This is a genomic window from Sulfuricurvum sp., from assembly GCF_049277495.1.
Classification (GTDB): Bacteria; Campylobacterota; Campylobacteria; order Campylobacterales; family Sulfurimonadaceae; genus Sulfuricurvum.
Genome location: NZ_JBASYM010000013.1, coordinates 1 through 57,671, shown reverse-complemented (window position 1 = coordinate 57,671; position 57,671 = coordinate 1). Strand labels below are relative to the sequence as shown.

54 protein-coding genes (1 of these 54 running past the window's edge) are annotated in these 57,671 nt (G+C 44.7%); 25 read left to right on the top strand and 29 right to left on the bottom strand.

The window, feature by feature from the left end; genetic code table 11:
- A protein-coding gene (locus tag WAO38_RS03390) for a GTP pyrophosphokinase (RefSeq protein WP_422234362.1) crosses the window boundary here: on the bottom strand, positions 1–566 show its 5' portion. 436 nt of this gene lie to the left of the window's left edge; the window shows 566 of its 1,002 coding nt (coding positions 1–566); it begins with the start codon at positions 564–566; its stop codon lies off the left edge, out of view.
- A gap of 291 nt (positions 567–857) precedes the next feature.
- Between WAO38_RS03390 and WAO38_RS03385 the strand changes: the two genes are divergently transcribed.
- The gene (locus tag WAO38_RS03385) at positions 858–1,442 is read left to right on the top strand and encodes an NAD(P)H-dependent oxidoreductase (RefSeq protein WP_422234360.1); all 585 of its coding nucleotides are present in this window, start codon (positions 858–860) and stop codon (positions 1,440–1,442) included.
- A gap of 9 nt (positions 1,443–1,451) precedes the next feature.
- Here WAO38_RS03385 and WAO38_RS03380 read toward each other — a convergent pair whose 3' ends face one another.
- Both WAO38_RS03380 and nifE read right to left on the bottom strand, forming a co-directional pair.
- Positions 1,452–2,285: a mechanosensitive ion channel family protein gene (locus WAO38_RS03380; RefSeq protein WP_422234358.1), complete on the bottom strand. Its 834-nt coding sequence runs from the start codon at positions 2,283–2,285 to the stop codon at positions 1,452–1,454.
- 92 nt (positions 2,286–2,377) lie between these two features.
- Positions 2,378–3,736, bottom strand: coding sequence for a nitrogenase iron-molybdenum cofactor biosynthesis protein NifE (gene nifE, locus WAO38_RS03375; protein WP_422234356.1), 1,359 nt, complete (start codon positions 3,734–3,736; stop codon positions 2,378–2,380).
- A gap of 131 nt (positions 3,737–3,867) precedes the next feature.
- Here nifE and WAO38_RS03370 point away from each other — a divergent pair, with 131 nt between their 5' ends.
- Both WAO38_RS03370 and WAO38_RS03365 read left to right on the top strand, forming a co-directional pair.
- Positions 3,868–4,236: a hypothetical protein gene (locus WAO38_RS03370; protein WP_422234354.1), complete on the top strand. Its 369-nt coding sequence runs from the start codon at positions 3,868–3,870 to the stop codon at positions 4,234–4,236.
- Positions 4,237–4,328: 92 nt separating this feature from the next.
- Entirely contained in the window at positions 4,329–5,087 is a 759-nt protein-coding gene (locus WAO38_RS03365; RefSeq protein ID WP_422234352.1) for a TerB family tellurite resistance protein, read from the top strand.
- Between the two features lie 8 nt (positions 5,088–5,095).
- Here WAO38_RS03365 and WAO38_RS03360 read toward each other — a convergent pair whose 3' ends face one another.
- Both WAO38_RS03360 and WAO38_RS03355 read right to left on the bottom strand, forming a co-directional pair.
- Positions 5,096–5,308, bottom strand: a complete 213-nt coding sequence (locus WAO38_RS03360) for a hypothetical protein (RefSeq protein ID WP_422234351.1) — start codon at positions 5,306–5,308, stop codon at positions 5,096–5,098.
- Between the two features lie 11 nt (positions 5,309–5,319).
- Positions 5,320–5,550, bottom strand: coding sequence for a hypothetical protein (locus tag WAO38_RS03355; RefSeq protein WP_422234349.1), 231 nt, complete (start codon positions 5,548–5,550; stop codon positions 5,320–5,322).
- Between the two features lie 211 nt (positions 5,551–5,761).
- On the opposite strand from WAO38_RS03355, the gene WAO38_RS03350 reads away from it, so the two are divergent.
- Together WAO38_RS03350 and WAO38_RS03345 are read left to right on the top strand one after the other, a co-directional pair.
- A complete protein-coding gene (locus WAO38_RS03350; RefSeq protein ID WP_422234347.1) occupies positions 5,762–8,095 on the top strand; it encodes a putative bifunctional diguanylate cyclase/phosphodiesterase in 2,334 nt (777 codons plus the stop codon).
- 120 nt (positions 8,096–8,215) lie between these two features.
- Positions 8,216–8,998, top strand: coding sequence for a GGDEF domain-containing protein (locus tag WAO38_RS03345; protein ID WP_422234345.1), 783 nt, complete (start codon positions 8,216–8,218; stop codon positions 8,996–8,998).
- On the opposite strand, the gene WAO38_RS03340 is transcribed toward WAO38_RS03345, so the two are convergent.
- On the bottom strand, positions 8,995–9,267 hold the full coding sequence (locus tag WAO38_RS03340; RefSeq protein ID WP_422234344.1) for a hypothetical protein: 273 nt from the start codon (positions 9,265–9,267) through the stop codon (positions 8,995–8,997). The genes WAO38_RS03345 and WAO38_RS03340 overlap by 4 nt on opposite strands.
- Before the next feature lie 263 nt (positions 9,268–9,530).
- On the opposite strand from WAO38_RS03340, the gene WAO38_RS03335 reads away from it, so the two are divergent.
- Positions 9,531–10,313 (top strand): hypothetical protein, encoded by a 783-nt coding sequence (locus tag WAO38_RS03335; RefSeq protein WP_422234342.1) that lies wholly within the window; start codon positions 9,531–9,533, stop codon positions 10,311–10,313.
- Positions 10,314–10,423: 110 nt separating this feature from the next.
- Entirely contained in the window at positions 10,424–12,265 is a 1,842-nt protein-coding gene (locus WAO38_RS03330) for a diguanylate cyclase (RefSeq protein ID WP_422234340.1), read from the top strand.
- Here WAO38_RS03330 and WAO38_RS03325 read toward each other — a convergent pair.
- Complete coding sequence (locus WAO38_RS03325) at positions 12,244–13,197, bottom strand: HpcH/HpaI aldolase/citrate lyase family protein (protein ID WP_422234338.1); 954 nt, start codon at positions 13,195–13,197, stop codon at positions 12,244–12,246. The genes WAO38_RS03330 and WAO38_RS03325 overlap by 22 nt on opposite strands.
- Positions 13,166–13,528, bottom strand: coding sequence for a cytochrome c (locus WAO38_RS03320; protein ID WP_422234337.1), 363 nt, complete (start codon positions 13,526–13,528; stop codon positions 13,166–13,168). Before WAO38_RS03320 ends, WAO38_RS03325 begins: the two co-directional genes overlap by 32 nt.
- A 68-nt stretch (positions 13,529–13,596) precedes the next feature.
- On the opposite strand from WAO38_RS03320, the gene folD reads away from it, so the two are divergent.
- From folD to WAO38_RS03265, 11 genes are all read left to right on the top strand, one after another.
- Positions 13,597–14,454: a bifunctional methylenetetrahydrofolate dehydrogenase/methenyltetrahydrofolate cyclohydrolase FolD gene (gene folD, locus WAO38_RS03315; protein WP_422234335.1), complete on the top strand. Its 858-nt coding sequence runs from the start codon at positions 13,597–13,599 to the stop codon at positions 14,452–14,454.
- Positions 14,455–14,457: 3 nt separating this feature from the next.
- Complete coding sequence (lepB, locus tag WAO38_RS03310) at positions 14,458–15,294, top strand: signal peptidase I (protein ID WP_422234333.1); 837 nt, start codon at positions 14,458–14,460, stop codon at positions 15,292–15,294.
- Positions 15,281–15,958 carry a site-2 protease family protein gene (locus WAO38_RS03305; protein WP_422234332.1) on the top strand — a complete coding sequence of 226 codons (678 nt, stop codon included), beginning with the start codon at positions 15,281–15,283 and terminating at the stop codon, positions 15,956–15,958. The genes lepB and WAO38_RS03305 overlap by 14 nt, the downstream gene beginning before the upstream one ends.
- 8 nt (positions 15,959–15,966) lie before the next feature.
- Positions 15,967–16,404 (top strand): ribose 5-phosphate isomerase B, encoded by a 438-nt coding sequence (gene rpiB / locus WAO38_RS03300; protein ID WP_422234330.1) that lies wholly within the window; start codon positions 15,967–15,969, stop codon positions 16,402–16,404.
- Positions 16,405–16,407: 3 nt separating this feature from the next.
- Positions 16,408–16,740, top strand: coding sequence for a hypothetical protein (locus WAO38_RS03295; protein WP_422234328.1), 333 nt, complete (start codon positions 16,408–16,410; stop codon positions 16,738–16,740).
- 20 nt (positions 16,741–16,760) lie between these two features.
- On the top strand, positions 16,761–17,309 hold the full coding sequence (locus tag WAO38_RS03290; RefSeq protein ID WP_422234326.1) for an adenine phosphoribosyltransferase: 549 nt from the start codon (positions 16,761–16,763) through the stop codon (positions 17,307–17,309).
- Entirely contained in the window at positions 17,309–18,508 is a 1,200-nt protein-coding gene (gene trpB, locus WAO38_RS03285) for a tryptophan synthase subunit beta (RefSeq protein WP_422234324.1), read from the top strand. Before WAO38_RS03290 ends, trpB begins: the two co-directional genes overlap by 1 nt.
- An 8-nt stretch (positions 18,509–18,516) precedes the next feature.
- A complete protein-coding gene (locus WAO38_RS03280) occupies positions 18,517–19,110 on the top strand; it encodes a DedA family protein (RefSeq protein ID WP_422234322.1) in 594 nt (197 codons plus the stop codon).
- Positions 19,091–20,527, top strand: a complete 1,437-nt coding sequence (locus WAO38_RS03275) for a leucyl aminopeptidase (protein WP_422234320.1) — start codon at positions 19,091–19,093, stop codon at positions 20,525–20,527. The genes WAO38_RS03280 and WAO38_RS03275 overlap by 20 nt, the downstream gene beginning before the upstream one ends.
- Positions 20,528–20,655: 128 nt before the next feature.
- The gene (gene ychF, locus WAO38_RS03270) at positions 20,656–21,756 is read left to right on the top strand and encodes a redox-regulated ATPase YchF (RefSeq protein ID WP_422234318.1); all 1,101 of its coding nucleotides are present in this window, start codon (positions 20,656–20,658) and stop codon (positions 21,754–21,756) included.
- Between the two features lie 14 nt (positions 21,757–21,770).
- Complete coding sequence (locus WAO38_RS03265) at positions 21,771–22,370, top strand: hypothetical protein (RefSeq protein WP_422234316.1); 600 nt, start codon at positions 21,771–21,773, stop codon at positions 22,368–22,370.
- Here WAO38_RS03265 and WAO38_RS03260 read toward each other — a convergent pair.
- The 3 genes from WAO38_RS03260 to WAO38_RS03250 are packed head-to-tail and all read right to left on the bottom strand — an operon-like array spanning position 22,363 to position 25,123.
- Positions 22,363–23,178: a phosphatidylserine decarboxylase gene (locus WAO38_RS03260; protein ID WP_422234314.1), complete on the bottom strand. Its 816-nt coding sequence runs from the start codon at positions 23,176–23,178 to the stop codon at positions 22,363–22,365. The genes WAO38_RS03265 and WAO38_RS03260 overlap by 8 nt on opposite strands.
- A gap of 3 nt (positions 23,179–23,181) precedes the next feature.
- Entirely contained in the window at positions 23,182–24,273 is a 1,092-nt protein-coding gene (truD, locus tag WAO38_RS03255; RefSeq protein ID WP_422234312.1) for a tRNA pseudouridine(13) synthase TruD, read from the bottom strand.
- 7 nt (positions 24,274–24,280) lie between these two features.
- Complete coding sequence (locus WAO38_RS03250) at positions 24,281–25,123, bottom strand: thiamine-phosphate kinase (protein WP_422234310.1); 843 nt, start codon at positions 25,121–25,123, stop codon at positions 24,281–24,283.
- Between the two features lie 126 nt (positions 25,124–25,249).
- Between WAO38_RS03250 and WAO38_RS03245 the strand changes: the two genes are divergently transcribed.
- The 5 genes from WAO38_RS03245 to WAO38_RS03225 all read left to right on the top strand — a co-directional run bounded on the left by WAO38_RS03245 (position 25,250) and on the right by WAO38_RS03225 (position 30,758).
- Positions 25,250–26,443, top strand: a complete 1,194-nt coding sequence (locus tag WAO38_RS03245; RefSeq protein WP_422234308.1) for a diguanylate cyclase domain-containing protein — start codon at positions 25,250–25,252, stop codon at positions 26,441–26,443.
- Positions 26,444–26,620: 177 nt separating this feature from the next.
- Positions 26,621–28,333, top strand: a complete 1,713-nt coding sequence (locus tag WAO38_RS03240) for an FAD-dependent oxidoreductase (RefSeq protein ID WP_422234307.1) — start codon at positions 26,621–26,623, stop codon at positions 28,331–28,333.
- 10 nt (positions 28,334–28,343) lie between these two features.
- A complete protein-coding gene (locus WAO38_RS03235) occupies positions 28,344–29,321 on the top strand; it encodes a succinate dehydrogenase/fumarate reductase iron-sulfur subunit (RefSeq protein WP_422234305.1) in 978 nt (325 codons plus the stop codon).
- 9 nt (positions 29,322–29,330) lie between these two features.
- Positions 29,331–30,209 carry a CoB--CoM heterodisulfide reductase iron-sulfur subunit B family protein gene (locus WAO38_RS03230; protein WP_422234303.1) on the top strand — a complete coding sequence of 293 codons (879 nt, stop codon included), beginning with the start codon at positions 29,331–29,333 and terminating at the stop codon, positions 30,207–30,209.
- Between the two features lie 132 nt (positions 30,210–30,341).
- Positions 30,342–30,758, top strand: a complete 417-nt coding sequence (locus tag WAO38_RS03225) for a hypothetical protein (RefSeq protein WP_422234301.1) — start codon at positions 30,342–30,344, stop codon at positions 30,756–30,758.
- A 36-nt stretch (positions 30,759–30,794) separates the two neighbouring features.
- On the opposite strand, the gene WAO38_RS03220 is transcribed toward WAO38_RS03225, so the two are convergent.
- The 15 genes from WAO38_RS03220 to WAO38_RS03150 form a co-directional block, all read right to left on the bottom strand.
- Positions 30,795–31,232 carry a nucleoside deaminase gene (locus WAO38_RS03220; RefSeq protein WP_422234299.1) on the bottom strand — a complete coding sequence of 146 codons (438 nt, stop codon included), beginning with the start codon at positions 31,230–31,232 and terminating at the stop codon, positions 30,795–30,797.
- Between the two features lie 15 nt (positions 31,233–31,247).
- Complete coding sequence (mog, locus tag WAO38_RS03215) at positions 31,248–31,772, bottom strand: molybdopterin adenylyltransferase (RefSeq protein ID WP_422234297.1); 525 nt, start codon at positions 31,770–31,772, stop codon at positions 31,248–31,250.
- 123 nt (positions 31,773–31,895) lie between these two features.
- Positions 31,896–32,405, bottom strand: coding sequence for a pimelyl-ACP methyl ester esterase BioV (bioV, locus tag WAO38_RS03210; protein WP_422234295.1), 510 nt, complete (start codon positions 32,403–32,405; stop codon positions 31,896–31,898).
- Positions 32,392–34,053, bottom strand: coding sequence for an AAA family ATPase (locus WAO38_RS03205; protein ID WP_422234293.1), 1,662 nt, complete (start codon positions 34,051–34,053; stop codon positions 32,392–32,394). The genes bioV and WAO38_RS03205 overlap by 14 nt, the downstream gene beginning before the upstream one ends.
- Positions 34,028–35,275 (bottom strand): tRNA (N(6)-L-threonylcarbamoyladenosine(37)-C(2))-methylthiotransferase MtaB, encoded by a 1,248-nt coding sequence (gene mtaB, locus WAO38_RS03200; RefSeq protein ID WP_422234291.1) that lies wholly within the window; start codon positions 35,273–35,275, stop codon positions 34,028–34,030. The genes WAO38_RS03205 and mtaB overlap by 26 nt, the downstream gene beginning before the upstream one ends.
- On the bottom strand, positions 35,272–36,858 hold the full coding sequence (locus WAO38_RS03195; protein ID WP_422234289.1) for a mechanosensitive ion channel domain-containing protein: 1,587 nt from the start codon (positions 36,856–36,858) through the stop codon (positions 35,272–35,274). The genes mtaB and WAO38_RS03195 overlap by 4 nt, the downstream gene beginning before the upstream one ends.
- 32 nt (positions 36,859–36,890) lie before the next feature.
- A complete protein-coding gene (gene aroB / locus WAO38_RS03190) occupies positions 36,891–37,946 on the bottom strand; it encodes a 3-dehydroquinate synthase (protein WP_422234287.1) in 1,056 nt (351 codons plus the stop codon).
- A gap of 78 nt (positions 37,947–38,024) precedes the next feature.
- Entirely contained in the window at positions 38,025–39,431 is a 1,407-nt protein-coding gene (locus WAO38_RS03185; RefSeq protein ID WP_422234285.1) for a COG3400 family protein, read from the bottom strand.
- 170 nt (positions 39,432–39,601) lie between these two features.
- The gene (locus WAO38_RS03180) at positions 39,602–40,351 is read right to left on the bottom strand and encodes a TIGR02757 family protein (RefSeq protein WP_422234283.1); all 750 of its coding nucleotides are present in this window, start codon (positions 40,349–40,351) and stop codon (positions 39,602–39,604) included.
- Positions 40,348–41,616 (bottom strand): RNA polymerase factor sigma-54, encoded by a 1,269-nt coding sequence (locus WAO38_RS03175; protein WP_422234281.1) that lies wholly within the window; start codon positions 41,614–41,616, stop codon positions 40,348–40,350. The genes WAO38_RS03180 and WAO38_RS03175 overlap by 4 nt, the downstream gene beginning before the upstream one ends.
- Before the next feature lie 5 nt (positions 41,617–41,621).
- Positions 41,622–42,344, bottom strand: a complete 723-nt coding sequence (gene lptB / locus WAO38_RS03170; protein ID WP_422234279.1) for an LPS export ABC transporter ATP-binding protein — start codon at positions 42,342–42,344, stop codon at positions 41,622–41,624.
- Positions 42,337–42,744, bottom strand: coding sequence for a tRNA (adenosine(37)-N6)-threonylcarbamoyltransferase complex ATPase subunit type 1 TsaE (tsaE, locus tag WAO38_RS03165; RefSeq protein WP_422234277.1), 408 nt, complete (start codon positions 42,742–42,744; stop codon positions 42,337–42,339). Before tsaE ends, lptB begins: the two co-directional genes overlap by 8 nt.
- Complete coding sequence (gene trpD, locus WAO38_RS03160; RefSeq protein ID WP_422234275.1) at positions 42,744–43,724, bottom strand: anthranilate phosphoribosyltransferase; 981 nt, start codon at positions 43,722–43,724, stop codon at positions 42,744–42,746. Before trpD ends, tsaE begins: the two co-directional genes overlap by 1 nt.
- Positions 43,721–43,969: an RNA-binding S4 domain-containing protein gene (locus WAO38_RS03155; RefSeq protein ID WP_422234273.1), complete on the bottom strand. Its 249-nt coding sequence runs from the start codon at positions 43,967–43,969 to the stop codon at positions 43,721–43,723. The genes trpD and WAO38_RS03155 overlap by 4 nt, the downstream gene beginning before the upstream one ends.
- Before the next feature lie 104 nt (positions 43,970–44,073).
- A complete protein-coding gene (locus WAO38_RS03150) occupies positions 44,074–45,813 on the bottom strand; it encodes a YgiQ family radical SAM protein (RefSeq protein ID WP_422234272.1) in 1,740 nt (579 codons plus the stop codon).
- Positions 45,814–45,872: 59 nt separating this feature from the next.
- Here WAO38_RS03150 and WAO38_RS03145 point away from each other — a divergent pair, with 59 nt between their 5' ends.
- The gene (locus WAO38_RS03145) at positions 45,873–46,304 is read left to right on the top strand and encodes an iron-sulfur cluster assembly scaffold protein (RefSeq protein WP_422234270.1); all 432 of its coding nucleotides are present in this window, start codon (positions 45,873–45,875) and stop codon (positions 46,302–46,304) included.
- Positions 46,301–47,134, top strand: a complete 834-nt coding sequence (locus tag WAO38_RS03140) for an iron-binding protein (RefSeq protein ID WP_422234269.1) — start codon at positions 46,301–46,303, stop codon at positions 47,132–47,134. The genes WAO38_RS03145 and WAO38_RS03140 overlap by 4 nt, the downstream gene beginning before the upstream one ends.
- Before the next feature lie 74 nt (positions 47,135–47,208).
- On the opposite strand, the gene WAO38_RS03135 is transcribed toward WAO38_RS03140, so the two are convergent.
- The 3 genes from WAO38_RS03135 to WAO38_RS03125 are packed head-to-tail and all read right to left on the bottom strand — an operon-like array spanning position 47,209 to position 57,602.
- Entirely contained in the window at positions 47,209–49,170 is a 1,962-nt protein-coding gene (locus WAO38_RS03135; RefSeq protein WP_422234267.1) for a bifunctional diguanylate cyclase/phosphodiesterase, read from the bottom strand.
- Positions 49,171–49,172: 2 nt separating this feature from the next.
- Complete coding sequence (locus WAO38_RS03130; protein WP_422234265.1) at positions 49,173–49,817, bottom strand: transglutaminase-like cysteine peptidase; 645 nt, start codon at positions 49,815–49,817, stop codon at positions 49,173–49,175.
- An 18-nt stretch (positions 49,818–49,835) separates the two neighbouring features.
- A complete protein-coding gene (locus WAO38_RS03125) occupies positions 49,836–57,602 on the bottom strand; it encodes a tandem-95 repeat protein (protein WP_422234263.1) in 7,767 nt (2,588 codons plus the stop codon).
- Positions 57,603–57,671: the final 69 nt, after the last annotated feature.

The following is a 57,671-nucleotide window of genomic DNA, read 5'->3' as shown; positions in this document are numbered from 1 at the left end:
GTTTCTAAAAGTGCTGATACACGGTTAATAGCTCTACGAAGTGGAGGCGGGACATTGTCTTCATGTTTATATTGCAATTTATGTGAAGCTGCTGCCCAAATGTGTTGAGCTAAAGTGCGAACTTGAATTTCAAACTTAAAATTTCCAAGATGAGAAAAACTGGGGATACTTGTCCAAGCTGATGGAATTTTTAAAATATAATGCTGAGACTGATATCCAAATTGATTCTCACTCAAACGACTTGCTGTATCTTCAACACTTAAAATATCAAAAGTTGAACGTAATAATGCATCAACGCGTTGTAAATCTGGGAGAAACAATAATATTACTCGTATTCCAATAAAATCATCAAGTTCATCTATTTTTTGTAAAGTTAATATCTTACGTTCAATTTTATCAGCAATAGACACCCACGACTTAACTCGTCCTTCCATTGGGACACCAAGGCTTATATTATTTGTAGTAAATAAATTATGTAATTGTTCTAATATAGCACTTTTAAGTTTCGATGCATTTTCAACTTGTAAATCAAAATCTTTTCGAAGGATTTCATTTGTATTTTTCACGGTTCACCTTATTATACAAAGCTTAAATTTAATAAAAATTCTGCTCATTATAGTAAAAATCAACTCATTTCATCTCTCTAACCGTATAATAAACGCCTCTTCCGCTTCCATGTCTCTCCAACACCCCATAATCAAACAATTTTTTAATACGATTCAGTCCTTTAATCGTATCAGAAACTGAAATGATTTCTCCGTATCACATCATAATATAACATGAAATAAAAATTCTAATCTCCCATTTACCGTAGCGGAGTACAATCCCTGTAATATCCCAATGCTAGGAAGACTATTATGAGAAACATCCTCCTCCTCAACCTCCATCAAAAATACGAAGGGTTCGCCAACGGCAACCTGAACCATGACCTCATCAGCGAAGCGAAAAAGTTTTTTACGGACCACGGCTATTCAGTCAAGGAAACGGTCATCGACGAAGGGTACGACGTCGCCGAAGAGCTCGAAAAGTTCCAATGGGCTGATGTCTTCTTCGTCCAGTCTCCGGTTTACTGGATGGGACTGCCGTGGCTGGCTAAAAAATATATCGATGAAATCTTTTCCGGCGGAAACGGTACGGTTACATTTATGAATGACGGACGCTCAAACGGCGGAGTTTACGGCAGCGGCGGATTAATGCAGGAGAAAGAGTACATGCTCAGTTTTACCTATAACTGTCCGCGAAGCGAGTTTGACAACCTTAACGGATTTTTTGACGGAATGAGTATCGATCAGGCGAATGTCGCTTTGCACAAGACATTCCAATTTTGCGGAGCCCACCCGTTAAAAAGCTACTCCGTTCATGATGTCTACAAACCGGGCTTTGATATCGAAGCTGCCCTCCAGAATTTGAACCGGACTCTTGTAGAAAACTTTTCGGCCTAAAAGCTGCCTCTACGCAACCGGGTTTTGCCCATAGAGATGAATATCTCTTTGCGGGTATGGGATTGTGACCTTCGCATCATTGAGCGCTTTGTAGACTGCCAAATTAACTTCATACTGGGTTTTGAAATAATTACGCGTAGGAACCCAGTACCGCATCCCGATCTCTACCGCGTTGTCTCCGAAATTTTGTATCCCCACAATCGATTTATTATCCCCCGAGAGGTTCTCAAATCCGTCGATGACATTTTTGATGAGGGCAATCGTCTTTTCGGCATCGTCATGGTACGAAATACCGACACTCGATTCCACGATCCGATAATCATAGGAGTTGACGATCACCTCTCCGATCATGTTCTTGTTGGGAACGGTGATCATCTCTTCATCTTCGGTACGCAGCGTCGTGTAGGCGAGCTTGATCTCTTCGACTATCCCATAGATATTGTTCACCGAAATCGTATCGCCGATTTTAAACGGACGGCTGATAACCAGCGAGATTCCCGCCGCAAAATTGGCGACCGTCCCTTGTAGCGCCAAACCTGCGGTCAAGAAGATGGCTCCGACGGCAGCGAGGAAAGGGGCGATGGAGATACCGAGTTTGCCGATAGCAACGATCACCATCGCACCGAAAACCAGTATCCGGATCCCGTTGGCGACAAATTTTCCGAGTGTCACATCAAAATCGTGTGTCGAGAAAAATCTGATCAATAGATTAAAAATGTATTTGGAAAAAAACCATCCGATAACGACAATGATCAGAGCACCGATGATTTGAAAACTGTAATTTGTCAAAAACTCGATCGTCAGCTCATAAAACTGTTGGACATAATGCAATTCCTGATTCATAGAATCTCCTTAACAACCGTATCGGTCTCAATAAAGCATATTATGCCCTATTCTGCAGCGATACGATTCCTAAAAAAGGTTCTTCAACAGTATTATTTTTCCCAAGGCGCCGCTTTGCCGACATTGGCGAATACGGGATTACGAAACGCATATTTGAGGTCTTCGGCGAGATTGAGCAATCCGCCGTAACCGCCGTAACTCGTTTTTTTCTCCTGATTTACGTCAATGAAAGAGATCTTCTTCTTGATCGCGGTATAGAGGCTGCGTCCACCGGCGAGAAGGATATGCGCTCCCGTCTGATCAATGATTTTCCCCTGCTCGGAAGCAGGCGTTTTCATCAAGACACCGTTTTCGCCCAGATATTCGCGTGCTTTGTCGATATCATCCTGCGTCGATTTGGCGATACTGGTCGCAACCACTTCGATCCCCAGATCCTGCAATCCCGAAGCAATCGACCATGCTTTGTTCCCTCCGGTGTTGAGTACCGCTTTTTTTCCGGCGAACAGTTTCCGATAGGGGATAAGGCTCGCTTCCAGCTCGGCTTCGGCTTCGGCGATCACCGCTTCGGCACGCTCTATCAGTTCAGGATCGCCCAAAGCATTCACGATCTCACGAATCGCAAATGTCGTATCCCGTTTGCCGTAAAACGAGACGGAGATCCACGGTATGCCGTACTGCTCCTGCATCTTGCGCGTCAAGGTGATCAGTGATTTCGCACAAACGATAACATTGAGCTTTGCACGATGGGCACATCGGATATCACCGACACGGCCGTCTCCGCTCATCGAACTCAGTACTCGGATACCGATCTTCTCAAAGAGAGGAAGATACTGCCACATATCTCCCGTGACGTTGTAATCGCCGATGAGATTGATGTCATATGGAGTCGTTACTTCGGGTTCTTTGGTTCCGATGAGATGTTCCAATACCGCTTCTCCGGCCAAACGTGACCCGAGGTTTTTACTCCCGACAAATCCTGCGGCATGGACGGGAACGACGGGAACGCCGTGCTTTTCGCTTCCGAGTTTGCAGGTCATATCGATATCATCACCCATCAGTGCGGTGACACAGGTCGAATAAACGAAGATTGCTTCGGGTTTGTAATGTTCCATGACATAATCGATCGATTCGCCCAGCCGTTTATCCCCGCCGAAGATGACATCGTTGGTATTGATCCCCGTCGTGAACCCCATTTGTGTATGATCGCGTCCGTTATACGACGTTTTTGTCTCACGGGTTTCCCACGATGATCCTAAACACGTCTGGGGTCCATGGACCAAATGGACGGCATCGGCGTAGGGAAACAGAGAAATCTGGGCACCGTCAAATGCACATCCTCCGGCGGCAAGCCCCGGTTTAGGCTTATCACATCCCTCCCCCGGCTTTTTGTCTTTGCTGTGAGAGCAGGCACTCTCGTTCATAAGTTCTTTAATTTTAGCGCGACTGACCATGGAATACTCCTAAGAGTGAATTAAAATCATAGATGCAAGAAGTGTACGAGTCGGCATGATTAACCTGAAGTATTGCTAAGTATGTGTACAATTCGCACAGCAAACACAATCACCACACCAAAGAGATACTTATGAGTTTTACCCCTGAAAAATTACAGCAGATCAAAGAGTCTACCGAGACCTACAAACATGAAATCGAAACGCTCAATACGCTGATCTACAAAGAGTCAGATGATACCCGCCTCGATATGCTCTACAATCTTCGGGCCCTCTCCACCATAGAACACTGCAGCCGTATCGGACTGTTCGGCAGCGATGAGACGCCGGAGAGTGAAGCCGAAGCGATCAGTCGGGAAGTTTCACGCTACTTTCCGCACAAAGACGATGCAGAATTGTTTGATGATCTCGCTATTTTGGAAGACGAGGTCCGAAACCGTTATTTCGATGATCCCGACGGTTCCAAAAAAACATTATTGGATGCATTAAAAATCACCCTCTAACGTTTGAGTGCACTTCGTGTTTATGATGGCGGTACATCTTTCATTATCGATTAATGGATAAACTACCGCTTTATATTTTTAAAGGACTTTCCATGACGCAAATTTTGCTTTTGATTTTCGTGATCGCCGTTTTTTACTGGATATCCAAGGGATCAGCACGTAATCAGGCCGTCTATTCAAGACGCCAATTTCAAAGTTTCGTTCTCACAAAAGAGCACCTGGAACAAAGCGAACTGGGTCTTTTTGTAGCGTTGGCGGCAAAAATAGCAAAAGCCGACGGCCGTGTCGATGAACTCGAAGCGGAACTTATCAGCAATATGTTCAACGATATCAGCACTCTCTTTCCCGATCCCGAGGCAACCAAAAATCTCCTCAAACAAATCTTTGATGAAGAGAAACAAAGTGCGGAAAATCTTGATAGAATTGCCCAAAACCTCTATCGGGTACTCCAAAACGATCCCCAAAAACGTCAAAAAATGGTGGAATTTCTCGTCAATCTTTCCTATATTGACGGAACGCTCTCTGAAAGCGAAGAGGCTATGCTCCGCATCATTGCAGGACATTTGCACATCGCGCCCGACGCACTTGCATCCATGCTGAGCCGGTTCGGGTCATACCATCGACACAGCGTCAAAGAGAGTTCAGTCACACAGGCCTATGCCCTTTTGGGTCTGAATGCGGATGCGACAAATGACGCCGTGAAAAAAGCTTACCGTTCATTGGTGCGGGAGTATCATCCGGACATCATCAAAGCTCAAGGTGCTTCCGATGAATATCTCAAAACGGCTACCGAAAAGGTGCAGGAGATCAATGCGGCCTACGAGATGATCAAAAAAACGCGGGGGATGTAGCAAAAGAGCTAGTAGCTCCCTTCCCCAACGGTAATAACGTAGTTGTCATCCACTTCGACAACGCCGAACGAATGCTGGCCGCAAAAGCTTTCATTCATCTCTTGCGCCCATGCACGGGCTATTCTCATCGCATTTTCTTTGTCATCAAACGTTTTGATCTGAGGCATATTTTTCCGAATTGCACATTTGCACAATTTCTCAACGACAACATGATGTTCCATAATTTCTCCCTTTAATGATCTGATTTGCAGCCGCAGCCGCCGCCAACCATACCGATGACAAAATTGTCATTCACTTCAACCAACTGAAACGTATGTTTACCGCAAAAATTTCCGTTCATGTGCGCAAGCTGTGTTTCTGCCGCTTCATACGCGGCATCTTTGCCATCAAAAGTAGCAATTTGGGATAATCCCTCTTTTTTGGCGCAGCTGCACAATTTTTCGATAACGACGTGATGTTCCATGATACAGTCCTTGTTAATTGATTTAATGACATCTGCATAGAGTGTTCCAGAACAGCCTTATTGTGCCTAAAGCACCCAAAATGATGTGATCTTAGCCCGAAATTTCCCCATTTCAATGCTATGCGCGATCGCCTAGAAAGACATCTCGTCTTTTTAATCGACACCTTTTCAGATAAGAGTGTTATAATATTTGCCTATAAAAGAGGTGGCCATGGAAAGCAAAGATATCCAAAGTTTTAAAAATGCTTTACAAATCTCTATTGTCTACCTCATTTTCGGAGTATTGTGGATTTATTTTTCCGATAGTGCCGTTGAACTGATAGCATCGAGAGATGTCCGTCAGATCACCCGTCTGCAAATGTACAAAGGGTGGTTCTTCATCGGAGTGACGGCGTGTTTGCTCTTTTTTCTGAGCTACCGGATTCTGCGCAAACAATTTCTCGAATACAAACGGCGTATTTTCGAGCAAGCAATGGCTCAGATCAAACTTGAGCACCACGAAGCCCTCCTCAATACGATTGTCAACAGTTCACCCGATGCCATATTTGCCAAAGACTTAGAGGGTAACTATCTTCTATTCAATACCGGAGCCGGTCATCTCGTCGATGCCTCTCCTGAAAAAGTGATCGGCCATACCGATGCTGTTCTTTTTTCTCCGGAAGCTGCAGATCAGGTACAAGAAATAGACCGTTCGATTATTGCCGGCAAGCGGATTCTCAATCATGAGGAGAAGCTGACAACTGCGGCAGGACAAGAAAAAATATTTTGGGTAACCAAAGGACCGTTATTTACCGAGGAAGGAGAAATTTTCGGCCTCTTCGGTATTTCTCGGGATATTACGGAATATAAAATGATTCAAACTCGTTTGGAACAGCAAAACGCTCTTTTAAATTCACTGATCAACAGTTCTCCTGATGCCATTGTCATCAAAGGGGTGGATAAACGCTATATTGTTTTTAATGAAGCGGCCGCACAGTATGCAGGGGTTCCGACAGATTTTGCGATAGGAAAAACTGCGGATGAAATTTTCCCTCCGGAAACAGCACAGATCATTAACAAACTGGATAATGAACTCTTAGAAAAAAAATCTTTTACAGAACATGAAGAATCCATGCTTATGGCTAATGGGGCTACGTATATCTATTGGGTGACGAAAGGGCTGCTTACCACCGATCAAGGTGAAACATTCGGTATCTATGGAATCTATCGAGACATTACGAAAGCCAGAGAAAATGAACAAGCGATCATAGATGCAAAAGAACATTTTGATGATATGGCCCATCACGATCCCCTCACCAAACTCCCTAATCGTCTCAGTTTAGTCGAAACACTGGAAATCAAAACATACCAGAAGGAAGATCATCCGTTTGCCCTGTTCTTTCTCGACTTGGACGGGTTTAAAGAGATAAATGATTCTTACGGACACCGATTCGGAGATGAACTTTTAATCCTTGTTACCCAATTATTGAGGAGTATATTTCCGCAGGATACCTTTATCGCCCGCACCGGAGGTGATGAGTTCGTAATGCTGTTGTCCTGTCAAAAAAATAAAGATGAAATCCATCATATTATGCAACGTCTTATCGATACCCTCAACCACCCATTTAATATCGACGAAACAGAAGTCTATATCACTTCCAGTATCGGCATCGCTATGTATCCGGGGGATACCACCAATGCAGAAGAGCTCCTTCAAAAAGCTGATGCGGCAATGTACAATGCGAAAAAGATGGGTAAAAATACCTACAGTTTCTATCATCCGAAATTCACTGAAAATGCCCTGCAGCGTACTACCGTCTCTACTCAGTTGAAAAAAGCGCTTCACAACAACGAATTAAAGCTCTATTTTCAGCCGCAAGTGGATGTTCATACAGGCAGTATTATCGGGGCAGAAGTATTGTTGCGCTGGCCGACGCCGGAAGGGATGATTTCTCCTTCACTGTTTATCCCGATCGCCGAAGAGAGCGGATTGATTCTGGAGGTGGGTGAATTTGTCCTGTCAAAGGGGTGCCAAATCGCGGCTCAATGGTCAAAAGAGGGGATATTGCATGGACGTATCGCGATCAATGTATCGGCACGCCAACTGACGCATATCAATTTTGTGACAACCCTGGATCGTATCATCCAGGAAACGCAGTGCGATCCCAAACAGATCGAGCTTGAAATTACGGAAACCTCGATTCTCGAAAACCCGAATAAAATGATCTCACTTCTAACGCTGATCAAAGCCAAAGGATTTAACATCTCGATCGATGATTTCGGAACAGGGTACTCATCGCTCTCTTATCTTAAAAACCTTCCGATTGACAAACTTAAAATCGATCAATCCTTTGTCCGAAACGTCACCCATGAACCCAAGAATCAAACCATTGTCAAAACGATTATCGCATTATCCAAAGGGTTAAATATGAGTGTCCTTGCCGAAGGGGTAGAGACTAAAGATGAGCTTGAATTTTTACGCCAAAGCGGAGTAGATTCCATCCAAGGATTTTATTTCTATAAGCCGATGCTTCCCGAAGAACTGGAAAGATTGCTTTCCCGATAAAAAAAGGATTCTACAATTGAAAGATATAAAAATAATCGATCTATTTTATGTCTGTTTTAGAGTATTCAAAGGGTACAGGGACTACAATCAATTAACAAATATCAAAAGCATTGGGAAAAAATGAAAAATCTGCAAGAAGAGCATATTGAAATTACCAATGAAGTAAAACAAGCGATTCAACATCTCAAAATTGTCTTTCCGGCACATTATGGAAAACTCTATTATGAAGCGGCCCATACACGTGACATCGAGCTCAAACCGGATGAACTGTTGACACGTGAAATGTTAGATGAAAAAATCGTGCGCCATATCATCACGCTTGCCGATTGTGCCGACCAGGCAATCATAGCGATTGAGAATAAAAACCAAGCCATCTTAAATACTATTTTATTAGAAACAAAAAAACTTCAAGAAGAGATCCAAGAACTCCAGAAAGTCGTTTATGAAGACAGTCTCACCAAAAGCTATAACCGAAAATGGTTCGACGATACGATACTCGACCATGACAAACTTTCACTCCGTGATAACGGTACCATTGTCATGGTTGATTTGAATAAATTCAAAGAAATCAATGACAAATTTGGTCATATTGTCGGCGATCAGGTTCTAATCCACGTCACTGCCAAACTTAAAGAGAGCAAGGGCCGTGTCGTCCGTTACGGAGGAGATGAGTTTATCGTTATTTTTGATGCACACTCAACGTCATTGGAAATCAAAGAAAAAATGGAGACGATTCTCCACTATTTTGAAAAAGTCCATTTTAAATTTGAAAAAGAATCATTCAAGATCAGCTTTGCCTACGGCCTGGCACCGTTTACCCGCGGCGCAGATATCTTGCATGTCGTAGAATCTGCCGATAAATCCATGTATAAGCACAAACACTCCCAATACTCAGCAAACTAGAGGTTGATGTGTTTCGTTAATGAATCTCCCAATTTATCCAAAGGCATCTTTTCTTTCTCGCTCGCAGGAATCTTGCTGACGTTCTTTTCATGTTCTACCGTCTGTACGACAGGTGCAGGTACGATAGGCGCAGGTTCATCCTGCTGAACCGTTTCTACGGAAGCATTGCCTTCCGACGCTGCTCTTTCTTCCAGATATTCATCCAAAAAAAAGGCTTTAAAAATCAATAAAGCAATAACAAAGATGATTAAGTATGTAAAACGCTGCATAGTATTTCTCCATTTAAAACAACGATATCATAGCGTAGCTTTTTAAACGAATGTTGCAAGAACCCCTCATGGGAGGAATGTACCGATAATATCGGCCATTTTTCCCAAAACTGCTTCTTTCATTAGCAAATTCAAGATACAATTCCCAACATTGCACACGATCGTGCCTTATCTAAATATTTTTTGAGACTATGAAGCGAACCCAATCTTTTTCTCTTTACGCATTGTTAATCGCTTTGTTAGTGCATTTAATCATTATATTATTGCTTGTTCTATTGAATCAGATCAAACCGAAACTCCCCCCGCAAACCAAACCTCCGGAACCGAAAGAAGAGCGTTTCAGACTCTCGCTCAAAGAACTTCCGAATGTCAAAAAAGAGGCGATTATCAAGAATGATATTCCAAAACCGCCGACCAAACGACCGATTCCCAAAGGGGAGCAGATGATTAAAGATGCTCAGCCCTTAACCAAAGCGCAGACCCCTAAAGCTGCCGCGCCGGCAGTCAAGTCCACCCCGGAAGAGAGTAAACCGATTACGGAACCCAAAAAAGCCTTCGAGCGCCATGTCGCGAAACCTGTTGCAACAATCGAACGTCAAAGTATCCCTAAAAAAGAGCCCGGACTCTATGATATTCTCTCCAAAGCCGACGATTCGGCTCAGGAAAAACCAACCCAGCGCTCCACCAAACTTGCCGATAGCATTCAGCGCCTTTACGGCGATAAATTTAATGAACTCTCCGAAGGGGAACAAAAATATATCCTCGATAACCAAGAAGTCATGCGCCGCATTACCCAAGGGGTTCTGGATCGATACGGCCGTTCACGCATACCGGATAACATCCGCACCAACGATACCAACATGATCGAGTTTTATCTCCATCCTGATGGCAGTATCTCCGATCTCCATTTTCTCAAAAACAGCCAGCTCTCCATTTTGGACGACACCACCAAAGAGGTCATCGAGCTTGCCTATTCCAAGTATCCGCACCCTGAGCAAAAGACCCTTATCCGTTATCGCGTCTGGTATAATCTGACCGGATATTAGCATTTTACAAATAGATTAAAAAATTATAAAAATCTATAATTCCTACAGTATAATATATAAATCTCTCATTTTAGCTCAGGAATATTATGCTTCATAAAAATTTTAGAGTTATGTTTACAATTTATTTTGTCATATTCGGCATTGTCATAGCACTTTTCGGATCGCTGATCGGCTACAAAATCCAAATGATCAATATTAAAGATCGCATTGAGCGAAATGCGGAAGAAGTAGCTTTCAATAAAAGAATCAACACCTTGGCTCCCCGTATAGAGAAGATGGACAGTATGGTTTTGGCACTTGCAACCAACAAAATCCTTCAAGAGTATCTCCAACAGCCAACTCAAAAAAACAAAGAAAATGTAAGCAATTTATTTTATGCAATCGCCATGTCTGACAACCTTATCATGCAGACACGATATATTGACGAAACGGGCCAAGAAAAAATACGGATTGATCGAATCAACGATTCAAGCAACCCGTTTGTCATAGAGAACTCAAAACTTCAAGACAAAAGCAGCCGAGACTATTTTCAAGCTGTAAGCAAGATGAAACCTGAACAAATATGGCATTCAAAACTGGATCTAAATATCGAAAACAATAAGGTAGAAATCCCTTACAAACCTACTATTCGCGTTGCAACACCCATTTATATCAAAGACAAATATAAAGGTATTGTTATTATCAATATTCTGACAACAAAGATTTTAGCAAATTTGCGCTCATCACCCGTATTTGACCACTATATAATCGATAAAGAGGGAAATATCATCCTCCATCCCGATGACAAACTTTCATGGTCAAAATATACCGATTCTAATGCAAAACTCGTCGATGATTTTCCTATCGAAGCTTCCAAAATAATCGCCGGTGTTCGAAAAGGGGAAGATTTTTATGCGTATCCTCTGGATGATATTTTACATAACGAAGACGGTGCCATTTTAATACTGAAACCAAAGACAGAGTATAAACAATCGCTTGTAGCATCTAATATAGAATCCGCTTTGTTTGTCATCATTTTAAGTATCTTATTGAGTATTCCTCTCGCATTATATGCATCGCTTACACCATCAAAAGTTCAAAAAGCCCTTTGGTATTCCAACCGTGATCTTAAAAGATTTGCCGATATCATCGATCGATACGTGATCACCGTTACCACCAAAACAAACAGTATCATTACGACGGCAAGTTCCGCTTTTGCAAAAGCTTCCGGATATACAAAAGAGGAACTCATCGGTCAAAAAATCAATATTATCAAACATCCTGAAACACCGAAAAAAGTTTATCAAGAACTTTGGAAGACAATCGAACAGGGCAAAGAGTGGCAAGGCGAAATTAGAAATATGAACAAGCAAGGAAATGCCTATTGGCTGGAGGAAACCATCATACCGGTTAAAGAAGAAAATAATGAGATCACATCCTATATTACGGTCGGTATCGATATAAGTGCAAAAAAAGAGTTGGAAATTATCTCAACCATAGACCGCTTAACCGCAATCTTCAATCGAAGAAAACTTGATGAATCACTCCATTATGAGATCGAAAAAGCAAAACGCTATACAAGAGATTTAACCTTGCTAATGATTGATATTGACCATTTTAAACGCGTGAATGATACCTATGGCCATCAAACCGGAGATTATGCATTATCCACCGTTGCCAAAATACTATCGACTCATATACGTGAAAGCGATATTCTAGGCAGGTACGGCGGAGAAGAATTTATGATAATATGCCCTGAGACAGACCAAAATGCAGCCTTTAATCTCGGAGAAAAACTTCGTAATGCGATATCCGATTATACGTTCAACACCATTGGACACCTCACTATAAGTATCGGTGTAGGCGGATTCGAAACGGATGACAGCACCCAAGAAGAAGCCATCCGAAAAGCCGATAACGCCTTATACAAAGCAAAAGAGAGAGGAAGAAATCAAGTCGTAATCGGAGAGTAATTGCAATGGGCAAGAACTGTCTTTGCCCCCTTATAGATCGGTTCATCAATAAATCCGTACCGTTCATCCGTAAAACCGCTGATTCCCTTGGCCGCATGCTCTTCAAACAATTTGACAATCTCTCGGCATCGGGCAATTTCATTCTCACTATATCCCAATGCTTCATGGATGAGATCAACCTGAGCCGGAGAGATACACCCTTTGGCATCAAACCCCATCAATTTTTCCAATTCCAGCCAATTACGCAATCCGTCACTGTTTTGGTAATCTTGATAGACAAAAGAGACCGGTTTGATCCCGCAAGCGCGTGAGGTCAATAAAAAATGAGAAAGCATATGCAGTACTGTCGGATTTTCCGGTGTTAACAGGCTCTGAGAAAGCCCTAAATCGGCGAAAAGATCGAGAACCCCTAGATAATACACTTTGATTCGCGGATCAATGGATAGCTGTGCGAGTGCCAACCATGCCTCTTTCGTCTCAATCGAGAGATGCACTTCTATCTCTTCATGGACTAACGTCAGTATTCGGCGAACGTCAGCGACAGAACGGATTTTGGGAACACGGATAGCATCCGGCATAAAGGGGTTGAGAAAAAGGATCTCCTCCGCTCCCCCCTCGTCCAGCGGATTAACGCGGACAACCAATTTTTTATCGCATTGGGGATTGGATGCCAACGCCATCGCACACAGTGCCAGCGCATAAGGTTTTTGTTCAGGACTTACTCCGTCTTCGAGATTGAGCATCAAACATTCGGCATTCAACTCTTGGATCTTGGAAAGATGTTTGAGATTATGGGTCGAGAGCATTAAGCACGAGCGGAACGATTGCGTTTGGTTTAGATGGCGTCTAACCGGAATGGCCAATGCTTTTAAGCCTGCACTGTCGCCTGAAGTGATCAGATCATTTAGTTTTTCGGCGTTGTTGAGCGGCACGTTGAAACTCCTCTCTATGAAGATAATAGTAAAGTGTTTGGATCTCAGTATCGGTGAGATAATAGCGGGGCATCCCAAGAATTCGGCTGTTCAGCTGAATATAAAACTCCCGGAAAGGGAGCTTTTGAATCGCTGCACCCGCAAAAATTTTCTTTTCGCCTTTGTCTTTATAGCGAGCGATCAGTTTCCCCTCACCGCTCTCGCCATGACATAAATGGCACCCTACACCTCTGGGATTATGATAGAGTCCCGCGGCGTATTCCTCTTTCGTAATGAAAGACTCAGCATGAGAAAAAACGAATGCCAAAAATAGAATAAAAACCCCGCGCACCTGATCCCTTTAACCAATTATTAGTCTTTTATCGCTATCATACCCAAAAACAATTTGACGGTGATTAAATGCAGATTCTTGACGGTAAAACGCTCGCAAAAAAAATCGAAGAAAAAGTCTCCTTGGGGGCCAAAGAACTTAAATCTCAAACCGGGAGAGTCCCGGGGTTGGCAGTTATTTTAGTCGGGCATGATCCAGCGAGCCAAGCGTACGTCGGAATGAAAAAAAAGGCATGTGACCGCGCAGGTTTTTACTCGGTCACCCACGAAATGCCCGATGACATTTCTCAGGATGCGATTATTAAAACCATCGAGATGATGAACCTCAATCCCAATATTGACGGTATTTTGATCCAGCTTCCCCTCCCTGGCCATATCGATACCACCAAAATCCTCGAAGTAGTCGCACCGACCAAGGACGTTGACGGTTTCCACCCCTACAATGTCGGACGGCTCGCGACTGGGCTGGACGGATTCGTCCCTTGTACACCGCTTGGGGTCATGGAACTTTTAGCGGAATACAACATCGATCCCAAAGGCAAAAACTGCTGTGTAGTCGGCGCATCCAACATCGTCGGAAAGCCGATGGCCGCTTTGCTGCTCAATGCAAATGCGACCGTTGAAATCTGCCATATTTTCACGGATGACCTTAAAAAGCACACCCTTGCGGCCGACATTATCCTTGTCGGCGCGGGAGTCATCAACCTGATCAAAGAGGAAATGGTGCGCCCCGAAGCCATCGTCATCGATATCGGAATCAACCGCGCACCGGATGGCCGTCTCGTCGGTGACGTCGACTATGATGCCGTTGCACCGAAAACATCCTACATCACTCCGGTTCCCGGCGGTGTGGGTCCGATGACGATCGCTATGCTCCTTTCCAATACCCTTAAAGCCGCCAAAATTCATGCAGAAGAAGAGAAATAAACTTTGAAGAAAAAAATAGTCAGCGCCGCACATTCAGCATACCGTTTTTCCAACTCCTGGACAGGTACGATTATTATCGTCTTGTTCGTCATCTTTTTTGTTGCTCAGGCGTTTCGTATCCCCAGCGGCTCAATGAAAGACTCATTGCTTGTGGGAGATCATCTTTTTGCTAAAAAATTTGCCTACGGTATCTCAACACCCCATATCCCGTTTCTTGAAATTCCCCTGATTCCGGGTACAGACGGACATATCATTAACGGTGCCGAGCCATCACGCGGGGATATCGTCATTTTCCGTTACCCGAACAATACGCAGCTGCACTATGTCAAACGCTGTGTCGCATTGCCGGGGGATGAACTGTTTTTGAAAGACAAAATCCTTTATCTGCACCCTCGTGAGGGGGATGAGTATGCCCAAAAAGCATTTCCGGGCTATGAACTTATCGAGCAAGACGGCAAATTATGGGTCAAAGACCCGTATACAAAAGAGCACCCGGGTATCCATCATGATGAGCGTGTCATACGTGACACCCCTGATTTTGCAATGATCCAAAACGGTGAATACATTTTTGATTTTCCTCCGACAATCGTTCCGGATGGTCAATACTTCATGATGGGAGACAACCGTGACCACTCCAATGACAGCCGATTTTGGGGAGCGGTTCCCTATGGCCTGATCGAGGGGACTCCATGGTTTGTCTATTTCAGTCTGGATGCCAACTACGAAGTTCGATGGGACCGCATCGGTAAAACACCTTATGATTTAGAGCAAAAAGACCCTCTGAGCCGTGCTGCAGCAGAGAGAATACGCGAAGACGCAGCCAGTTATGAACTCTATTGATCTTCTCGAAATCGCTGCGGCGATCATTGCACTGCTCGTTGCCATTATCGGGCATGAGATCATGCATGGCTGGGTAGCGTATAAATACGGCGATCATACGGCAAAAAATCAAGGCCGTCTGAGTATTAATCCCCTTATCCACATCGATCCTTTCGGCTCCGTCCTTGTTCCCCTGATGACTTATTTTCTTCCGATGCTGCTGGGTGCTTCCAGCGGCTTTTTGTTCGGATGGGCCAAACCGGTACCGGTGAATACCCAGACGGTCATCCGCAACGGCGGGTACAATGCCGCTATGCAGGTGAGCTTGGCCGGGATTGCCTACAACCTTTTTTTAGCAACGCTCTCCTCGGTTATACTTGTTTCCCTGGCTCAGCCGACTGAAGCCGACAGCATATTGTATATTTTCGGCTATTTGCTCATCATGAAGCTTCTTTTGATCAACGTCGTTCTTGCCGTCTTCAATCTTCTCCCGATTCCCGGCTTTGACGGCGCACATTTCATCATTTATCTCTCTCTGAAATATAAGATTCGGTCCATTGCCGAATTTTTCGCCAAAGCCGAACCTTATGGAATGATTGTTATCATCATCATATTGGTTACACCGCTTAAAACGCCATTGGTAATGTGGCCGATCCAAGCACTATTAAATCTTTTATTGAATTAAGGGGAGTTATGAAATTTTACATCGCAACCGATCATGCCGGCATTGATTTGAAAGACTTTACCGTCGAGCTTCTCCGTACAAAAGGTCATGAAGTGATTGATTTAGGACCGTTTTCCAAAGAGAGAGTCGATTACCCCGATTATGCCGTCAAAGTATGTGAAGATGTCCTTGCCGATCCGGCTTCACAAGGAATTCTCATCTGCGGTTCGGGGATCGGAATGAGCATCGCGGCAAACCGTTTCCACGGTATCCGCGCTGCACTCTGCCACGATGCCTATACCGCAACCGTCGCGCGGGGACATAATGATGCCAATGTCCTCTGTTTTGGAGAACGTATCGTGGGTCAAGGGGTTGCCGAATCGATTCTTGATGCATGGTGTGCCGGAAAATTCGAAGGTGGACGCCATTGCGGCCGGGTCGAAAAACTAGAGGCCATCAAAGGATAATAAATGTTTTTGGAATGGTCATTACTCACGGTTGTCACTCTGGGGGCAATATTCTTTTTGGTCAAAATGTTTTACTTTCGCAGTATCACGGTTAAAGAACAACGCAGCAGTGAAATGATGAAACTGACCCTTAAAGAGGCAGAAGTATTAATCCGAAAATATCAAATTCAGCTTCAGCGGGCATTGGGAAATGTTGATATCCTCAGCGAAGAGCTCAATAATTTGCGCAATGAACTCAAATCACTTAAACAACGCAATTCCAAGCACCGTTCTGAAACGGATCGGCTCCAAAATAAAATCAAAGAGCTTGAAGGGCGTATCGACGCACTTATATAAAAATTTATCAAGGAAGATTTATGAGCCTCAGTATCAGCGACAGAGCAATCTTAATCAACGCTATTCGGGATATCCCCGATTTCCCAAAGCCGGGAATCGTCTTTAAAGATATCACGACACTCCTTTCCGACAAAGAGGCATTCAGAGTCTTGATGGGCCATTTGGCAAAACGCTACGCTACCTATGACCTTACGCATATCGCAGGAATCGATGCACGCGGATTTATCTTCGGTGCCGCACTCGCTCAAATGCTGAATGTCGGATTCGTCCCCATTCGTAAAAAAGGGAAACTCCCGTATACAACCGTCTCCGAAAAATATTCGCTTGAGTATGGCGTGGATGAAGTAGAAATCCATATCGACGCCTTTTCAGGAGTCGAAAAACCCCGCGTATTGTTGATCGATGATTTGATTGCAACGGGAGGAACCGCATTTGCCGCTGCCAATCTGATCAACAAAGTCGGAGCCGAATGTGTCGAAGCGTGTTTTATAATGGGGCTTGATTTTTTAAGCGGTCAATCCAAACTCCGTGATCTTGTTGAAGTCTATACTGTGATTGGAGTCGATTAATGTATATCCCTACCCCCTCGAAATTTGACCCGGTTGAAGGGCATTTCGGTATCTTCGGAGGACGTTATGTCCCTGAAACCCTGATGCCTGCTTTGCTTGAACTTGAAGAAGCCTATAAAGAACTCCGTTTTGACAAAGATTTTTGGACTGAGGTAGACGGTTATCTTACCGATTATGTCGGACGTCCGAGTCCCCTGTACTATGCCGCCAACCTTTCTGCGGAACTAGGGGCGAAAATCTATCTCAAACGTGAAGATTTGAATCATACCGGAGCGCACAAGGTCAATAATGTCATTGCCCAAGGGTTAATGGCAAAACGGCTTGGAAAGAAAAAAGTAATCGCGGAAACCGGTGCGGGACAGCATGGTGTGGCGACAGCGACCATCGCCGCACTGTTGGGATTAGAGTGTGAAATCTTTATGGGTGCCAAAGACGTAGCACGCCAAGAGCTCAACGTCTTTCGGATGAAACTCCTCGGAGCCAAAGTCCATGCAGTCGAGAGCGGTTCCAAAACCCTCAAAGATGCAATGAACGACGCAATCCGCCACTGGGTCACCCATGCGCGTGATACGTTTTATATTATCGGAACCGTTGCCGGACCTCATCCGTATCCGATGATGGTACGTGATTTTCAGGCGATCATCGGGTGCGAAGCACGCGCTCAGATCCTTGAAAAAGAAAATCGCCTTCCCGATTACGTCATTGCCTGCATCGGCGGCGGTTCCAATGCTATCGGAACGTTTCAACACTTCCTCGAAGACAAGGAAGTCCGCTGTATCGGAATCGAAGCGGGAGGGTTGGGAGTCGATACCGACAAACACGGCTGTTCTCTTCTCAAAGGACGCCCGGGGGTACTGCACGGTCAAATGAGCTATCTTCTCCAGGATGAAGACGGACAGATTCTCGAAGCCCACTCCATTTCTGCCGGTCTGGATTATCCCGGAATCGGGCCGGAACACTCCTTTCACAAAGAAAACGATACGGTAAGCTATGATAATATTACCGATGCCGAAGCACTTGATGCATTCGTCTGGTTGAGCCGTGCAGAGGGAATCATTCCTGCATTTGAAACCGCACATGCCGTTGCTTATCTCAAAAAATTAACGGATATCGAAGGTAAACTCATCATCGTCAATCTCTCCGGCCGCGGAGATAAAGATATGATTCAGGCAAAACAAATTTTGAATTTCGATAATTAAGGCTATCCGTGGAAGATCTGTTAATTGGGTGGCTTAGAGAATACGGCTACATCGTCCTCTTTTTTTGGAGTATTTTAGAAGGGGAAATGGGGCTGATTATGGCCGGTATCTTTTCTCATATGGGGGATATGTCTCTGCCTATCGCGATAGCAGTCGGCGGATTCGGCGGATTTATCGGTGATCAGATCTATTTCTATATCGGGCGATTTAACAAACGCTATATTCATAACAAACTTCGTTCCCAGCGCCGTAAATTTGCCATCGCCCACCTCTTACTCAAAAAATACGGATGGCCGGTCATCTTTGTACAGCGCTACATGTACGGAATGCGAACCGTTATCCCTATGGCGATCGGTCTGACTCAATATTCCAGCCGTCAATTTGCGATTATCAATTTTATCAGTGCCATTTTCTGGGCGGCTATCACTATCATCCCCGCCTATTTCTACGGTGCGGAGATTTTAGAGATCCTCAAATGGATCAAAGCCCATTGGTATTTTGCAATCCCTATGATTGCTTTAATCATCTGGGCAATCACCTTCAGTATGAATCGACTTGAAAAAAATCTTTTGGAGAAACGCCGTGAACGTCAAACTTTATAATCAACCGCTCGAACAGATCGATGCTGATCTAACCTTAGAATTTGTAACACCGAAACAATTTGAAACTCACCCGCACCATGGGCTCTTAAGCAAAGCAGGCTTCAAGGCCGAAGCCGATCAGCTCTGCACCTTGCACGAACACCGTTTGCTCGTCTGTGCGATTGCGGATGATGCATCCGATGAACTTTATCGCAGCTGTATGGCAAGTGCAATCAAAACGGCAATGAACTATGCCTATACCTCTCTTAAAATCGCACAATATACACCGGGGCATTTTAAAGCGCTTATCGAGGGGGCATTGTTGGGAAGCTACCGTTTTGAAGCTTATAAGTCAGAACCTAAACCCTCTTCGCTCTTGGACGTCATCTTTAGCAATACAAACCATGACGGAAGCGTCAATGATATCGACGCCTTGGAATCGATACTCGCGCAAACAACGGTGATAGCAAAAGCGACTAACTTTGTCCGTGATTTGGTCAACCAGACACCTTATGATATGACTCCTCAGGCTATGGCGGTTACGGCTGAAATTCTTTCGCAATCGAATAACCTTGAGTGTACCATCCTCGATGTCAACGGCCTTGAAGATGAGAAAATGTTTGCAATGCTCAGCGTCGGACGGGCTTCCAGTAACCCTCCCCGCCTTATCCATCTCGCCTACAAACCGGAAAATCCGAAAAAAGTGATTACCCTTGTCGGAAAAGGTCTCACCTACGACAGCGGCGGATTAAGCCTTAAAGGGGCTACATCCATGGTAACCATGAAAATGGACAAAGCCGGAGGGTGTGCCGTAATGGGGATCATCAAAGCAGTCAGCGAACTCAAACTGGATATCGAAGTGCATGCTTTTGTCGGAGCCGTTGAAAATATGATCGGCGGAAATGCCTACAAACCCGACGATGTCCTCCGTGCCAAAAACGGAAAAACGATCGAAGTACGCAACACCGATGCCGAAGGGCGTCTCGTCCTTGCAGACGTACTCGGATATGCACAAGAATATGTCAAAAGCGATTATATTTTCGATTATGCGACCCTCACCGGTGCTTGTATGGTAGCTCTAGGGCCGTACACGACGGGCGTAATGGGGCATAATGAATCACTCAAACAAGAGTGGCTCACTGCGGCGGAACAAAGCGGCGAATACTGCGGTAATCTGCCGTTTAACCGTCATCTCAAAAAACTGATCAAAAGCGATCTTGCCGATGTCAGCAACGTCTCTTCCAAACCCTACGGCGGAGCGATCACGGCGGCACTCTTTCTCGATAATTTTATCGATGACAACATGAAAGAAAAATGGGTCCATTTCGACATCGCAGGCTCAGCCTACACCGAAAGCGCATGGGATGTCCACACCTACGGCGGAACGGGTGCCGGTGTACGTATGACGCTCAACTGGCTTTTAGAACATTGTAAATAAAGCTTCTTTTTTCCCGATTTTAATCGGGAAAGCACCCTCTCAATTTCCCTCTCAGTCGGCTATCAACAACTATGGTTTATAATGGCGCCAATTAAATAGCAATCGTATAATAATCAAGGAAACACGCAATGGGCTTATCAATCGGACTCGTAGGATTACCAAACGTCGGAAAATCGACCACTTTTAACGCGCTTACCAAAGCACAAAATGCCGAAGCGGCCAACTATCCGTTCTGTACGATCGAACCGAACAAAGCAACCGTTCCCGTTCCGGATATCCGTTTGGATGCATTGGCTAAAATCGTTAATCCTGAGCGTATCCAACATTCGACGCTCGATTTCGTCGATATTGCAGGTCTTGTCAAAGGGGCGAGCAAAGGAGAGGGATTGGGGAATAAATTTCTCTCCAATATCCGCGAAACGGAAGTAATCTTACAAATCGTCCGTTGTTTTGAAGATGACAACATCGTCCACACCGAAGGACGTATCGACCCCCTTCTCGACGTTGAAATCATCGAAAACGAGCTTATTCTAGCCGATATCGAAGTATTGACCAACCGTATCGAGAGACTTAAAAAACAGGCGAAAAATGAGAAAGATGCGGCAGCAATGCTAGTATTTGCCGAAGAATTATCCGAATTTTTAGCGGAAGGAAACCTCGCCCTCAACTTCCCGAAAGCCGATACGGAAATGTATGAAAAACTGATGAGTGAAACTCGACTCCTTAGTGCCAAAGAGATCATGTACGGTGCCAATGTCGATGAAGACGGCCTCACGGAAGACAATGAATACGTTCAGCGCCTTCGTGAACACGCGGCGAAACACGGCTGTGAAGTCATCAAACTCTGCGCCAAAATCGAAGAAGAATTGGTCGGTATGGAAGATGACGAGCGCGACGAGTTCCTACGTGATATGGGTGTCGAAGAGTCAGGATTGGAGCAAATCATCCGCAAAGGGTTTGATAAACTGGGACTTATGAGCTACTTCACCGCCGGAGTCAAAGAGGTGCGTGCGTGGACGATCCACAAAAACACCACCGCACCCAAAGCGGCTGCCGTCATCCACAACGACTTTGAAAAAGGGTTTATCCGCGCCGAAGTAATCGCCTACAAAGACTTTGTAGAGTGCGGCGGAGAAGCAAAATCCAAAGAAGCCGGTAAAATGCGTTTAGAAGGAAAAGAGTATATTGTGCAAGACGGTGATATCATGCACTTTAGATTCAACGTATAACCAAGGAACGATCCATGCCGCTTCACTATGCCGGTCCAAAACCGATGATCTCCCAAACGGGGATCGAGTTTGACCACAACAAAGAAGATAAATTTGTCTACATGAGTTTTGTTGCAGAGCTGATCAAAGCATTGGATCACCCTTATATCAACGATAAACGTTACATTTATACGCCAGCCAAGGCCATTACCGATACCGATGTTATTCTGGATCTTTTTAAAACCTATGATCCTTCGCTCCCAAACGAAATCGAAGATCGAAAAAAAATGACGGAAGCGGAAATAGATAATGAAGTCGAGCGGGAGAAAAACAACCGCCTCCTTCTGCCGGAAGAGCGTGAAATATATGTCAAAAACATTCAACTGCTTCGTCAATACCGCATCAACCGCGCTATTAACAAAACCGTTTATTACAGCGGTGTCTTTTCACTGGCAAACATCATACACCGTGGACACATCTCATTTATCACGGCACCGATGCTTCCGGTCCATTTCCATGTTTTCCATTCGATTCAGGGAACTTTGTCAAAACTCCATCCGCCCATGTCAAGCAATATTACGATTTATGAAGAGAGCGGTCATCTCTACACCCGTTTAGAGATCGGCTCTAATTAATACGGGCGATCGTCTGAGCAAAACGGACGTTATGTCCGGCAGAGATTCCTAATTCAATCATCCCATTCTCACAAAGCATAACGATCGTAGAACCCATCCGGAAACAGCCGAAATCGTCCCCTTTGCTCAAATAAAGATCTTTATAGCTGTATTGGCTCGGGGTAATGTCCTTGTTCGTTCGGATACGGGGTTCAAAACTCACCTCCATCTCACCGACATTAAGCGCACCGACCAAAATCAGGAAAAACCGTTTGCCCTGAGCACTTAAACATTCCAAAACAACCCGTTCGTTTTCGATAAAAAGATTCACCTGCTTTTTGAGTGAAGGGATATTGACGGGATACAGTTTGCCGGGAATATGTACTGCATGAAGTACCTGCATATCGATCGGAGCATGATAGCGGTGATAATCACGCGGAGAGAGATAAAAATTGACAAAGGTTCCGTTATGGACACTTTTTTTCGAATCGCTCGAAATTCCATCGCCCAGTACTCCGTCGATACTGTAACTCATCCCTTTGATTTGCAGTGCCAAATCATCTTCGATCTCTCCGCATTCGGTAATCAAAGAATCACAAGGGCTGATCATATCCTGAGGATCAAGAGAAAACGAACGCTTATGAGAAAACTTTCGGGTAAAAAGGGCATTGAGTGTCGGATACGATTCGGGAGGATTAAAATCACTCATATCCAATCCCATCATCCGGACATAGGATTTATTAATAATATTTTGGAAAAATCTCCCATGTTCTTTGGAAGCAAAACGGCCAAAAGTTTGGGATAATGCAGAGGTGAAATGTTGTTTCAAAGGCTACTCCTGTTCTTCATCGGTTTGTATTGGGCGTTTGGCGATCTCTTCAATCAGCACGGTGGCATAGCACCCTTTTGGAAGGGTAAAATGAAGTTCAAACCAGGCATCATTCTCTTTATATTCCCCCTCAATCTCTTCAGGGAAGATCCAGCCGTAACGGCGCGCGCCATCAATCCCCTCCGTAATGGTGTCATACTCTTTTTCGATTGTCTCTGCCAATCCGACAGCACGTGTTGCACGTTTCCCGCTCAGCAGTCCGCTGACCGAAATATCATGTTTAAAAAATCGCTCGATCTCATCACTGCTCTCATAATGAAACAGTTTTCCGTAAGGATAATGCATCATCACATCGCCGTGTATCAGTTTAAAAGGATGCTGTTGCGCTTTCATCGCTTCAAGCTCTTCTTTGGGAAACGGCAAAACTGCACTCAGTTCATCGATACTGAACCCCTCCACAAGTTTGGAAATTTCGATACGGCGGCTCAACCAACCGTTAAAGAGGTAACTCTGATACGAATTGATATAAAACTGGGACAATTTTTTATTCCGTTCTTTTAACGTACCGGCTAAAATCGCTTCCCCTTTTTTATAATTCTCTCCATCCAATCCAAATCGCTGGAATCCGAAATAGTTCGGCATCCCCTGCTTTTTGATCAGCCTTAAAGCCTGCGTGATTTTCGTAGCTGCCACGGGAGTCACTTTTTTAAGACGGATAAAAAAACGGTTTCCTTTGAGGTGTCCCATACGGATTTTATTATTATGGTAGACACGCTCCAGGATTTTTATCCCTTCATGCTCAAAATTTTCCAATGCAGATTCATATTTTTTCGGCAGTGAAATATACTGTTTCGTTTGCGCATTTTTATCTTTTAAACCGGCATAGCCGATATCGCGCGCTTTAATCCCCAAATGATTACTGAAAATATCGATCATTTGCCAGGTAGAGAGGTTTTTTTTCCGCACATGAAGTACCAGATGTTCCCCCTCCCCGCTAAACGGGTACAATGGAATTTCATCTACGACGAAATCACGAGCGGATTGGCGAAAATGAAATTCGATTGGACTGTGTGGAAGATAATATTGACGTTCCATGAAACTCCTAAAAATGATGAGACTTACAGCGATTGCTATAGTTTCCGCGTACAGCATACGCAACGGGGGTAATTGTTGTTCGGGTACGTGAGGCAATACGGCGAATCGTTTTCAGACGGTTCGGAGAAAAAGCGATCAGCATTTCATACTCTTCGCCGCTGCATCCGATCTTCTTCGCTATTTTTCGATCAAATCGTATACCCAGCCGGTTTGCCCGACATAGCTTTTCTATATCACTGAAAAGACCGTCCGATATATCCATCCCGCAACGTAAATAACGTCGTGTTCGGGTCACAAAAGATTGACGTAAAACAGGAGCGACAAAACGGCTTTTGGAATGTACTTTCCCGCCGCTCATTAGATAGCGCAGCTCTCTCACCGATTTTCCGATCGTACCCGTATGCGCGATAATATCACCGGCTTTTAATCCCCGGCGCAACAATGGTTCCGCCGTTTCGGAAATAATGGTAATAGAGAGATCAAGCTTGGAATTACTGATCGTATCCCCGCCGATAATCTCGATACCGTATTCCGCAGCGGCAGCCTGAATTCCGGACGAAAGTTCATCCATCTCATGAAGGCTCATCGAACGCGGCATTGCGACTCCGAGCAGCGCATATTTAGGAGTCGCATTCATGGCAATCGCATCCGAGATGTTCACGATCATCGCTTTATAGCCGATTTGATAAGAGCTCAGCCATGAGCGTTTAAAATGGACATTTTCGAAAAAAACATCTTTGCTGTAAACCCATCGGCCGATACACGCTCCATCATCTCCGATGTGCGTACGGACAGAACGAAAAGTAGAAATAAAATAGTTTTCCGTATTCACGCCCTCTGTCCATTCCAAAACCGTTGTATATTACTATTATAGACGAAAACAGATTATGGTTGTGTTAAATTTCTGTCGCTTTAATCATTTTGTGATAGAATGTGTTTAATTAATTTATATAACTTTTAGTATAAAAGGATAACTATGCATATTTCTATCCGAAAAGTTTTTATGAATCTGAAAATCGGATTGCTGGTTCTCGGAATCGGTGTAACCTTACTCTGCGCACAACTGTTTCATGTATCCCAGTACTCAGAACGTTTGGGTGCCCTCAAAAATCAGCATCTGTTGATCGATAAAATTATCAATACGAATTTGAATGATCCCAAAATGGCCTCAATCCTCATCAACGGTGCTCTCTCTGAGATTGAATTGTCCGTTAAACTCTCAGGACAAGAAGCTCTTTTGGACTCTTTCGTAACTTCAAACGAAGAACAGGCTTCCCTCTTACGCTCTTTAAAAATTTCCTCTGAAGCCTTCCGGGATAATGTACTCATCTGGTCAGAATCCCTCACGATTTCCCAAAATTCCACCCATACCCTGATGATGAACGCACGCAGTGCTTATTTGGCCGATATTGACCGCATGATGGATTACCAAATCCATATCATCAGCGAGTCTATCGCCACTGCCAAAATGACGGCTATCTTGGTCTTTTTTGCCGGTTTGTTTATCTTTCTTTTCTATCGCCAGCGTCTTAATACGATCTACCGTGATCTTCATAAAGCATGTTCAATCGATACTGACGGGATCCCAAAAGTTGTCTCTACCCAAGAAGTTGATTTTATCCTCAAAAGGTTGTTACGCAAGTCGTCTCAACATTCACAGAATCCAAGTCTGATCCATAACCTAAGCGGTCTGAACAATGTAAAAGGGCTTATCAGCAGTTTTAATGCCAAAAAAGCGGGTAAAGGGGGGAACAACGTCTTTCTTGCTTTGTTTGAAATCGATAACTATACGTCACTTGTCAAGACCCTCTCCGATGAAGATATGGAAAATTTATTCAAAAAAATTGCCGGCATACTCTCCATGTATGAACAACCGCAAGATGTTACTGCCCATATTGATGAGGATCGTTTTATTTTTCTAATGTCCCGCAGCAGCAAACAACTCGCGATCCAAGAAGCTGAACAAATTGTTGCATCCGTTGGAGAATCCAGTTTCAATACGGCACAGGCATCGATCAACATCACCTTAAGCGGAGGTTTTTTACTTAAACCGCCGGCTAAATCACTCGATGAAGCGATCAAAGAAGCCATTGAATTGATTGAAAAAGCAAAAGAAACCGGCGGAAACCGTGTTGCCCAAAGGCGTGAACGCTTCGCTAGCACACGCTAAACCTGCTTCAAAGTGTAACTTTTCAACTCATATTCCCTGGTTACAATCTTATAGTTGTTACTATTTTGGACAACAATAGCTACTTTCAATCTACAGACTCTCCTATAAACCTTTTTAATCTTGCCCAAGGAGTGGCGCGCTATAATCATCCACAGATTTTATCAACAAGGAAGGCGTATGAGTATTCCCATTTATACTTATGATGCGGTTATTGTCGGAGCTGGTTTAGCAGGATGTGCGGCAGCTCGCGAGTTGCAAAAAGCCGGTAAAAAAGTGGCCGTTGTCACGAAGTTACATCCATTGCGTAGTCACTCCGGTGCAGCGCAAGGGGGGATCAATGCAGCATTCAGTGATGCAGACAGCGTTGAGCTTCATGAATTTGATACCGTTAAAGGGTCTGATTATCTTGCCGACCAGGATGTTGTGCAGTTCATGTGTGAAAAAGCACCGGAAACAATCCGTTGGATTGAGCGTATGGGTGCGGCATTCAGCCGTAACGAAGACGGAACGATCGCCCAACGGCCATTCGGCGGACAATCTTCGCCGCGTGCCTGTTTCGCGAAAGACCGTACCGGACTGACACTGCTTCAGACTATTTATGAACAAGCATTCCGTGAGGGAGTAGAGTTCTGGGATGAGTGGTATGTGGCTGATCTTTTGTATAACGAAGGAAAAGTATACGGAGTAAGCGCGTATAACATCCGTAACAGTGAAAAAGCGATTTTCAATGCCAAAGCGGTCATGTTTGCGACCGGCGGATACGCCCGTGCATTCAAAATCAACTCAAATGCTCATGCAAATACCGGTGACGGTCTTTCACTCGTAGCACGTCACGGTCTTCCGTTGGAAGATATGGAATTCGTACAATTCCATCCGTCAGGACTTTCCGGAAACGGTGTTCTGATTTCCGAAGCGGCTCGCGGTGAGGGGGGAAAACTCCTTAACTCACTGGGTGAGCGCTTTATGGAAAAATACGCTCCGAATGCAATGGAACTCGCATCTCGCGACGTTGTTGCCCGCGCAATTATCCAAGAAATCCGTGAAGGGCGCGGTGTCGGCCCTCGCAAAGATGCCGTTTACATCGATCTTGTCCACTTAGGCAAAGAAAAAATCATGGAACGCCTGCCGGAACTTCGCGACCTCGCGATCACTTTCCTCGGCCTTGACATGATTAAAGAACCGATCTTGATCTCTGCAACCGCGCACTATTCGATGGGCGGTATCCCGATGGACAAACACGGACATGTCCGTAAAAACAATAACGAATTCGTCGAAGGATTCTATGCAGCAGGCGAATGTTCATGTTCATCCGTCCACGGTGCGAACCGTCTCGGTGCGAACTCCGTCCTTGAGGCATTGCTGTTCGGCCGTTTTGTCGGTAAAACAATGGTCGATGAAATCGATACTCTTTCATTGCACCGTGCAACGGAAGCCGATGCGACGCGTATGATTGAAGAGATGAACTGGGTACTGAACAACAACGGTCAAGAGTCGGTATCAGTTCTGCGCAATGAGCTCCAACAGTCAATGACCGATAATGCGGGTGTTTTCCGCAGTGCCGAAACGCTAAAAGCGCAAATGGAGATTTTAAAAGATTTGCGCAACCGTTATCAGCATATCCGTATTGCCGATAAATCGAAAATCTTTAATACCGAGCTCCAAGAGGCGATCGAATTCGGCCACATGCTCGATTATTCCGTCTTTATCGTTGCCAGCGCATTGGATCGTCAAGAGAGCCGCGGTGCCCACTTCCGTGAAGATTTCCCGACGCGTGATGATGAAAAATTCTTGAAACATACTATGGCTTACATGGATGAGAACGGGAATATCACACTTGATTACATGGACGTTACCCTCGGTCGCCATGAACTCAAAGCACGATCATATTAAGGAAGAGACTATGGATACGATAAAATCGCAACAAGTAACGTTTAAAGTTTTCCGTTTCAATGAAGAGACCGATTACCTTCCTTACTATAATACCTATGTTTTAGATGTAACACATGAAGAGGTAGTCCTCGACATCCTCAACCGAATCAAATGGGATCATGACGGAAGTCTATCCTACCGTCGCAGCTGCCGTCACGGTATCTGCGGTGTTTGTTCGATTAAAGTGAACGGCAAAGGGATTTTGGCGTGTAAATCACGTCTTTTTGATCTCATCAATGTGTTTGGAAGCGAACTCACGATTGAGCCGCTAAGTACCAAACGTGTCGTTAAAGACCTTATCATTGATAAAAAAGATTTTTGGGACAAACATGCCGCCATCCAGCCATTCCTGGTCAGTGATATCGAAGAACATCCGGCGCAAGAGCATCTCGTAAGCCCGCATGATGCCGAAAAGCTTCTCGAAGCCGATTACTGTATCCAATGCGGGGCCTGCCACTACTCGTGTCCGGCACTTGCGATCAATGAAGAGTTTATCGGACCTGCAGCCTTTGCAGCGGCATACCGATTCTCTGCCGATGTCCGTGATGATGCATCGATTGAACGTTTGCATACCGTCAACCAAGAAGCACAAGGTGTTTGGGATTGTGTCAAATGTATGGAGTGTGCGGAAGTTTGTCCTAAAGACGTCAATCCGATCGAAAAGATCACGAAACTTCATAACATGATTTTCGAAGCAAACATTGCGAAAAACAATGTTGCAACGCGCCATGCTGTCGGATTCGCCCATTCGATTCAAAAACACGGTCTGCTTGATGAAGGAGAACTCGTCCGTTATTCCGAAGGCAACATCGGTGTAATGAAACATCTCCCTGAAGCGATTGCGATGTTCCGAAACGGAAAAATCGTTATGCCGTGGAATATGCCGAAATCAAAAAATCTTGATGAAGTGAAAAAATTGATCCAATCTTCATCTACCGTGAAATTTTAGGAGGAAGCCATGGAAAAACTTAAATACGCCCTCTACACAGGATGTACGGCTCGAGAAAGTACACCAGAACTTCTCAAATCAACCTTAGCGGTTGCCGACAAACTCGGTATTGAACTTATATTGTTGGATGAAGCGACGTGCTGCGGTGCATCACACCTTCAAGATTATGACGATTTCCTCTCTTTGGTACTCAATGCCCGCAACATCTGTTATGCGGAGAAATTGGGGCTTACCATGGTGACAATCTGTAATACATGCCAACTCAATACAGCAATGACAAAACATCGCCTGGATACAAATCCTGAGCTTAAAGCAAAGGTCAATGCAAAATTGGCCGAAGTAGGTTTGGAGTACAAAGGGACATCGGAAGTAACGCACTTCCTTTACGCTCTTGTCCAAGATTTCGGTTTGGAAAATTTGGCTAAACAGGTACAAGTGCCTCTCAGCCAATTCAACATTGCACCATTCTACGGATGTCACAATATCCGCCCTTCAGAGCTTCAAAACCTCAGTAACGGCGGAGAAAACCCGTACAATCCTACCTCACTTGATGATCTTATCATCGCATGCGGCGGCGTGAATGTCGATTACGCAGAGAAAAATAAATGCTGCGGTTTCCATGCGGAGCTTCAATCACCTCGTACAGCCGCTATCTTGACCGGTAATGCGATTGCGGGTGCGATGGATGCCAATGCAGACTGGATGGTAACACCGTGTCCTCTGTGCCATCTCAAACTCGACGTACAGCACCATAGCGCTTCCAAAGCCCTCGGACGAGACGTAAAACTTCCTGTCTTGCACATGCCACAAATGGTAGGTCTTGCTCTGGGATGTACATCTGCGGAACTTGGACTCAACCACCACGTTACCAAAGTCGATTTCGTTTAATTTTTTTGCTCTTTTTGGAGGATTTCCTCCAAAAACATTCTACAAATCCCCTGTAACCTCCATAAGATAAATTAATATTTTTTTAATCTATATTAACCTATAGTATAAACAAGCTAATTATAAGGAGTTTTCATGGGTAAAAGATTTGTAATAAGTGTCATCGCAGTTTTAGCATTTTCCACAGCGGCAACAGCTGCAGCAACAGGTCCATATGATTTAAAAGATAATATGCTAAAGCTTAATACGTATATGAAAGCGATGCAGGCTGGTTTTATTGAAGGGGATAAGAAAAAAGCACTTCAAGCCGCTGAAGTACTTGGCATAGAGAGTGAAAAGCTCTTTGGCAATGAAGAAATGATGCGGAACAAGCTTCCAAAAGAGAAAGCTCATCAAGCACGTATTGCAACAACATCCGCCCATTTGATTTCCGATAATGTCGAGATTATTAAATCGAGTATGGATAATATGCGCCGTGAAACTGCCCAAAATGCCTACCTTGATATTCAACGCGCCTGTATGCGCTGTCATAACCTCGTACGCGATTGGTAAAAAGGATGCGGCTTACGCCGTATCGTACCGTCCCCCTTATTCCCCTATATCTTCATTCCAGAGAATCGGATTTTCACGGATAAACTTTTTCATCATTTCGATACATTTTTCGTCATTAATGACATCGAGAGTGACGCCGCGTGATCGCAACAATTCTTCTTCTCCGACAAAATTTTCGTTTTCACCGACGATGACGCGCGGGATTCCATAAAGAGAAATAGCGCCTGAGCACATTGGGCACGGAGAGAGAGTCGTATAGAGGGTACAGTTTTTATAGATAGAAGCGCTCAAACGTCCCGCATTTTCGAGAGCATCCATCTCACCGTGCAAAATGGTACTCCCGTTTTGGATACGGCGGTTATGCCCTCGACCGATAATCTGCCCGTCATAAACCAATACCGCCCCGATAGGGATTCCCCCCTCTTCCAGCCCTTTTTCGGCTTCACGAATCGCTTCTTGCATAAATACATCCATCGCTAACTCCTTTAATTACTGTTTAGGTCTAAATGCCTTGATGACCTCTGGATTGCACTCCAAATACGGCCCTTCGATCAAATCGATACAATACGGAACGGCGGGGAATACGGCATCCAGACATTCGCGAATCGATTTCGGTTTACCCGGAAGATTGATAATCAGCGATTTACCGCGAATCCCCGCTGTTTGGCGAGACAGAATCGCCGTAGGGACGTATTGCAGGCTTACCTGACGCATCAATTCTCCGAATCCCGGCATCATCTTCTCGCAGACGTTTTCCGTCGCTTCAGGGGTAACGTCGCGCAATGCGGGGCCCGTTCCACCGGTCGTGACGACGAGACAGCATCCCTCACGGTCGCACAATTCGATCATCGTCGCTTCGATAGTCGATTGGACGTCAGGGATACAGCGATAGACAATTTCGTGTTCAGAGGTCAAATAGTCTTTCATCGTATCCTGAATCGCTACCCCGGATATATCTTCGTAAATCCCTGCACTCGCACGGTCTGATGCGGTAATAACACCTATTTTAATCATAAAAAAAATCCTTTTATTTTAATATACAATCGAAGCAAAGCCCCGATTACCTACGCTAACGCTGAGTTCTACCCACAAGGGGCACAATGTCTTCGGCAGAGTGCCCAGCATACCTATGTGCTTTCATTCTTGTAAAAAATGGTTAGCTCTTTTGATCGAGGTGACGGTAGCATAAGGGAGAAAAAACTCTCGCGCACCTTCAACATCGATTACTTGGTCTTCAAGCCCCAAATAGACTTCAATCCGTATCCCTTTGGCTCGGATCGTTTCCATCAAGGCTTCTGACCACTCAAAATAGAGCAACTCCTGCAACTCTTCGGCATTGTTGTTTCCCAATGAGATCGGGGCTAAAGGAAAGGGAGAAAAACAGCGGGTTAAAAATCCCTCAAGATAGCGCTCGGTATCTTTGAAATATCCGCTCATCTGCAGACGGCGGAAAGACTCTTTTTTGGTTTGGAAAAAAGCCGGGGAAAAAAGCTGCAGGGTATCGATCCGCTCATCTGCTTCAGAGGCATATTGTGCCGCCCTGATCGCACCGTAGCTAAATCCGGCAACGGTATAATCGCTCTCTTTTAAATAGAGATCAAAAAAATGCTGATCCCCACAGAGGGCAAAGCCGCTATAGAATCTCATTCATCGTTGCTTTGGCTAGGGCTTTGGAGATATGCTCATATTCATCTAGAATCGCTTCAAACTTTGTAACAATCTTTTCATGACGTTCCAAGAGACTGCTCATCTCCGAATAGAGACGATCCGTGAGTTTCGCTTCATCTTCCGATGTCGGTTGGATCGTGCTTCCCATACCGTATTCATAGACCATGGCATGGACTAAATTTTTGGCAACGGCCAAGTCGTGTGAAGCATTGCTCGCATGCTCACCGAAACGGAGATGCGAAGATGCTATTCCGGCCAAATGAACGCGAATATGCGCTTCGATCTCATGGCGCAGCTGAGGCTCGGCCGTCGGAGGGGTAATCGCGTCGTTGGTAAGCGTAATCTTCTCATACGGCAGGTCAAACCATGTTGCGGCAAATACTTTTCCGGCTTGGTAGCGAACCTGATAACGGCGCTGTTCTTCGCTGAGCATCGCTATTTTCTTTTTACCGAACATCACTTTGTCTTTAACCGCCAAAAAGTGTTCAGCCCGTACTTGTATCTCGTTTTGACGCATGCATAGCAGTGCCGCTTCATTGACCAGTGCTGCAAGTGAAGCACCGTTAAATCCGACCGTCATTTTGGCGATTTCGGCAATCGAGAGATCATGAGGGATATGACGGAGATATTTTTGCAAGATCGCTTCACGCTCGGTTGCGGTAGGGAGTTCCACGAAAATACGGCGGTCAAACCGTCCGGCACGAAGCAGTGCCGCATCCATGACATCGATATTATTCGTCGCGGCAATCACAACGATACCGCTCGTCTCTTCAAATCCGTCCATCTCGGTCAGGAGCTGATTGAGGGTCCCTTCGCGTTCGTCGTTTCGTCCCCCCTCACGTTTTTTACCGACCGCATCGATCTCATCGATAAAAATAATGGCCGGTGCATTTTTCTTGGCGGCTGAAAACAGCTCGGAAACCCGTTTTGCCCCCATACCGACATAAATCTGAACAAAGGAGGCTCCGCTTTGGTAGAAAAACGGAACATCTGCTTCGGCAGCAACGGCTTTGGCAATCATCGTTTTCCCGACGCCCGGAGGGCCTACCAGTAAAACTCCCCGCGGCATTCGCGCACCGAAACTGTAATAGCGTTTGGGATTGCGTAAAAAGTCGATGATCTCTTCCAGCTCTTCTTTAACGTCACCGATACCGCCGATATCACTAAAACGAACCGTTGATTTCACCGCAGAAACATTGGATGAGGGAGCTTCAGGCTCAGCTGAGGCTTTAACAACCGGAACTTCCGGCGGAATATCGTCTTCAAACCCGAGACGGCTTTTCCATGCCCAGAACCCGGCTCCGCCTATCAGGGCAAAAAAGAAGAAAAACCATACCCAACCATTTCCCCCTTTGGGCTCAATCACAAGATCAGCCGTAAGTTCAGGAGGCAACTGCGAGGAAGAGATTTTGACGATACCATTTTCTTTTGTCGATAAATAGGTAAACCCGTTATCCCGAAATGCTTTCTCGATTTGGTCATTTTCGATCAGTCTGGTCGCCTCTTTCAAAGTAACCGTCTCACCGCTGTCACGCAACAGTGCAAACAAAAGCAAGAGCAGAATAATCCCGCCCGATACAATAAGAATGAGCTGATTACGGTTAAAATTTGGCCATGTTACATTCATCGTGTACCTCATACTGTTCCAGCGTGATCCAGTCACCGCTGAGATCTTCGCTGCTTTCGATTATTACTTTATTGTAAAACTGATCATATCCGACATTACGGTTTCCATCGCAAGACTCGATCAACACGTCCAACGGTATCGGACGCATCTTTTCACGAAAAGCACGGTTATTGGATTCAATAAGAAGGTTGAGCTCACTCATCCTTTTTGCGGACAGTGTTCCGTTAACTTCAGGTTTCATCGTCGCACTCGGCGTTCCGTCACGCTTGGAGTACGTAAAAGGATGGATATGGGTAAGATGAAGTTCTTGAATATTTCGCATCGCTTCTTCCCAAATCGACTCGCTCTCTCCAGGGTGGCCGACAATAAAATCGGTTCCGAGGGCAAACCCTTTGGCATTCAGTATACCGAACAATTCTACATCATTGGCAAATCGGTTGCGGCGGTTCATCAGTCGAAGCATCGCATCCGAGCTGTGTTGAATCGCGATGTGCAGATGACGTTCAAGCCAAGGCTCATCCAAAATCTCCCGAAACGACTCATTGATTTGTATCGGTTCGAGTGATCCGACACGGATACGGCGGACTCCACGGATCAACGACATTTTTTTCATCAGGTCTGCGATATTGCGCCCTTCCCCCTGTCCGTAGCTGCCGACATTGGTTCCGGTCAGGACGAATTCGCCGAAACCGTTACTCGCCAGGCGTGAAATCTGCTCCAGTATTTTTGATTCGTCCATACTTCGCGCATCACCGCGTACAAAAGGGATAATACAGTAACTGCAGCGGAAATTGCACCCTTCCTGAATCTTGATAAAGGCTCGCGATTTTCCGACGAACTCATCCACGATCGCATCGTCGATATAGTTCAAATCACCGATCTCATAAAAACGGCTCTCCTGGGAGATAAGGGTATTGATCTTCATTTTTTCAGATGGGCCGAATACACCCTGTACTTTTCCGGTACTAAAGAGGCTTTCCCCTTTGGTATGGGCTCCGCATCCCGTCAGAAAAAGCTTTTTTCCCTGTTTCTCGATCTGATTGATATAGCCTCGGACACTGACATCCGCACCGTTAGTTACCGTGCAGGAATTGACGATGACAATATCGGCTTGGGCTTCATTTTCCGTCACCTCATAATCTTTGAGCGCACTCATCATCACCTGTGAGTCAAATACATTGGTTCGGCATCCGAAGGTTTTGAAATAGACTTTCGGCTTCATGCGTTCTCCATCGGAGGTTCTGATCGCGGCGGGATATGTCCGGTATAGATTGTTTGTGTCGGATAAGCGATCGTAATGTCAGATTCAGCATTAAAAGCATCTACGATTTCGGCAGAAATAGTGCTGCGCAACGTCAGCGTCGCATAGGCATTCGTGAGATACCATGCACTCACTTTCATCCCGTTCGGCTCAATAAAGGTAAAGATACGGGGTTCGACATTCGTATTTTTCAAACTGTACCGGTCGCGGAGTTTATTAAGCTGTTTGCGGGTGATATCGGTATAGCCTTTGGCATATTTACGGCAGATCTCTTTTGCGAGGTGCGCCGCTTTTTTGTGGTTGGAGTCAAAAGTGATAATGATATCGATCCCGTCCCAAACCGTTTTGAGCGCTCCGTGGGTATAGTTTGCGATCAACGAGGTGAAGATATAATTGTTCGGGACAAATATAATCCGTCCTCCCCGGCGGTTATGCATTACCGTCGTCAACGTCACGTCTTCCAACAGGGTAATTCGCTGCAATGAAATATCCAATACGTCCCCCAGATAAATCATCCCGTCTTTTTCAACCCGGATGCGGTCTCCGACATGAATAGCGCCTCCGACAATAATGACCAGCCATCCCAATGCACTCATGAACCAGTCGCGCATCGCAATGGCAAGACCCGCTGATGCGAATCCCAAGACCGTTGCAAGGTAGCCGACATTGTCGATGTAGCTGAACAAGACAATCAAGATGATAAGAGTTACATTGATAAACGTAACGATCTTATTGGCGGTGTAAAATCGCTCATTGTCGGTGATATACCGTTTGGCTATCCGTTTCAAAAGGAGTGAGAATCCGAAAAGAACCAAAATTACGACACCGATATTTAACAATTTATACAGTTGATCTTTGATCTCTTTGTTGATTTTTGCTTCCGTCGACTCAATCCGTTTTTCATATAGGCTTGCCGTTGAAATCAACGTTTCAAGGGCCAACTTAAACTTTTCAACCTGCAGCAGCGTGGCATCCAGTTCTACCTCATAATCCCCTTTTGGGTTCAGGCGCATCATGTCTTTATAAAGGCCGACTTGACGTTCCAATAGGGAAATGATTTCCTGGAGTTCCTCTTCGCGCAGTACATAGTCTTTGTACTGACTGTTAATCCGTTTCACATAAGAGAGTCCGGTCACGATCTCAAAAGGATTGGTGATCGTCGGAAGTTCACCCGCTTCATCAGGCTTCAGCAAGGATACAAACGGGGATGTCCCCTGCGCTTTGAGCAGTTCAATCTGATCGGTCAAAACTTTGTGCTTGGCCTGCAATGCTTCGATTTCGAGTTTACGTTCTACGTTTGGAGTCCATCCCTGCAACTGATTGATTCGATATTGAACCTCTCTGAGGCTTTTTCGGGATTCCTGATAGGCCATATACGAGTTATAGCTTTTGAGCCAAATGCTGTTGCCCCGGGCAAGCTCTTTCTGTATTTTGGAGAGCTCTTCCTGGACATTTTGGATTTCAACCTCTTTGGGGATCGTTACTGTTTGTTCCTGAGGAGCCTTTTCTTCTTTGACGGCACCACTGAGGGCTAAACCCGTCAACAGAAAGATTGCTAGTAAAAACCGGTAGTGTTTCACGCCATAATCCCCTGAAATTTTGATAATGTCTTTTTCACGAGCGCGGGTTCAATGGCATCGGTAATCTCAACGCCTCCGATTCCACGGGGGAGAATAAAGGTAATCGCACTGTCGGCACTTTTTTTATCCAGAAAAAATGCTTGATAGAATCGCTCCACATCACGGATCGGATAACTAAGAGGAAGATCATAACGGCCCAAAAGCGCCTTGACACGCTCTGCCTCATCAACACTCATCAGTCCTGCTCCACAGGCCAAATCATTCGCCATCACCATACCGATCGCGACACTTTCACCGTGCAGATACGCAGTGTACGCCGTTTCATTTTCAATCACATGCCCAAACGTATGCCCATAGTTTAAAGCGGCACGAAGTCCCTGCTCTTTTTCGTCTTCTTCAACGACACGTGCTTTTGTCTCGACGGCTTTTGCAATGGCATGCTGAAGATTATCACCCTCGCGCAGGTCATTATTCTCCAACCACTCAAAAAACGGTGCATTGAAGGTCACCGCCATCTTAACGATCTCCGCTACACCTGCTCCAAATTCACGGGAAGGGAGTGTTTGCAAAAAACTCGGATCGATGTAGACGGCACGAGGCTGATGAAATGCACCGATCAGGTTTTTTCCGTATCGGTTGTTGATCCCCGTTTTTCCTCCGACACTTGCATCTACCTGAGAAAGAAGTGTGGTCGGAATCTGGATAAAATCGATCCCGCGGTTATAAAGGCTTGCCGTGAAACCGCCCATGTCGCCGATTACTCCGCCGCCGAATGCGATTAAAAGTGATTTGCGGTTCAAGCGGTGATCAAACATCCTCTCCAGCACAAATTCGATATTTTGAAATGTTTTATACTGCTCGCCGTCAGGGATAGTGATAATATAAACTTCTTTTGCTTTTAGACGGGAAAGAAGTGTTTGCAAATGGAGGCCTGAAACTTTCGGGTTGGTTAGAACAGCGACCTTTCCATCGAAGTTTATCTCCGGCAAAGAGCCGATATGGATAGGATAAGAATCATCGATAACACGTTTAAGATTGATAGAAATCGTCATAAAAAAACCTGATGGATTAAGTTGTTGCGTAATGAGATATATATTACAGAAATATGACTTAAACCCTCTTGACGAGGGTTAAATTTGCGTAGGGATAAAAAGCTGGTGATAACGGTCTAACTTGCGGTAGAGGACTTCAGGATCGGTGGAAATATAGACATTGAAGGGGTTCATAAACATCTTGGATGTAAACGGCAAAACATGAAGAAAATTTTCCCTTTCGCGTAACACACGTATAGGATTTTCTTCTTCCTCAGAAACATGGATCGATTTGGAAAAAATAGCAGCTAAGTTATTAAAATGGTCAATCACTTCGTGTTTGTGTGATCCCTCTTCGTTGACATAATCAATCAATTCCAAATTAAAACCGAACTGGGAGGAGACGTCAAAAATCGTAGTTGAGATGTTCTCGATATGCCCCTCTTCGCTCAAAATCACTACACTTTCGCGTAATGAAGCGAATGAACGATCGGCCAGCTTTAACACAGGGACATTTCCGGCGTAAAGCTTTTTGCGAATAGAAGAAATCGAAAAAATAGTGTGAGAGACTAAAAACAGGCCGATATGAAACGTTTTGATATCATCTAAAATCATCGCTTCATTCGGTTTTGAATCATAACAGATATCGACAACAGTATCCTCTTGGGCTGAGGCTTTAATCATACGAAGTACGTCAATATCACCGGGATTGATCACTTTGATAATAAGAGGCTGACGGAGCTTTTTTTGTATGTAGACACTGCGTCTGACCAATGCCATAATCGCAGAAGCTTTTTCAATGCGCATATCGATGTAGAGGTAAATTTTAGATCCGAACGGAGCCGGAAACTGGCCGAGTTCTCGTTTAATCGCCCGATAAATAGAGCGTAATACGGCCGGATCGCCGACCAATACCAGCGTATCGTTGGGCTGAATCATTTTATTGTCGCTGGGGATGATCAGCTGCCTGTTTCGGTAGATAGCAGCAATTTTCCAGTTTTTTTGCTCAATCGAACCGATGTGACGATAGACGAAAGAACTTCCAAAGGGGACCAGAACTTCCATGATCTCACCCGAACCTAAACCGATATTTTTGGCGAGAACCGGGATATTGGGGAGGTAGTCAATTAAATTTGCGGCAATGAGTTCTTGCATATTGACCCACTCGATATCATCACAGGGGCTTTCAGCATTCCATAAATCAAGTGCAATAATTCGAATGCCGGGCTTATAGGAACGTATATTTTTAATCGTATGTTCCAAATCACTCTGATTTTCAATCACCAAAATGACCTGCCAAAAATCCATTTTCAGCAGATTGGAAATTTTATAAAAACTGGTTGGATCAAATTGAAAAAATTTGAAGCGCGCAGGATTGTATCCTTGAAAACCGTTTTCCTGCGTTTGGACGACATAATATAGATTTTCACTGGTATATGTACCGATAACACGCTCTATATAGTGGTGTCCGATAGCGCCGTCACTGACGATTAAAATTTTTTTCATTAACCTGCAAACTTCTTATGTCGTTTAATTTTAGGATGTGATTGTACCACATTTGTATTATAGGCCATAAAAGGAGACCGATAGGTTGATGGATGTTATTGTTTTTGATTACCGGATTTATCCGTACCGAGGAGATCTTTCATCCTATCCATAGTATCAGCGCAGTCTATTCAAAAAGGCAGCAGCTTCTCCTGCCCGATACGATAAAGGGCAAAGTCATATTTAAGAGGGTCCTTCGGATCGAATTTTTTAAGGGTTTCCGTCAACTCGATTGCAGCTCGCATATCACACTGTTTGCGGTTTAAAAGGCCTAAGCGGCGCGAGATATTAAAAGTATGCGTGTCAAGCGGCATGATCAGATCACTGGTGCTCACCCCGCTCCATAATCCCATATCAAGTTCGCTTTTGCGTACCATCCACCGCAAATACATCATCCATCGTTTCATTGCCGAACTCTTCGCAATAGAGACGATGGGTTTGCCGATCAAAAATTCATACCCTTGTGAACGATAGGGATTAAGCTCATAAAGTTGAGAGATCAAAGAGGATATCCCTCCCGTAATCCCATCGGAAACATACCCTTCTTTAAAGAGCTTTTCTGCTCCGCCACACGCTTTGAGTCCCTCCAGAGTAAGAAACCATTGGACGATGTCCTCAGTATTCTGAAATCGGTAGTATTTCCCTGCCAATCGATGACGCAAAGAAGATTCATCCGCAGCACCGGATCCCAAATTGAGTGAAGATAAAAAAGCGACTATGGATTTGGCACTCCCGTAAGCGAACAATGCACATGTCAGGGCATGGTGTTCATCCATATAGTCTCTGGCGATCATTAGCGGATCAGGGCGTTCACTAGACAATTCGTCCCTATGGTCGCGCGCTTCTGCCGCTGCATCCAAATAGGCTTGAATCTCCTTCAAGAACGCCCTAGGAGATAAAGCTGCTTGCGTTCGGACGATCCGGCGATATTGAGCTGTTTGCGATATTTGGCAATCGTACGGCGTACCATGGTAATTTTAAATTTATCTTGGATCAACTCGAGGAGCTTCATATCACTCAACGGCTTTTTATGTGACTCGTTTTTCACCAACTCGCTCACATACTCCTTGATCGCGGCATTGGAGACATCCTCATCGATTGCGGTCGTGAAGAAATCTTTCATCGGGTAGATACCCCGATCACAGGCAATATATTTGTTGGCGATAGCACGTGAAATGGTCGAAGGATTATGTCCGAATTCATCGGCCAATGTTTTAAGGGTGAGCGGTTTAATCGCACCGCCGGTAAAGAAATCGTACTGATACTCTACAATCATCAGCCCTACTTTGTATAACGTCGCTTTTCGCATTTCCAACGCATCCACCAAACTTTTGGCCTCTTTGAGTTTATCACGGACAAACGGATGGTCAACACCATATTCGGCATCGATTGTAATTGAGGGATAATACCGATCATTTAGCTTTACTTCAATCCCCGTCTCGGAATCATTATGGATCATCAGATCCGGTATCACCTGCTGTGAGTCTTCCATAAAATCGATTGCCGGAGGATTTCTAAAGCTGCCGATGACACGCATTGCTTCCTCAAAAACACTCTCTTTTCGATAACGTCCCAGTTCATCAAGATGGGTAATCATCTCGCATGCGAGAGTATACCCCGCATCACTGATCTCCGCCGATTCAAGCTGGAATAAAAAAGATTCGCTGACATTTCGCGCGCCGATACCGATCGGTTCAACATGGATAAATCGTAAACGAATTTTTTCAAATTGTTCCAGATCAATCCCATGGGAGGTACAGAAGGCTTCGCATTCACCCTCATAATAACCGCCCTCATCAAGATTTTCGATAATATGGGTCGCGACGCTGCGCGATATAGGGGTTGGAAACAATGAGCTGTCTATCTGCTCTTCGAGTACCTCAAACAATCCTTTTTGCTGAACGGTAAGGGCTTCAATCGCTTCGCTGTGAGAATTTTGGACATAGCCGTATTGGATTTTTTTCGGAATTCTCGACTCGAAAGATTCTTCATACCCTGATTTGATATCAATGAGGGGATTGCTTTCGATAAACGGTGCCATCGCTTCACCCAAATCGCTCAGGCTCGATTGGAGAATCGGCAGCCAGTTACGAAGAGTATTGGAAAGTTTGTTTTTTAGCTCGACAGACGTTTTTACCCGTAGCATGGTCGTTAAAACTTGAACGATTCACCGAGATAGTGTTGACGCACGTCAGGGTTATGGGCAATTTCATCACTGCTTCCCGAAGCTAATAATGAACCGCTTTTGATAACATAGGCACGATCGCATACCGCCAACGTTTCACGGACATTATGATCGGTAATCAATACGCCGATACCATACTCTACCAGTTGAGAGATAACCCCCTGGATATCCATGACCGCGATCGGATCGACTCCGGCAAACGGTTCATCCAAGAGCAGGAAACGAGGTTTATTGACAAGAGCTCGGGCAATCTCGGCACGTCGGCGCTCGCCGCCGCTGAGATTGATCCCTCTGCGGTTGCGAATCGGTTCGATGTTAAACATCTCCAGTAATTCTTCAATCCGTTTTTCTGCCGTCTCTTTATCCAAATTTCCGGCTTGTGCCGCAATAATGAGATTCTCTTCGACCGTAAGGTCTTTAAAAATTGAGGCTTCCTGCGGCAAATAACCGATCCCCAGTCTGGATCGCTGATGCAGCGGCAGATTGGATACATCTACCCCATCAATAAAGACCTTTCCGCCTGTCGCTTCGATCAAACCGCACACCATATAAAACGTCGTCGTTTTCCCCGCACCGTTAGGCCCGAGCAGCCCTACTACTTCTCCGGTACGGAGCTCCATACTGATGCCACGGACAATTTCATGGTTTTTGATCGTTTTAACTAAGTTTTCAATTTTTAATTCATGCACGCTGCACCTCGTAATATCGCGACTCATCATCGCATTTGGTAATTTTCAAAATAAGACAATCGATTCCGCATCGTTTCAGTAAATCTATCAGAGAATCATCTCCCCATTCCACCAAATGATACCCTTCCCGCTCCAATTCTTCCATCATCCCCAGACTCAGAAATTTCTCAAAACCATAGTTATAAAGATCATAATGGTAAAGCTTGTCACCATAACGCTGCTGCAGCGAAAAAGTAGGTGAGGTCACCGCATCTTCCATACCAAGATAACGGGCAAAGCCTTGGGTCAACGTTGTTTTGCCGCTGGCTAGATCCCCTTGCAAAATAACCACGCCGCCATGTGGAAGCTCAGCGGTAATACGCGCACATACTTGCGGTAATTCATCAAGAGAAAGTTTCATCATAGCTTGGAAGATACCGATACGATTTGTTTTAATTTTTGCGCGGCCTTACCGCTTTTCAACGTATCTCTGGCGATCTCAAGCCCTTCTTGAACATCACGGGCCATTCCCTCAGCGATCAGTGCATACGCAGCATTGATAAGAACCATGTCCCGCTGCGCCTCCGAAGAGCGATTATTCAAAATATCGGTCAGAATCTGAGCATTTTGCTCCGCTTCTCCTCCGAGAATCGCTTCAAAAGGGGCTTTTTTGATCCCTACCATCTGCGGATCGATCTCAAAATAATCGATCACACCGTTTTGCAGGTGTCCCGCATAGGTAATGTCGCTGATACTGATCTCATCCATCTTTTCACGGGAGCTTACCACGATGGCTGATTGCATTCCCAACGTACGCGCCGCTTCCGCCATTTTCGGAACGAATACCTCGTCAAACACCCCTAGAAGTATTTTGGAAAGTCCTACGGGATTGGTCAGCGGGCCTAAAATATTAAAGATCGTTTTTTCAGGAATACTGCGACGGACCGGCATAATAAACTTCATCGCCGGATGATGGTACTGCGCGAACAAAAAGGTGAACCCGCACTCTTGGAGCAGTGTTGCACTTTGCTCCAACGTAAGATCGAGTTTCACCCCCAGATATTCGAGAACATCGGCACTTCCCGATTTGGAGGTTATCGAGCGATTTCCATGCTTGGCAACATACGCTCCCGAAGCAGCAAGAACCAGTGCAACAGTCGAACTCACATTGAAACTGCCGCTTTTATCTCCGCCTGTTCCGACCACATCGATTAGCTTGGGTCTGAGTTCCGGCGGGACTTCTAAAATGATTGAGTGGCGGCGCATCACCTCAGCGGCAGTTGCGATCATCTCCGGAGAAGTCTCTTCATTGAGGGTAAGAGAAAGCAAAAACTCGCGCATTTCCCCATCGCTCATCCGATGTTCAAACAATGCCTCGAAATCGGATTTTGTACCGTTCATGAGAGTTCCTTGACATAGAGATGTTGTTGCGATTTCGGAGTGGATTTCAGTGTAGGAATCGCTAATACCTCATAACGCATCTGTTTTTCCAGATAGACAAGGGTTATAATATCTCCTACGACAACATTTTTAGCAGGCTTAACCGCTTTATCATTGATGTAGACGACACCTTCGCCAATCATATCCTGAGCGACAGTACGGCGTTTGGTCAGATTGACCGCATTTAAAAATTTATCGATTCTCAAAAAAAAGTTCCATAATGTTGAAATTGAAGTGTTTATTGTAGAGAATTGAAGCTAAAAGAGAGGTAAGAGCGCAAAAATTGTTCCACAATTTTTCAGGTTATGCTTTAACTCGCAAAACCGCTTTTAAACGAGTCTTTGGCAACAACGATCTGTTTTTGCTTCTCTTTGCGGGCCGTATCTTTCTCGACAAAGATTTTCTTGCGGGTAGCAGGATCCATCTCCGTGTAGTACATCACGGCCGAATACGTCCCCGGTGTCGGGGTAAACACCTGTGCCTGTTCCGGATTCATCTTGAGTTCATCCGTCGTAAAACGCTTTAAATCGTGCATATCTTTCTCGGTGCACCCCGGATGGGCGGCAATCAGATAGTAGGTCAAAAACTGCTTTTTACCCTCTTCCCGATTTAATTGGTCATACAGCTTTTTAAAATCGACGAGTGTCTGTTTTCCCGGTTTATTCATCAGATGGAGAACATGATCCGAGGTGTGTTCCGGAGCGACTTTCATCTGTCCGGAAATGTGATGTTTCACCATCTCTTTGAGATACTCATATCCTTGGCGTTTGTCCTCATTGATCAGATCATAACGGACACCGGAAGCAACAAATGCTTTTTTAATCCCCCGTACTTCCCGAAGACGACGCAAAAGGTTAATAACGCGGGTGTGATCGACTTTCATCGATTTGCACAGATGGGTATCATCGACACAACGCTGATGATCGCAGGTTCCGTGTTTGAGCTTTTTATTGCACTCATATCCGTACATATTGGCCGTAGGACCCCCCACGTCACTGATGATCCCTTTGAAATCTTTGTACTCGGTAAACTGCGCCGCCTCTTTTAGGATCGATTCTTCGCTGCGGGTACGGATGGTACGCCCCTGATGAACGCCGATCGCACAAAAGTTACACTCTCCCCAACATCCCTGATGGGTCATGATCGAAAATTTGATCGTCTCCAGACACTTGACGGCACCTTTCGGACGATGATAGGGGTGAAGCTCGCGGGTAAAGGGAAGCGCGCTGACCGCATCCATCTCGTTTTCATCCAAATAATCTGCAGGAGGATTTTGAATACTGTAGCGTCCGTCCACTTCCTGACATAGCCCTTTTGCCGAAATGGGGTCGTTATGATTGTAAAACAGATCAAACAGATCGATATATTTCTCTTTATCCGCCAAACACTCCGCGTGAGAGGGCAATGTCAAATATTCCTCGCGCGGCTCTTTGGCGATATAACACACCCCGCGGATATCCTGCGGAGATTTTCCCTCTTCGAGCGCTTTCGGAAGAGCGATGATTGCCCCTTCCCCCATGCCGTAGATCAAATAATCGGCTTTGGAATCAAACAAAATCGGTTTGCGCAGTTTGTTAGTCCAATAATCATAATGACTCACCCGGCGCAAACTCGCTTCAATCCCGCCCAGAACAATGGGAACGGTGTTTTTAAAATATTTGCGAATAAGATTGGTATACACCAGTACCGCACGATCCGGGCGGGCATTATTGACACCGCCCGGGGTATAGTCGTCACTGTTGCGGAATTTTTTCGTAGCCGTATAATTCGAAACCATCGAATCGACACTTCCGCCGCTCACCCCCCAAAACAAACGGGGTTCGCCCAGACGCATCACATCATCCGTCGTAATATCGGGCTGTCCGATTATCCCGACACGGTATCCTTCTCGTTCCAATATACGTCCCACAACCGCTACACCGATAAACGGGGAGTCGATATAGGCATCTCCGGAGATGAGGATGATGTCGCACTGCTGCCATCCCAATGCATCCATTTCGTCACGGGTCGTAGGAAGGTATCGTAAAGTTTCTGGGTTAATTGTTTTCATTAACGGATTGTACGGTGAAATCTCTTACAAGGGGCTATGAGGTACGGTATAATTAAATTATGGAAAATAATCTAAATCAAGAGATCATCGAGCATCTTATGCATCCCAAAAATTATGGTCCCCTCGAAAATCCGACCGGAGTCGGTGTCGGGCATAGTGAAGCAAGCGGCGAATTCGTCATTTTTTACATTCAGAGTGAAAACGATATTCTCCATTCCGTCGGTTATGCGACGAACGGCTGTCACGATACTGTCGTATTGGGATCGATGTTCACCGAAATGATCAAAGGTGAAAGTCTCGAATATGCTCAAAAAGCGGCGATAAAACTTCAGGAAAAAGTTGCTCTCGGCCCGCTCAAACAGCAAGCATGCGCCCAAATGGTTCTGAGCGCTTTTAAAGCAGCCAAGATTCATGAACATCAACGAAAAGAAGGCTCAAACGAAGAGCTGCATACAATCGAAATCGGGTTGAAATGTGAGGTGGAAGAATGATAGATGCTGCCCTTTTTCGACAAAAACATCAGCTTTGGCTCCGATTAGCCTTTATATCGTTTTCCGTAAGCGATCCTTGGGTCAAAAGCCGTTTATATGAATTTTCCCAAATCGAATTTCGTCATCTTAAATGGCTCGCACAGACTCTTTATGAAAATGACTCATATTATGATTATGAACGAGACCATCATTTTACGATCGAAAGCGACTCCTTTTTTACATTACTCCAAACTGCAATCGATGAAATTCAATCGATCCGGCTTCTCTATCGTGATACCCCGCTCTGCCAACGGATGCATCATGATGAAAAATATATTCTTTCCACCCTCACCGCGTATCTGGATAAACTTACACTGGATGAACCGCTCAGTGCATTCAACCGCGCTCGGGAATGGCCCGATGCTCTTTTGAATGCATCCGAAACCGATGCGCTGACTCTGTTTTTATTTGAAGAGCTTTATAAAGAATATGAACTGATCATGGTCTATTTTTATCGGCAAATTCGTGCCGATACCCCGGCGCAGGTGACTCATTTTCAAGATCTGATCGATGAATCGCACTTTCATCTCCGCTCTTTTGGCGAGATGATGGCGAAAATGGGGATATTGGCCCTTCCAAGAACCCTCCATCCCCGAACCTATGAAATTACCGATATGGGGAAATTTCTCCATAATGGAATACTCGAAGAAGAAAATGCAAAAGAGGAGTGCCGTCGTCTCTCTTCCTCCATCACCGATGAAAAACTCTCGACGTTTTTTGAATTTATCAATTACCAAGAGAGCTATCACATTGAAATTATGAAAAAATTATTAGGAGAAATAAATGGTTGAACAAGGTAATATTTTTATACTGCTGGCCGTCGTGGCACTTTTTGCATTCGTACTTACCCGTAAAAAAGGGTAAGTTACTGGAGTAAGGCTACCGGGGCGATATGTGATCCCTGGAATCTTTCAATACCGAGGGCTTTGAGGCTCTCTACATCTTTGGCCTCTTCAATATTGATTGCGATCACCGAAATACCGAGACTTCGGATTACATTGTTAAAACTCTCCCGACTTTTCCCCGTCTCTTTATCAAAGAGCATATCTTGCAAGTATGCGCTGTTCGCTTTTATGTAATCAGGCCGAATGGCTTGGAGATAATAGGCTCCCGCTTCCGGGATAGCAAAATGATCGATACCAAAATGATATCCGAACATTTTGACCATCGAACTGATGGCCGATACCGCTTCCAATTCATGCAGAGCCGTCGTGTTACTCACCTCGAACCACAAGATCAAATCGCTTTGTCGCTGGAATGTCTCTAGTTGTACTCGAAGCCACTGGATATTGGCATATTTTTTGACAAAGTCACCGCTGAGATTCAACGCTAACGGCGTTATGGGGTTATGTTCTTTGATATGTTTAAAGACTTTTTCGATCATATAGCGATCAAGGGTATCGATTAGCCCCAAGCTTGTTGCAACAGGGATAAAATAGCCTGCCGAATGAATCGTCCCCTCACGATCCAATAATCGTAAAAATATCTCTTCATGAAGAACATTCATCTCTTCTCCACGCTGTTCTACAGCGCTTTGGAAAGCCAACATCATCCGTGATTCATCCAAACTTTTGAGCAATTCTTCCCGCCATTCTTCACGTCCCAAGACCAAGGTTTCATTTTCTTCTTGATTGATATCAATCGTAAAATTTCCCCGTAATTTTGCCTGAGTCACCGCATGATCGGCGCGTGAAAAGAGGGATTTCAGGCTATCGTTTTCACTGTAAGAACCTATTCCGCAACCGATAATCAAATAGTCCAAAACCTCTTTGTCTATTTCGGTGATCACACTTCGCATTTGGGCCATAAGGTTTTCAACCGGATGTGTGACCGCACTTATTTCACAGGCAGGAATAGCCACAAAGAAATCACTCTCATTCAGTCTTGCACTCAGTGCATGCCGAAAAGAGCCGACATAAGCATTGAGTGCTTCCGCCAGTGCCGTAATAACGATCGTATAGCGGTCATACCCTTTTTCTCGTTTCAATCGATCGATCTCATCAACGCTTATCATGACGTATACTCCCGATGAGAGCGAAGCATCCGATTGCAGATAATCCGGAAGTTTTGCCGTGAGATAGCGGCGGTTATGCAGTTTGGTTTCCGAATCTTTGTAGAGCAGTTCATGATAACGGCGAAGCGTTTCATTTTCCCGCTCAAAAATATCTTTGACTTTGGCGACCATAGCATTCATCGCAGTAGTAACGGAGCGGAATTCCGTCGTAAAAGGGATCTTGGTCTCGATGATAAATTCATTGTCAATAATTGCTTTGGCTTGATCGCGGATCCGTTGAAGCGATTTAAGGCTCCAGGAAAGCAAGAGATACAGCGCCATAAAGACGACAATGCCGATCAGCAAAAAGGTTTCCATCAAATCGATCAGTGTCGAATAGAGCTGGCGATAGGCATTTCCCGTATGCCCGCTTACTTCGAGGGTTCCGAATCGGCTCCATCCGATCATAATATCACTGGTCACACTGACATTATGAATCGGAACATTTTTAATAAACCATTCAGGGACATCGCTGACACGGACGTCGCTTTCACGGACATATATTTCTTTGCCTTCGATATCGACAAGACGGATACGCTGATAATATCCGCTGTCATAAATAGCATTGATCATCGTCTCCATCGTCGAGGTATCACTCGGATCAGCGACTTTGGAAAGCGAAAGCCCCAAAGAGTGTGCCGTATTCTTTGCATCCGTATAAAGCTGATTTTGGACAAACTCTGTTGCCGATCTAAAGTTCAGCATCATAACCGATACGAGAATCACTCCTAAAAAGAGGCTTAACATTATTACCAGTTGTTTAAATAGACTCATCACTAATCCTTTTGTCGTGTTATAACCAGCTCGTCCCACGGACGCTTCTGTCTCGTCGCCGCCGGAACCATTTTTCCGATTTGGGCTTGTTTGGCATTAAAGAGTTCATCCCCGCTGAAACTATAGATCGGAATCAAATCATCCCGTACCGTTGCAGGGAGAATTTTAAAATTGTAATTATCGAGTACCAGAGGCACCGATTTAGGAGTTTCATAGTAGGTCAGAACCAAATGGGCAGTTTTATATCGAATGGATTTCGCGTAGGTCATATAAAGCTTCGAGGTGGGAACTCCGAGCTCTTTGAGGGTGAAATATTTTGCTATGACATAATCTTCGCAGTCGGCTTTGTCTTTACCGATAACTTCCAGTCTGGTTGCCCAGTAATCGCTTATGCCCCATGTCGTTTTGTCCGAAGCATAGGGAGTTTGATTGAAAAAATCGTTAACCGCTTCCATCTTTCCCATTTCATCAAGGTCTCTCGCATCATTCATCATCTGGACCAAAGCAACCGCACGCCGCAAAGCAAACGGACCATACTCTTTTTCGATTTTATTCAGAAATTTTTTGGCAATGGAAAATTCGGGAGTGCTGAAGAGGATGGCGGCCAACGCCGCCAAAATGAAGAAAAGGGAGAACGTCTTTTTCATACCCTTATTTTATCGTAATTAAATCGTATCAGTGATAGCTTGTTCCACTTTCAACGTTACGGTAGGATCGATCGCATTATCTACGTATACATCAAATGTATGAGATTGACCGTTAATGATTTCCGTCGATGTCTCTGTTGTTTTAGACAACGTACTGTCAACAGTTACTTTATCCAATGAATCACCAATAATATAAAGTTCATTATGGCTATCTGTCATACTCACAACATCATTCAATGAAAGTGTAATATCGCCATTTACACCATTTTTCGTCATATCAATCGCTTCAATATTTGTGACAGGATTACTCAACAATGCCGTAAAGTCAATGGTTGCACTTGTTGCCAGCATCAAGGTATCAAAACCTGTACCGCCGTCAATTAAAGTATCTGTAGCATCGAATACAAGTGTATCATTACCGTTGCCTCCATTAATCATATGATAAGCATTACCGCCATCAATATAATCATTTCCATCGGTGCCGATTAATACTTCATTACCCTGATCAATTGTTCCACCCACAATAGTCTGAGCTGTATTAATACCATCTTGAGTCGTTACGACCACGGTTGGTTCAAAAATAACTCCATTACTATCTGTAGCTAATTGTCCGGTTGTTGTCATATATAGTGAAGATAGGTTAGCCGATGAGATAGTCCATGTTCCATCATTATTATCGATAACTCCAACACCAAATAAATCTGCATTTGTCGGTAAGTCTTTTATGAGTATAGAACTAATATTTTCACTTCCATCAGTATCAACTAAGCTCAAGCTAACCGCGATTGGATAAGTATATGTCGTTGCATTTGTAACATTAGTAGTTATAGAAAACAGTGAATACCCTGTAGCATCCCCCATTAATTCAAGTTTATTAAACGGTACAGTATTCATAACATCGACTTCTATAGCCCCATTATTTCCTGAGCTAGCGATTGTTTGAATGGTTGTATGCCCTTCAATATCAGTAACTTTTACTTGAATAGTATCTGCGGAAGTATTTTTCAAAATTAAAGCCAAACTTGTTACGTAAGTTGGCAGATTTAATAATAAACTTTCTCCAGTTTCAATACGATTCGTAGCATCATGACTAGCACTAACATTTGTTCTATCGACTCCTATCCCGTTACCTGCATTCCATGTCAAGTTTTGGGTACTACTAGCAGGAGAAATAATTATTCCACCTGCATTAATAGTACCATTTGAGATACTCCAATCACTACTAGATGTTGTAATCGTTGTAGGTGTTCCAACATCAACACTAAGATTCCCACTCGGCAATAATGCATCGGCGACAGGAGTTACTACGATTGAAAGAGTTGAAATGTCTGTGCTCTCGCCATTGCTTACGGTATAGGTTGCCGTTGGAACAGTACCACTATAGTTTGCTACTGGAGCAAATGTATAAGAACCATTTGAATTAATCGTTAATGAACCTACATTTGCAATGACTAAAGCTGAACCAACGGTTCCAATTTGACTGCCAACACTAAACGCCGTAACACTTAATGCTAAGCCGTTCGTATCAATCGTATTTTCAAGAACCGTTCCAGTTTGAATGGTGTCCTCAAGTAGGGAAACTGTCTCACTTGCATCGGTAAATTTATCAACTTGAGGAAGAACCGTCAAATAAACACGTGCAGTATCACTTCCTCCATTGTTATCACTAATAGTGTAGTCAAAAAATGCAGCACCGTTATAATTTGGCGTTGGAGTAAATACCACATTACCATTACTATCCAAAGTGACAGTTCCACCATTCGGATTTGAAACAGAAATAATGCTTAGAGCATCCCCCTCTGCATCTGTATCATTTGCAAGAATCGTTTGCGGATCAATCGTCAATGCTGTATCTTCAGGTGTTACAAAAGATTGTGTACCGCTCGCAACATTTAGAATATTGTAAGAGGCCCCTCCATCGTTGCTGATTTCTGCTTTAAATTGATACTGCCCACCTTGATCCCAGTAAATAATCTCGATTGAATGCTCACCACCTGTAAGAACCTCAAATGGAGCATGGATTGTTACTGTCGGACTTTGAATTTTATCTACGACTGTGACAGGAATACCGTCAATTAATATAGTATAGCCATCATCCGCAGTGACTTTAAAGTTATAAGTACCGGCATCAAGTGTTATAAATCCATTCATATGGATGATCGCATCGCTAGTAGAGACAGGATCAGCACTCAGAGATAATGCATCAGCCCCTAAGAAAGTTTGTAAATTCGTACCACTTCCTAAATTACCTGATCCAAGAGCATAATTTATTGATGTAGGTGTAAAAATAGCATCCGGTATATTCGCAGACATAAACGTACGAATTTGGAAAATACTGGTCAAGTTAGCACCATCAGGCCCTTCTTGATAACCATAATATTCTGCACGAACTCCACTCATTTTGTAATCATCTACAGCAACCGGTGCGTCATTGACGGCGGTAACCGACGGATCAACATTGGCAGGAGTTCCGTTGATCGTTCCGTCATTTGGAGTCAGGGTAAATGCAGGAAGATCCGCTCCGCTGTTTACCAGTGCAAGACCCGCTGCCGTGAGCGTCACGTTTCCAGCTCCGTCAAGTGCATAGTTGGTCGTATCGCTGAGAGTGACCGTGACCAGACTTCCTTCTTCGTCATACGTCGTATAACTCGCAACAACCGAACCTACTGCGTTTGCAGGAACATCTTCGGTGAAGTTGTTTTGTGCCGTGATCGTAATCGTCGGAGCATCGTTTTGAGTATTGTATGCAGGTGTAACGCTATCATCCGTCGCTGTCAAGCCGCCGCTATCTGTAGCAGTAAGGCTGATTGCCGGAAGCGTTGTGCCCGCATTGACCGCAGCCACACCCAATGAAGTCAAGACCACAGTGTTGCCGCTGATCGCGTAGTATCCTTCAGTGTTTGTACCGGCTGTAAAGTCAACGCCTGGTGTTCCGTCTTCCTCATCGCTCGCCGTGAAGTTCGCAACCACGGTAGAAGTAGTCGCACTGTTCTCATCAAACGCCGCCACTCCCGTCACATCGATCGTCGGAGCATCGTTAACCGGAATTACAGGTATTGTAACGGTAGCTGTACTTTCTCCGCCATGTCCATCACTGATCGTATAGGTAAATGTTGCATTTCCATTAAAATTTGCATCTGGTGTAAATTGTATTGTATCGCCAACAACCGTAGCACTGCCGTTGACTGCATTTTGAATACTCGAAATAAAGAGAGTATCGCCTTCGATATCAGTGTCATTACTTAACAGATAAGACATAGGAATAGAAATTGTCCCGTCTTCCAATGTTTGAATCGGAGTTGTAATGGTTGTCAATGCTGCATTGGATGCTCCATTGGTACTCAAACTCCACGTCCCGCCACTTTCAGATACGCTGCCTAAACTGCTTGTCGATACAACATAATCCGTTGAAAGATTACTTACAGTCAAATAAGAGTTGACTCCAGTATCGCCGGCATCTGAAACGCCAATAACAATTTGATGGGCACCTGCAGTTCCGAAGGTATAATTAAAAGATTGCAGACCTGAGTTACCTCCGTCTCCTACGGTAGCGACATTGCTCAACAGGGATACGGACTGTCCATCAATTTGGGCAAAAGCAAAGTCGTTAAATGGAAGATAATCTGTTGTACCAAACTCCCAATTAAACGATACGCTTTGATTCGGAGCAGTCGTCAAGAGTGTAATCACCATAGCCGAACCGTCTGTCGCCGAAGAAGCAACTACACCTGCTGATACAGAGTAATTATCATTAACCGCAACTGGAGCATCATTAACCGGTGTAATATCGAGTGTCGCACTGCCCTGAACCGATAATGGATCAGAAACTCCGTTCGTCGTACCATTATCAGTAATCGTATAGCTAAAGCTCACGGATGTATCATCATTCGCTGCTGGTGTATATGTCCATGTACCGTTATTATTGTTTACCAATGACCCATTTCCGCTGCTAATCACCACATCGCTGATCGAAAGGGCATCATTCTCGACATCTCCTGCATTCCCAAGCAATTCAGCTGTTGTAATGAGTCGTGTACCGTCTTCTACCATCGCATCAAGTGCCACCGGTGTTGTTGTCGGTGCATCATTGACCGGTCTAATATCGAGTGTCGCACTGCCTGCAGCGGTTTTGTCACCGTCGGTGACCGTGTAACTGAAGCTAACAGATGTATCATCATTCGCTGCTGGTGTATATGTCCATGTGCCGTTACCGTTGTCCAGCAATGATCCGTTTCCGCTGCTGATTGTGAGACCTGTTACCGTAAGATTCGTGCTGTCGATATCCCCTGCGTTCGCAAGAAGCTCTGCTTGGGTAATGAGGCGTACTCCGCTGTCTTCTGCAATCACGTCAAGTGTCACTGGTGTTGTTGTCGGTGCATCGTTGGTACCGGTCACGGTCAAGGTAACGGTTTTTGGTGCACTGACTGCATTTGCAGCCCCTGAATCATCGGTTGCCGTGTATTGGAAGGTGACTGTCGCTGTCTCTCCCGCTGCCAATGCGTCGAAATTTCCATTTACGGTATAAGTGCCGTCTGCGGCAACAACTACGCCCAAGTCCGTTATAACTGCTCCACCGCTTGTAAGTACCGATGGTGTTCCGCTAAGTTGGAAGCTATGGGTATCGGTCGTATCCAAATCGCTTGTAAGGGCCAATACTCCAGTGTAAACTGTTTCTATACCATTTGTCTCGTAGATTACTGCTACATTCGAATTATGAATAGTTATATCATGATTTGCACTGAATAATAAAGTTATCTCACCAACTTGATTTTCATTATTTATACCCGTGATAACTTCATCTAGACCTAAATAAAAATCACCGACTGCTGCAATATATTCTCCCGGTTCTAAGGTTATCGTAAGATATGAATTAAGCCCAGGCCCGCTATCATCATTTCTAGTTATATAATCATCCGTCGATAAAGTACCATCATTTCTTAATATATACAAATAGCTATCAATAAAGTTACTGCCTGTTGTATTTGCTGCAATTGACACGGTTGTTATTTCAGAAATGGTGAAATGTGTATATCCGACTGATCCCACACCGTTAGCTGCAATACTGTGAACATCAGAAAGCTGTGTAGCTGTACTTGACGTACTTCTATCATTTACATCTACATCTGAAACAATCGGCTGATCGTTGGTTCCGGTAATAGTAATGACCAAGTTTGCAGTATTCGAAGCCGCACTATTGATATCGGTTGCAGTATAAGGGATAGTGAGAACCAACGGCTCTCCTGCGGCAAGTGAATCGTAGCTGCTCGCATCAAAGCTATAGCTTCCGTCGGTATTAAATGTCAAACCAGTCGGTGCCGAATTCACAAGTGCATAGGTCAAGGTTGCCGTCTCGCCTGCATCTGCGTCTGTCGCAGTCACGTTGCCCGTAATCGTAGCATCTTCATTGACTCCGTTTACTGCCGCTTCCGCAACCGGAACATCATTGGTTCCGGTTACTGTCAATGTCACTGTCTTAGGCTCACTGACTGCATTTGCAGTACCTGAATCATCCGTCGCAGTGTATTGGAAGGTGACTGTTGCTGTCTCTCCGTCTGCTAATGCATCGAAGTTGCCATTAACACTGTATGAACCATTTGCATTTACAACTACTGCTAAATCAGTTATTACTGCTGCGCTGGCTGTTGTAACTTCTGCACTATTTGTAACTAATTGGAATGTATGTGTATCAGTTATGTCTAGGTCTGTTGTAAGAACCAATTGTCCTGCGAAGATCTCCTGAACGCCATTTGTTTCAGAAATAATATCATTAGTAACGATAGTCAGATTATCGATTCCCCATGACTCATCAGAGATGCCTTGGTCGAGTGTTGTGCCAAAGCCAAGTTTGACCTGGCCATTTGCATCTACTGTTGCAACTAATGAATAATGGTGAATATCTTCAGCACCCCACCCAGCAAATACGTTTGCAGATGTAGTAGTTCCACCATCATGCTCCCCATAGTAAGGATCAACCCACATTTGAGTACTTGACACTTCTGTGCCATTGACAAATACTTTAAATGCTTCTCCATCCCAGCTGTCTATCTCGTACATATCGAAATTTATAGTAACAGTTTTACCAGCGAACTCAGTTCCTATATCAAATGTTTTGGATATTCCTTCATTTCCGCCTGTACCAGCGAATCTACCCAAGAAGTTAGTCAATTCACCGCCATTGGTTGTTGTATTATTGCTCCATCCTTGCGCACCGTTTTCAAAGTTTTCTGAAATTGAAACACTCATGCCACGGTTAACATCTGAAACAATCGGCTGATCGTTGGTACCGGTTACTGTCAATGTCACTGTCTTAGGCGCACTGACTGCGTTTGAAGTACCTGAATCATCCGTTGCTGTATAAGTGAATGTTACTGTCGCTGTCTCTCCCGCCGCCAATGCATCGAAGTTTCCGTTTACGGTATAGGTACCGTCAGTCGCTACAGATACTGCCAAATCGGTTACAGCTGCACCGCTGCTTGTACTAACAGCTGCACTCCCTGTTTGTTGGAAGGTATGGGTATCGGTAGTGTCTAGGTCTGTTGTAAGTGCCAATTGTCCTGTATAGATTGTCTCTAGTCCATTTGTCTCTGTCGCTGCAACTGATACATCCGAAACAACCGGCTGATCGTTGGTACCGGTCACGGTCAAGGTAACGGTTTTTGGTGCACTGACTGCATTTGAAGTGCCTGAATCATCGGTTGCCGTGTATTGGAAGGTGACTGTCGCTGTCTCTCCCGCTGCCAATACGTCGAAATTTCCATTTACGGTATAAGTGCCGTCTGCTGCTACAGTTACTGCCAAATCAGTTACGACTGCTCCGCTGCTTGTCGTAACGGTTGCAGTCCCTGTTTGCTGGAAGGTATGGGTATCGGTAGTATCCAGATCGGTAGTAAGTGCCAATTGACCGCTATAAATTGTCTCTAGGCCGTTCGATTCGTAAACAGCAGTTCCGCTTGCAGTATCAAGGATCATTGACCATGAAAGAAGTGTGCCTGAATCAGCACCATATTGATCGTAGATTTTGAGTGTCCATGTCCCCTGCATATCGATACCATCTAGTATAGACAATGCGCCATCAGGTCTGAATGTCCCTGTAAAAGGAGCCGTAGCAGAAGCTATTGATGTCATAGCTTCATCATCAAAAACAGTATTACTATAGTTATTAGCACTACCACCATGACTTATACTTAATGGGATTTCCGTTCCATTCGGTCCAATAAGTGAAATCAATAGATCCGCATCATATGTATGGTTAAGATTGATCTGTACATTTAGGTCTTGAATAGTACCGCTGTCTGTAATTTCTATCGTCGAAAGCGTCGTGTTATAATCAGAAATACCGAAATCAGTCTCATTAGACAAGGTGGATATTCCTCCAGTAACTTCTCCAATTGATACATCTGATACAATCGGCTGATCATTAGTTCCGGTGACGGTCAAGATAACCGTTTTAGGCTCACTGACTGCGCTTGCCGTTCCTGAATCATCCGTAGCCGTATAGGTAAAGGTAACGGTTGCCGTCTCTCCCTCTGCCAATGCATCAAAATTTCCATCAACGGTATAGGTACCATCCGCTGCCACAGCTACGGCCAAATCGGTTACAGCGGCTCCGCTGTTTGTAGTAACGGCAGCAGTCCCTGTTTGCTGGAAGGTATGGGTATCGGTTGTATCCAGATCGGTTGTAAGGGCCAATTGACCTGTATAGATTGTTTCCAAACCGTTCGATTCTGCCGCTGCTACTGATACATCTGATACTATCGGCTGATCGTTGGTTCCGGTGACGGTCAATGTTACTATTTTTGGTGCACTGACGGCATTTGAAGCGCCTGAATCATCGGTTGCCGTATAGGTAAAGGT

Excerpts from the sequence above, each read along its gene's own strand:
- WAO38_RS03385 (WP_422234360.1), top strand. The coding sequence starts at position 858 with ATGAGAAACATCCTCCTCCTCAACCTCCATCAAAAATACGAAGGGTTC.
- WAO38_RS03380 (WP_422234358.1), bottom strand. The coding sequence starts at position 2,285 with ATGAATCAGGAATTGCATTATGTCCAACAGTTTTATGAGCTGACGATC.
- nifE (WP_422234356.1), bottom strand. The coding sequence starts at position 3,736 with ATGGTCAGTCGCGCTAAAATTAAAGAACTTATGAACGAGAGTGCCTGC.
- WAO38_RS03370 (WP_422234354.1), top strand. The coding sequence starts at position 3,868 with ATGAGTTTTACCCCTGAAAAATTACAGCAGATCAAAGAGTCTACCGAG.
- WAO38_RS03365 (WP_422234352.1), top strand. The coding sequence starts at position 4,329 with ATGACGCAAATTTTGCTTTTGATTTTCGTGATCGCCGTTTTTTACTGG.
- WAO38_RS03360 (WP_422234351.1), bottom strand. The coding sequence starts at position 5,308 with ATGGAACATCATGTTGTCGTTGAGAAATTGTGCAAATGTGCAATTCGG.
- WAO38_RS03355 (WP_422234349.1), bottom strand. The coding sequence starts at position 5,550 with ATGGAACATCACGTCGTTATCGAAAAATTGTGCAGCTGCGCCAAAAAA.
- WAO38_RS03350 (WP_422234347.1), top strand. The coding sequence starts at position 5,762 with ATGGAAAGCAAAGATATCCAAAGTTTTAAAAATGCTTTACAAATCTCT.
- WAO38_RS03345 (WP_422234345.1), top strand. The coding sequence starts at position 8,216 with ATGAAAAATCTGCAAGAAGAGCATATTGAAATTACCAATGAAGTAAAA.
- WAO38_RS03340 (WP_422234344.1), bottom strand. The coding sequence starts at position 9,267 with ATGCAGCGTTTTACATACTTAATCATCTTTGTTATTGCTTTATTGATT.
- WAO38_RS03330 (WP_422234340.1), top strand. The coding sequence starts at position 10,424 with ATGTTTACAATTTATTTTGTCATATTCGGCATTGTCATAGCACTTTTC.
- folD (WP_422234335.1), top strand. The coding sequence starts at position 13,597 with ATGCAGATTCTTGACGGTAAAACGCTCGCAAAAAAAATCGAAGAAAAA.
- WAO38_RS03305 (WP_422234332.1), top strand. The coding sequence starts at position 15,281 with ATGAACTCTATTGATCTTCTCGAAATCGCTGCGGCGATCATTGCACTG.
- rpiB (WP_422234330.1), top strand. The coding sequence starts at position 15,967 with ATGAAATTTTACATCGCAACCGATCATGCCGGCATTGATTTGAAAGAC.
- WAO38_RS03295 (WP_422234328.1), top strand. The coding sequence starts at position 16,408 with ATGTTTTTGGAATGGTCATTACTCACGGTTGTCACTCTGGGGGCAATA.
- WAO38_RS03290 (WP_422234326.1), top strand. The coding sequence starts at position 16,761 with ATGAGCCTCAGTATCAGCGACAGAGCAATCTTAATCAACGCTATTCGG.
- trpB (WP_422234324.1), top strand. The coding sequence starts at position 17,309 with ATGTATATCCCTACCCCCTCGAAATTTGACCCGGTTGAAGGGCATTTC.
- ychF (WP_422234318.1), top strand. The coding sequence starts at position 20,656 with ATGGGCTTATCAATCGGACTCGTAGGATTACCAAACGTCGGAAAATCG.
- WAO38_RS03265 (WP_422234316.1), top strand. The coding sequence starts at position 21,771 with ATGCCGCTTCACTATGCCGGTCCAAAACCGATGATCTCCCAAACGGGG.
- truD (WP_422234312.1), bottom strand. The coding sequence starts at position 24,273 with ATGGAACGTCAATATTATCTTCCACACAGTCCAATCGAATTTCATTTT.
- WAO38_RS03245 (WP_422234308.1), top strand. The coding sequence starts at position 25,250 with ATGCATATTTCTATCCGAAAAGTTTTTATGAATCTGAAAATCGGATTG.
- WAO38_RS03240 (WP_422234307.1), top strand. The coding sequence starts at position 26,621 with ATGAGTATTCCCATTTATACTTATGATGCGGTTATTGTCGGAGCTGGT.
- WAO38_RS03235 (WP_422234305.1), top strand. The coding sequence starts at position 28,344 with ATGGATACGATAAAATCGCAACAAGTAACGTTTAAAGTTTTCCGTTTC.
- WAO38_RS03230 (WP_422234303.1), top strand. The coding sequence starts at position 29,331 with ATGGAAAAACTTAAATACGCCCTCTACACAGGATGTACGGCTCGAGAA.
- WAO38_RS03225 (WP_422234301.1), top strand. The coding sequence starts at position 30,342 with ATGGGTAAAAGATTTGTAATAAGTGTCATCGCAGTTTTAGCATTTTCC.
- WAO38_RS03220 (WP_422234299.1), bottom strand. The coding sequence starts at position 31,232 with ATGGATGTATTTATGCAAGAAGCGATTCGTGAAGCCGAAAAAGGGCTG.
- mog (WP_422234297.1), bottom strand. The coding sequence starts at position 31,772 with ATGATTAAAATAGGTGTTATTACCGCATCAGACCGTGCGAGTGCAGGG.
- bioV (WP_422234295.1), bottom strand. The coding sequence starts at position 32,405 with ATGAGATTCTATAGCGGCTTTGCCCTCTGTGGGGATCAGCATTTTTTT.
- WAO38_RS03205 (WP_422234293.1), bottom strand. The coding sequence starts at position 34,053 with ATGAATGTAACATGGCCAAATTTTAACCGTAATCAGCTCATTCTTATT.
- mtaB (WP_422234291.1), bottom strand. The coding sequence starts at position 35,275 with ATGAAGCCGAAAGTCTATTTCAAAACCTTCGGATGCCGAACCAATGTA.
- aroB (WP_422234287.1), bottom strand. The coding sequence starts at position 37,946 with ATGACGATTTCTATCAATCTTAAACGTGTTATCGATGATTCTTATCCT.
- WAO38_RS03185 (WP_422234285.1), bottom strand. The coding sequence starts at position 39,431 with ATGAAAAAAATTTTAATCGTCAGTGACGGCGCTATCGGACACCACTAT.
- WAO38_RS03175 (WP_422234281.1), bottom strand. The coding sequence starts at position 41,616 with ATGCTACGGGTAAAAACGTCTGTCGAGCTAAAAAACAAACTTTCCAAT.
- tsaE (WP_422234277.1), bottom strand. The coding sequence starts at position 42,744 with ATGAAACTTTCTCTTGATGAATTACCGCAAGTATGTGCGCGTATTACC.
- trpD (WP_422234275.1), bottom strand. The coding sequence starts at position 43,724 with ATGAACGGTACAAAATCCGATTTCGAGGCATTGTTTGAACATCGGATG.
- WAO38_RS03150 (WP_422234272.1), bottom strand. The coding sequence starts at position 45,813 with ATGAAAACAATTAACCCAGAAACTTTACGATACCTTCCTACGACCCGT.
- WAO38_RS03145 (WP_422234270.1), top strand. The coding sequence starts at position 45,873 with ATGGAAAATAATCTAAATCAAGAGATCATCGAGCATCTTATGCATCCC.
- WAO38_RS03140 (WP_422234269.1), top strand. The coding sequence starts at position 46,301 with ATGATAGATGCTGCCCTTTTTCGACAAAAACATCAGCTTTGGCTCCGA.
- WAO38_RS03135 (WP_422234267.1), bottom strand. The coding sequence starts at position 49,170 with ATGAGTCTATTTAAACAACTGGTAATAATGTTAAGCCTCTTTTTAGGA.
- WAO38_RS03130 (WP_422234265.1), bottom strand. The coding sequence starts at position 49,817 with ATGAAAAAGACGTTCTCCCTTTTCTTCATTTTGGCGGCGTTGGCCGCC.